51 protein-coding genes and 1 tRNA gene (2 of these 52 running past the window's edge) are annotated in these 56,232 nt (G+C 65.7%); 21 read left to right on the top strand and 31 right to left on the bottom strand.

What is annotated here, in order from left to right; translation table 11 throughout:
- Both IB261_RS01620 and IB261_RS01615 read right to left on the bottom strand, forming a co-directional pair.
- Positions 1–192 carry the 5' end (the start) of an ABC transporter permease gene (locus IB261_RS01620; RefSeq protein WP_081519515.1) on the bottom strand. It extends 735 nt beyond the left edge of the window, so 192 of the gene's 927 nt are visible here — the first part of the coding sequence; the start codon lies at positions 190–192; the stop codon falls past the left edge of the window.
- A gap of 12 nt (positions 193–204) precedes the next feature.
- The gene (locus tag IB261_RS01615) at positions 205–1,323 is read right to left on the bottom strand and encodes an ABC transporter ATP-binding protein (RefSeq protein ID WP_192225519.1); all 1,119 of its coding nucleotides are present in this window, start codon (positions 1,321–1,323) and stop codon (positions 205–207) included.
- Positions 1,324–1,556: 233 nt separating this feature from the next.
- On the opposite strand from IB261_RS01615, the gene IB261_RS01610 reads away from it, so the two are divergent.
- Positions 1,557–2,477 (top strand): LysR substrate-binding domain-containing protein, encoded by a 921-nt coding sequence (locus IB261_RS01610; protein ID WP_081519513.1) that lies wholly within the window; start codon positions 1,557–1,559, stop codon positions 2,475–2,477.
- Between the two features lie 67 nt (positions 2,478–2,544).
- Here the strand turns inward: IB261_RS01610 and IB261_RS01605 are convergent, their stop codons facing one another.
- The 4 genes from IB261_RS01605 to trxA all read right to left on the bottom strand — a co-directional run bounded on the left by IB261_RS01605 (position 2,545) and on the right by trxA (position 7,084).
- Positions 2,545–3,513: a CDP-6-deoxy-delta-3,4-glucoseen reductase gene (locus IB261_RS01605; RefSeq protein WP_192383375.1), complete on the bottom strand. Its 969-nt coding sequence runs from the start codon at positions 3,511–3,513 to the stop codon at positions 2,545–2,547.
- Positions 3,514–3,684: 171 nt separating this feature from the next.
- Positions 3,685–5,151, bottom strand: a complete 1,467-nt coding sequence (gene ubiD, locus IB261_RS01600; protein WP_081519511.1) for a 4-hydroxy-3-polyprenylbenzoate decarboxylase — start codon at positions 5,149–5,151, stop codon at positions 3,685–3,687.
- Positions 5,152–5,256: 105 nt separating this feature from the next.
- Positions 5,257–6,519, bottom strand: coding sequence for a transcription termination factor Rho (rho, locus tag IB261_RS01595; protein ID WP_015475046.1), 1,263 nt, complete (start codon positions 6,517–6,519; stop codon positions 5,257–5,259).
- A 238-nt stretch (positions 6,520–6,757) separates the two neighbouring features.
- Entirely contained in the window at positions 6,758–7,084 is a 327-nt protein-coding gene (gene trxA, locus IB261_RS01590; protein ID WP_081519510.1) for a thioredoxin TrxA, read from the bottom strand.
- Between the two features lie 190 nt (positions 7,085–7,274).
- On the opposite strand from trxA, the gene ppx reads away from it, so the two are divergent.
- Positions 7,275–8,777, top strand: a complete 1,503-nt coding sequence (gene ppx, locus IB261_RS01585) for an exopolyphosphatase (protein ID WP_081519509.1) — start codon at positions 7,275–7,277, stop codon at positions 8,775–8,777.
- A 287-nt stretch (positions 8,778–9,064) separates the two neighbouring features.
- Here ppx and ppk1 read toward each other — a convergent pair whose 3' ends face one another.
- Together ppk1 and hemB are read right to left on the bottom strand one after the other, a co-directional pair.
- Positions 9,065–11,269: a polyphosphate kinase 1 gene (gene ppk1, locus IB261_RS01580; RefSeq protein WP_081519508.1), complete on the bottom strand. Its 2,205-nt coding sequence runs from the start codon at positions 11,267–11,269 to the stop codon at positions 9,065–9,067.
- Positions 11,270–11,290: 21 nt separating this feature from the next.
- Positions 11,291–12,313, bottom strand: coding sequence for a porphobilinogen synthase (gene hemB / locus IB261_RS01575; protein ID WP_151189008.1), 1,023 nt, complete (start codon positions 12,311–12,313; stop codon positions 11,291–11,293).
- A 233-nt stretch (positions 12,314–12,546) separates the two neighbouring features.
- Between hemB and IB261_RS01570 the strand changes: the two genes are divergently transcribed.
- Positions 12,547–13,107: a DedA family protein gene (locus IB261_RS01570; RefSeq protein WP_026079304.1), complete on the top strand. Its 561-nt coding sequence runs from the start codon at positions 12,547–12,549 to the stop codon at positions 13,105–13,107.
- Positions 13,108–13,120: 13 nt separating this feature from the next.
- On the opposite strand, the gene IB261_RS01565 is transcribed toward IB261_RS01570, so the two are convergent.
- Positions 13,121–14,359 (bottom strand): sterol desaturase family protein, encoded by a 1,239-nt coding sequence (locus tag IB261_RS01565; protein ID WP_192383376.1) that lies wholly within the window; start codon positions 14,357–14,359, stop codon positions 13,121–13,123.
- 139 nt (positions 14,360–14,498) lie between these two features.
- Here IB261_RS01565 and elbB point away from each other — a divergent pair, with 139 nt between their 5' ends.
- The gene (gene elbB, locus IB261_RS01560; RefSeq protein WP_081519505.1) at positions 14,499–15,152 is read left to right on the top strand and encodes an isoprenoid biosynthesis glyoxalase ElbB; all 654 of its coding nucleotides are present in this window, start codon (positions 14,499–14,501) and stop codon (positions 15,150–15,152) included.
- A 57-nt stretch (positions 15,153–15,209) separates the two neighbouring features.
- Here elbB and IB261_RS01555 read toward each other — a convergent pair whose 3' ends face one another.
- From IB261_RS01555 to IB261_RS01530, 6 genes are all read right to left on the bottom strand, one after another.
- Entirely contained in the window at positions 15,210–15,680 is a 471-nt protein-coding gene (locus tag IB261_RS01555; protein ID WP_081519504.1) for a YaiI/YqxD family protein, read from the bottom strand.
- 74 nt (positions 15,681–15,754) lie between these two features.
- On the bottom strand, positions 15,755–17,656 hold the full coding sequence (locus tag IB261_RS01550) for a cytochrome c/FTR1 family iron permease (RefSeq protein ID WP_151189005.1): 1,902 nt from the start codon (positions 17,654–17,656) through the stop codon (positions 15,755–15,757).
- Positions 17,657–17,784: 128 nt separating this feature from the next.
- Positions 17,785–18,414, bottom strand: coding sequence for a LysE family transporter (locus IB261_RS01545; RefSeq protein ID WP_081519502.1), 630 nt, complete (start codon positions 18,412–18,414; stop codon positions 17,785–17,787).
- Positions 18,415–18,583: 169 nt separating this feature from the next.
- A complete protein-coding gene (locus tag IB261_RS01540; RefSeq protein WP_081519501.1) occupies positions 18,584–19,342 on the bottom strand; it encodes a TerC family protein in 759 nt (252 codons plus the stop codon).
- Between the two features lie 29 nt (positions 19,343–19,371).
- Positions 19,372–19,935 (bottom strand): mechanosensitive ion channel family protein, encoded by a 564-nt coding sequence (locus tag IB261_RS01535; RefSeq protein WP_081518722.1) that lies wholly within the window; start codon positions 19,933–19,935, stop codon positions 19,372–19,374.
- Positions 19,935–21,845 carry an ATP-binding cassette domain-containing protein gene (locus tag IB261_RS01530; protein ID WP_192383377.1) on the bottom strand — a complete coding sequence of 637 codons (1,911 nt, stop codon included), beginning with the start codon at positions 21,843–21,845 and terminating at the stop codon, positions 19,935–19,937. The genes IB261_RS01535 and IB261_RS01530 overlap by 1 nt, the downstream gene beginning before the upstream one ends.
- Before the next feature lie 47 nt (positions 21,846–21,892).
- On the opposite strand from IB261_RS01530, the gene IB261_RS01525 reads away from it, so the two are divergent.
- On the top strand, positions 21,893–22,357 hold the full coding sequence (locus IB261_RS01525; RefSeq protein WP_192383378.1) for a TIGR02444 family protein: 465 nt from the start codon (positions 21,893–21,895) through the stop codon (positions 22,355–22,357).
- Positions 22,358–22,360: 3 nt separating this feature from the next.
- Here IB261_RS01525 and IB261_RS01520 read toward each other — a convergent pair whose 3' ends face one another.
- The 3 genes from IB261_RS01520 to IB261_RS01510 all read right to left on the bottom strand — a co-directional run bounded on the left by IB261_RS01520 (position 22,361) and on the right by IB261_RS01510 (position 25,393).
- Positions 22,361–23,533 (bottom strand): AlgP family protein, encoded by a 1,173-nt coding sequence (locus IB261_RS01520; RefSeq protein ID WP_192383379.1) that lies wholly within the window; start codon positions 23,531–23,533, stop codon positions 22,361–22,363.
- Between the two features lie 650 nt (positions 23,534–24,183).
- Positions 24,184–24,651, bottom strand: coding sequence for an Rsd/AlgQ family anti-sigma factor (locus IB261_RS01515; RefSeq protein ID WP_081518726.1), 468 nt, complete (start codon positions 24,649–24,651; stop codon positions 24,184–24,186).
- Positions 24,652–24,907: 256 nt separating this feature from the next.
- Positions 24,908–25,393 (bottom strand): disulfide bond formation protein B, encoded by a 486-nt coding sequence (locus IB261_RS01510; protein ID WP_151189002.1) that lies wholly within the window; start codon positions 25,391–25,393, stop codon positions 24,908–24,910.
- 116 nt (positions 25,394–25,509) lie between these two features.
- On the opposite strand from IB261_RS01510, the gene IB261_RS01505 reads away from it, so the two are divergent.
- A complete protein-coding gene (locus IB261_RS01505) occupies positions 25,510–26,595 on the top strand; it encodes a PQQ-dependent sugar dehydrogenase (RefSeq protein WP_192383380.1) in 1,086 nt (361 codons plus the stop codon).
- Positions 26,596–26,643: 48 nt separating this feature from the next.
- On the opposite strand, the gene IB261_RS01500 is transcribed toward IB261_RS01505, so the two are convergent.
- From IB261_RS01500 to IB261_RS01475, 6 genes are all read right to left on the bottom strand, one after another.
- Positions 26,644–27,876: a heme biosynthesis HemY N-terminal domain-containing protein gene (locus IB261_RS01500; protein ID WP_192383381.1), complete on the bottom strand. Its 1,233-nt coding sequence runs from the start codon at positions 27,874–27,876 to the stop codon at positions 26,644–26,646.
- Positions 27,873–28,985, bottom strand: coding sequence for a uroporphyrinogen-III C-methyltransferase (locus IB261_RS01495; protein ID WP_192383382.1), 1,113 nt, complete (start codon positions 28,983–28,985; stop codon positions 27,873–27,875). Before IB261_RS01495 ends, IB261_RS01500 begins: the two co-directional genes overlap by 4 nt.
- A gap of 27 nt (positions 28,986–29,012) precedes the next feature.
- Complete coding sequence (locus tag IB261_RS01490; protein WP_192210428.1) at positions 29,013–29,771, bottom strand: uroporphyrinogen-III synthase; 759 nt, start codon at positions 29,769–29,771, stop codon at positions 29,013–29,015.
- On the bottom strand, positions 29,768–30,706 hold the full coding sequence (gene hemC, locus IB261_RS01485) for a hydroxymethylbilane synthase (protein WP_192383383.1): 939 nt from the start codon (positions 30,704–30,706) through the stop codon (positions 29,768–29,770). The genes IB261_RS01490 and hemC overlap by 4 nt, the downstream gene beginning before the upstream one ends.
- Positions 30,707–30,819: 113 nt before the next feature.
- Positions 30,820–31,566, bottom strand: coding sequence for an alginate biosynthesis regulator AlgR (gene algR, locus IB261_RS01480; protein WP_017521347.1), 747 nt, complete (start codon positions 31,564–31,566; stop codon positions 30,820–30,822).
- 4 nt (positions 31,567–31,570) lie between these two features.
- Positions 31,571–32,641 (bottom strand): sensor histidine kinase, encoded by a 1,071-nt coding sequence (locus IB261_RS01475; RefSeq protein WP_081518733.1) that lies wholly within the window; start codon positions 32,639–32,641, stop codon positions 31,571–31,573.
- Positions 32,642–32,873: 232 nt separating this feature from the next.
- Here IB261_RS01475 and argH point away from each other — a divergent pair, with 232 nt between their 5' ends.
- Positions 32,874–34,268, top strand: a complete 1,395-nt coding sequence (gene argH / locus IB261_RS01470; protein ID WP_081518734.1) for an argininosuccinate lyase — start codon at positions 32,874–32,876, stop codon at positions 34,266–34,268.
- 13 nt (positions 34,269–34,281) lie between these two features.
- Positions 34,282–34,995 carry a hypothetical protein gene (locus tag IB261_RS01465; protein WP_192383384.1) on the top strand — a complete coding sequence of 238 codons (714 nt, stop codon included), beginning with the start codon at positions 34,282–34,284 and terminating at the stop codon, positions 34,993–34,995.
- Between the two features lie 4 nt (positions 34,996–34,999).
- Here the strand turns inward: IB261_RS01465 and IB261_RS01460 are convergent, their stop codons facing one another.
- The 3 genes from IB261_RS01460 to gabD all read right to left on the bottom strand — a co-directional run bounded on the left by IB261_RS01460 (position 35,000) and on the right by gabD (position 39,388).
- On the bottom strand, positions 35,000–36,196 hold the full coding sequence (locus IB261_RS01460) for an HDOD domain-containing protein (RefSeq protein WP_081518736.1): 1,197 nt from the start codon (positions 36,194–36,196) through the stop codon (positions 35,000–35,002).
- A gap of 258 nt (positions 36,197–36,454) precedes the next feature.
- A complete protein-coding gene (gene gabT / locus IB261_RS01455; protein WP_045213232.1) occupies positions 36,455–37,735 on the bottom strand; it encodes a 4-aminobutyrate--2-oxoglutarate transaminase in 1,281 nt (426 codons plus the stop codon).
- 201 nt (positions 37,736–37,936) lie between these two features.
- Positions 37,937–39,388 (bottom strand): NADP-dependent succinate-semialdehyde dehydrogenase, encoded by a 1,452-nt coding sequence (gene gabD, locus IB261_RS01450; RefSeq protein ID WP_081518737.1) that lies wholly within the window; start codon positions 39,386–39,388, stop codon positions 37,937–37,939.
- 657 nt (positions 39,389–40,045) lie between these two features.
- On the opposite strand from gabD, the gene IB261_RS01445 reads away from it, so the two are divergent.
- From IB261_RS01445 to IB261_RS01425, 5 genes are all read left to right on the top strand, one after another.
- A tRNA-Arg gene (locus IB261_RS01445) sits at positions 40,046–40,122 on the top strand.
- Positions 40,123–40,325: 203 nt separating this feature from the next.
- Complete coding sequence (locus tag IB261_RS01440) at positions 40,326–40,919, top strand: transglycosylase SLT domain-containing protein (RefSeq protein WP_081518738.1); 594 nt, start codon at positions 40,326–40,328, stop codon at positions 40,917–40,919.
- Between the two features lie 284 nt (positions 40,920–41,203).
- Positions 41,204–42,442, top strand: a complete 1,239-nt coding sequence (locus IB261_RS01435) for a metal-dependent hydrolase family protein (RefSeq protein ID WP_192383385.1) — start codon at positions 41,204–41,206, stop codon at positions 42,440–42,442.
- 37 nt (positions 42,443–42,479) lie between these two features.
- A complete protein-coding gene (locus IB261_RS01430) occupies positions 42,480–43,064 on the top strand; it encodes a MarC family protein (protein ID WP_192383386.1) in 585 nt (194 codons plus the stop codon).
- A 34-nt stretch (positions 43,065–43,098) separates the two neighbouring features.
- A complete protein-coding gene (locus tag IB261_RS01425) occupies positions 43,099–43,533 on the top strand; it encodes a MarR family winged helix-turn-helix transcriptional regulator (RefSeq protein WP_192383387.1) in 435 nt (144 codons plus the stop codon).
- 67 nt (positions 43,534–43,600) lie between these two features.
- Here the strand turns inward: IB261_RS01425 and IB261_RS01420 are convergent, their stop codons facing one another.
- Both IB261_RS01420 and IB261_RS01415 read right to left on the bottom strand, forming a co-directional pair.
- Positions 43,601–44,326: a hypothetical protein gene (locus IB261_RS01420; RefSeq protein ID WP_081518742.1), complete on the bottom strand. Its 726-nt coding sequence runs from the start codon at positions 44,324–44,326 to the stop codon at positions 43,601–43,603.
- Positions 44,327–44,403: 77 nt separating this feature from the next.
- Positions 44,404–44,589 carry a hypothetical protein gene (locus IB261_RS01415; protein ID WP_081518743.1) on the bottom strand — a complete coding sequence of 62 codons (186 nt, stop codon included), beginning with the start codon at positions 44,587–44,589 and terminating at the stop codon, positions 44,404–44,406.
- A 176-nt stretch (positions 44,590–44,765) separates the two neighbouring features.
- Between IB261_RS01415 and IB261_RS01410 the strand changes: the two genes are divergently transcribed.
- Positions 44,766–45,200, top strand: coding sequence for a CBS domain-containing protein (locus tag IB261_RS01410; RefSeq protein WP_081518744.1), 435 nt, complete (start codon positions 44,766–44,768; stop codon positions 45,198–45,200).
- 16 nt (positions 45,201–45,216) lie between these two features.
- On the opposite strand, the gene IB261_RS01405 is transcribed toward IB261_RS01410, so the two are convergent.
- Positions 45,217–45,954, bottom strand: coding sequence for a metallophosphoesterase (locus IB261_RS01405; RefSeq protein ID WP_192383388.1), 738 nt, complete (start codon positions 45,952–45,954; stop codon positions 45,217–45,219).
- A 365-nt stretch (positions 45,955–46,319) separates the two neighbouring features.
- Between IB261_RS01405 and IB261_RS01400 the strand changes: the two genes are divergently transcribed.
- On the top strand, positions 46,320–48,536 hold the full coding sequence (locus IB261_RS01400; RefSeq protein WP_192383389.1) for a TonB-dependent receptor: 2,217 nt from the start codon (positions 46,320–46,322) through the stop codon (positions 48,534–48,536).
- A 14-nt stretch (positions 48,537–48,550) separates the two neighbouring features.
- A complete protein-coding gene (locus tag IB261_RS01395; RefSeq protein ID WP_192383390.1) occupies positions 48,551–49,627 on the top strand; it encodes an ABC transporter substrate-binding protein in 1,077 nt (358 codons plus the stop codon).
- Positions 49,628–50,022: 395 nt separating this feature from the next.
- Here IB261_RS01395 and IB261_RS01390 read toward each other — a convergent pair whose 3' ends face one another.
- Positions 50,023–50,754, bottom strand: coding sequence for a class II aldolase/adducin family protein (locus tag IB261_RS01390; RefSeq protein ID WP_081518748.1), 732 nt, complete (start codon positions 50,752–50,754; stop codon positions 50,023–50,025).
- Between the two features lie 339 nt (positions 50,755–51,093).
- Here IB261_RS01390 and IB261_RS01385 point away from each other — a divergent pair, with 339 nt between their 5' ends.
- The 5 genes from IB261_RS01385 to IB261_RS01365 all read left to right on the top strand — a co-directional run.
- Positions 51,094–52,248 carry an LLM class flavin-dependent oxidoreductase gene (locus IB261_RS01385; RefSeq protein ID WP_138213222.1) on the top strand — a complete coding sequence of 385 codons (1,155 nt, stop codon included), beginning with the start codon at positions 51,094–51,096 and terminating at the stop codon, positions 52,246–52,248.
- A gap of 17 nt (positions 52,249–52,265) precedes the next feature.
- Positions 52,266–53,321, top strand: a complete 1,056-nt coding sequence (locus IB261_RS01380; RefSeq protein WP_192383391.1) for an ABC transporter substrate-binding protein — start codon at positions 52,266–52,268, stop codon at positions 53,319–53,321.
- Between the two features lie 85 nt (positions 53,322–53,406).
- Positions 53,407–54,462 carry an ABC transporter substrate-binding protein gene (locus tag IB261_RS01375; protein WP_081518751.1) on the top strand — a complete coding sequence of 352 codons (1,056 nt, stop codon included), beginning with the start codon at positions 53,407–53,409 and terminating at the stop codon, positions 54,460–54,462.
- Positions 54,449–55,660 carry an MFS transporter gene (locus IB261_RS01370; protein ID WP_192210430.1) on the top strand — a complete coding sequence of 404 codons (1,212 nt, stop codon included), beginning with the start codon at positions 54,449–54,451 and terminating at the stop codon, positions 55,658–55,660. Before IB261_RS01375 ends, IB261_RS01370 begins: the two co-directional genes overlap by 14 nt.
- Before the next feature lie 3 nt (positions 55,661–55,663).
- Positions 55,664–56,232, top strand: partial view of an ABC transporter permease gene (locus tag IB261_RS01365; protein ID WP_192383392.1) — the 5' portion only. It continues 190 nt past the right edge of the window; 569 of the gene's 759 nt are visible here — the first part of the coding sequence; it begins with the start codon at positions 55,664–55,666; its stop codon lies off the right edge, out of view.

Genomic DNA, 56,232 nt, shown 5'->3' with positions numbered 1-56,232 from the left:
GGCGTCGATGCTGAAGTGCGGGTTCACCCCACCGTAGGGGTTGGCCTGCATCAGCGAGTAACCGACCACGATGAAGATCGGCACGATCAGGAACAGCCCGATGGAAACCAGCGCGGGCGACACGCCGAGGAAGCTGCGCAGCGCCTGGCGCCGCTCCAGCGAATTGCCGGCGGTTGTGGATAACCGGTTCATGCTCACCTCCGCTCAGTCCACCAGGACGCTGGCGCTGCCTTTTTCGAACAGCAGCCCGGCGCGTTGCCCGGCTGCCAGACGCCCGCGTTGCCCGGCGCTGTTGGGCGCACGAACTGTCAGGCGGGTGCCGTCGGCAAGGCTGACCTGGTACTGCAGGTCAGTGCCCAGGTAGATCTGCTGGACGACGGTGCAGGGCGTGGCGGACGGGGTGTCCTCGGCCACCAGCTGCAGGCGCTCGGGGCGGATAGACAGGGTGACTTCGGCGCCGACCTTCAGGCCTTCGCGGGCCGGAGCCTCGATCAGCTGGTCACCGGGGATGCGGTACTGCGCGCAATCACCGGCGAAGTTCTCGACCCGCGCCGGGAGGAAGTTGGTCTCGCCGATGAAGTCGGCGACGAAGCGGTTGCGCGGGTTTTCGTAGATGTCGTCCGGGCGGCCGACCTGCTGCACCTCGCCCTCGGAGAGCACGGCGATGCGGTCGGACATGGTCAGGGCTTCTTCCTGGTCATGGGTGACGAAGATGAAGGTGATGCCGGTCTTGGACTGGATCGCCTTGAGCTCTTCGCGCATGGCCTGGCGCAGCTTGAGGTCGAGTGCGGACAACGGCTCGTCGAGCAGCAGCACTTTCGGATGCGGCGCCAGAGCGCGGGCCAGGGCGACGCGCTGTTGCTGACCGCCGGAGAGCTGGGTCGGTTTGCGCTGGGCGAAGCGCTCCATCTGCACCAGGGCGAGCATCTCGCGGACGCGCTCGGCGACCTGCGCCTTGCTCATGCGCTGGCCCATCGGGTGGGACTCCAGGCCGAAGGCCAGGTTCTCGGCGATGGTCATGTGCGGGAACAGCGCGTAGTGCTGGAACACGGTGTTCACCGGGCGCTCGAAGGGCGGCCGGTCGGCGATGTTCTCGCCGTAGAGCTGGATTTCCCCGGAGGTGGGGAACTCGAAGCCGGCGATCATTCGCAGCAGGGTGGTCTTGCCGCAGCCCGAGGGGCCCAGCAGGGTGAAGAATTCGTTGTCGCGGATGTCCAGGTCGACGCATTTCAGAGCGACGGGACCGCTCGCCGGGTCGCCGTAGACCTTGCGCACGGAGCGGATGGAGACCGCCGCCGTCTGCAGGCTGTGCAGGGCACTCATGGTGAAACCTCCGTACCTTCCCTTCCGCCACCAGCAGGCGGTCGGGGGATCTTGTAGTTGTTCTGGCAGGACTAGAGACGCTGGGGTGCAGCGCTGGTCTTGGGTCAGGCCCAAGTTGTGATGTTGTTGAGGCGGATATTCGAAGAAAGGTGGTTGAGCGGAAAGCTCAATTTTCTTACATTCGATATTAAATAATTTAACAGCTAAAAAGCTGATACCCCCGAGGCCTCGCCATGTCCATCCAGCGTCTTCCGCCGCTCAATGCCGTCCGCGCCTTCGAGGCCGCCGCCCGGCTGGGCAGCTATGTCGCCGCCTCGAAAGACCTGCATGTGACGCAGCCGGCCATCGGCCGTCACGTGAAGCTGCTGGAAGACTGGCTCGGCGTGCAGCTGTTCGAGCGCACCCCGCGCGGGGTGAGCCTGACGCCGGCCGGGCAGCGCTACTACGCGAAGATATCCACAGCCCTGCAGCAGATCGCCGACGCCGGCCACGAGCTGGCCCCCGGCGGCACCGCGCGCTGGCTGAAGATCCTGGTGGTGCCGGCCTTTGCCAAGCGCTGGCTGATGCCGCGCCTGGAAACCCTGCGCCAGCAGCGCCCCGGCCTGAAGGTAGCGGTGGAACCCAACCCGACTTTCACTGAAGTGGACGGCAAAAGCGCCGATCTGGGGATCGTCTACGGGCTTCCCGGCGTCTATCCGCAGTGCCACAGCACCCTGGTGCGACCGGCGGTTTTCCCGGTGTGCTCGCCCTCCTACCTCGAAGAGCACGGCCCGCTGAGCAGCGTGCACGAGCTGGCGCAGCACAAGCTGATCCACGTCGACGACGGCGAATGGTGGAACCTCTGGCTGTCCACCATCGGGCTGGACCTGCGGGTGAACTCCGACGTGCTCTACGTCAGCAACGACCACGCGCTGTCCATGGCCGAGGCCGGCCACGGCATCGCCCTGGCCAACCTGGTGCTGGTGAAGCACCAGCTGGCCGCCGGCACGCTGGTGCGGCCGCTACCCGAGGAGGTGCCGCTGGAGAGCTACCAGCTGCTGCTGCCCACCGGCGCGGTGAGCGCCGATGTGGCCTGGTTCGAGGATTGGATTCGCGCGGCGTTGCAGGAAGAATTCTCGCCACATGCCACCCACGAGACTGAGTCGACTGAATAGCTAGGCGGAGTGCCGAAGACAGTGCGACTGGCACGGCGAGTCGCTCCAACGACGCTAGACAGTTGAATCAGCCTCGTGGGGCGTAGGCGAAGACGTCCGCACGCATCTGGTGCGGGTCCATGCCCGCCGCCACCAGCGCATCCAGGGTGCCGTAGACCATCGCCGGCGAGCCGCTGGCGTAGACACGCAGGCCGGACAGCTCGGCGAAGTCCTCGCACACAGCCTCATGCAGCAGGCCGCAGCGCCCCTGCCAGCCGCACAGGTCGCTGACGATCCTGTGCAGGTGCAGGTTGGGTACGCTTTCCCACTGCTCCCAGTGCGGCAGCTCGTAGAAGTCTTCCGGGCGGCGCACGCCCCAGTACAGGTGTACCGGGTGGGCGAAACCAGTCGCGCGGCAGAATTCGATCAGGCTGTGCATCTGCGCCATGCCGGTGCCGGCGGCGATCAGCACCAGCGGGCCGTCCGGCAGGTCGGCCAGGTGCGCGTCGCCGAAGGGCATCTGCACGCGGGCGAAGCGATCGCGCTGCAACTGCGCCAGCAGGTCGATGGCGCTGTTTTCGCGGGCCAGGATATGCAGCTCCAGGTCACGCCCTTCCTGCGGCGCGGAGGCCAGGGAGAAGGCCGCCGGGTCGCTGTCCTCGCGCTCGATCAGCACGTACTGCCCGGCGTGGTAGCGCGGCGGCTTGCCGGCCGGGGCACGCAGGCGCACGCGCCAGACGTCGCCGCCCACCGGCTCGCAGAGGCTCAGCTGGCAGGACAGCTTGCGCACCGGCAGCTCGCCGGGGGCCAGCACACCGTCCCAGTGCAGCACGCAGTCTTCCAGCGGCTCGGCCAGGCAGGTGAAGAGCTCGCCGTGGTCGCGCACCTCGCCGTCCTGGCGTACGCGGCCTTCCACCAGCAGCGCCGCGCAGATATGGCAATTGCCGTTGCGGCAGCTCTGCGGGCACTCGTAGCCCAGGCGCCGCGCACCGTCGAGGATACGTTCCCCGGGCCGCAGCTCAAGCTGGGCGCCGGAGGGTTGCAAGGTCACTTTCAAGCGCTGTTCTCGTTCTTATACAGATTGGAGCTGCTGTCACCGGTTGCGCCGTAGGATGGCGTGGAGCGAAGCGATACCCATCATTCCCGACAGCATGGGTATCGCCTGGGCTCCACCCATCCTACGCCTCAGTGTTTCCCACAAACCGCAGTGAACCGGATTGCGCGGGAGTCAATCGATGCCCAGGCTCGCCCAGATTTCGTCGACGCGGCGGGTCACCGCCGGGTCCTTCTCGATCACCCGACCCCATTCGCGGCTGGTCTCGCCCGGCCACTTGTGGGTGGCATCCAGGCCCATCTTCGAGCCCAGGCCGGAGATCGGCGAGGCGAAGTCCAGGTAGTCGATCGGGGTGTTGTCGATCATCACCGTGTCACGCTTGGGGTCCATGCGCGTGGTGATGGCCCAGATCACGTCGTTCCAGTCGCGGGCGTTGATGTCGTCGTCGGTGACGATAACGAACTTGGTGTACATGAACTGTCGCAGGAACGACCAGACACCCAGCATCACGCGCTTGGCGTGGCCGGGGTACTGCTTCTTCATGGTCACCACCGCCATGCGGTAGGAGCAGCCTTCGGGCGGCAGGTAGAAGTCGGTGATCTCGGGGAACTGCTTCTGCAGGATCGGCACGAAGACTTCGTTCAGCGCCACGCCGAGGATCGCCGGCTCATCCGGCGGGCGGCCGGTGTAGGTGCTGTGGTAGATCGGTTTCTGCCGGCGGGTGATGCGCTCGACGGTGAACACCGGGAAGCGGTCCACCTCGTTGTAGTAGCCGGTGTGGTCGCCGTACGGGCCTTCATCGGCCATCTCGCCGGGATGGATCACCCCTTCGAGGACGATCTCGGCGCTGGCCGGCACCTGCAGGTCGTTGCCGATGCACTTGACCAGCTCGGTCTTGTGCCCGCGCAGCAGGCCGGCGAAGGCGTATTCGGAGAGGTTGTCCGGCACCGGGGTCACGGCGCCAAGGATGGTCGCCGGGTCCGCGCCGAGGGCCACGGCCACCGGATAAGGTTGGCCGGGGTGCTTCTGGCACCACTCGCGGAAGTCCAGCGCACCGCCGCGGTGGCTGAGCCAGCGCATGATGACCTTGTTGCGGCCGATCACCTGCTGACGGTAGATGCCCAGGTTCTGCCGTTCCTTGTTCGGCCCGCGGGTGACCGTCAGGCCCCAGGTGATTAGCGGCGCGACGTCGCCGGGCCAGCAGGTCTGCACCGGCAACTTCGACAGGTCGACGTCGTCGCCCTCCTCGATCACTTCCTGGCACGGCGCGTCCCGCAGGACCTTGGGCGCCATGTTGATGACCTTCTTGAAGATCGGCAGCTTGGACCAGGCGTCCTTCAGCCCCTTGGGCGGCTCGGGCTCCTTGAGGAAGGCCAGCAGCTTGCCGATCTCGCGCAGTTCGGAGACGTCCTCGGCGCCCATGCCCAGGGCCACGCGCTCGGGCGTGCCGAACAGGTTGCCGAGTACGGGGATGTCATAGCCGGTGGGCTTTTCGAACAGCAGGGCCGGGCCCTTGGCGCGCAGGGTGCGGTCGCACACCTCGGTCATTTCCAGCACCGGGGATACCGGCGCCTGGATGCGCTTGAGCTGTCCGCGCTGCTCCAGGGCAGCGATGAACTCGCGCAGGTCGCGATACTGCATGAGGATCTCGATGGCGGCAGGATGATGCGACAGTCTACCGCCTATCAGCGCCTTGCAGAAACACGAAGGCCGGGTTTCCCCGGCCTCGTTGGTCTCGCAGAGCGCTTACTTGCTGCGCTTCATGGAGTCGAAGAACTCGTCGTTGGTCTTCGTCTGGCGCAGCTTGTCGAGGAGGAATTCCACGGCGGCGATCTCGTCCATCGGGTGGAGGATCTTGCGCAGGATCCACATGCGCTGCAGCTCTTCCTCACCGGTGAGCAGCTCTTCGCGACGGGTGCCGGAGCGATTGATGTTGATCGCCGGGAACACGCGTTTTTCCGAGATGCGACGGTCGAGGATGAGTTCCGAGTTACCGGTACCCTTGAATTCCTCGTAGATCACTTCGTCCATCTTCGAGCCGGTTTCGATCAGCGCGGTGGCGAGGATGGTCAGCGAACCGCCTTCCTCGATGTTGCGCGCGGCGCCGAAGAAGCGCTTGGGCTTTTCCAGGGCATGGGCGTCGACACCACCGGTGAGCACCTTGCCGGAGCTGGGGATCACGGTGTTGTAGGCACGGGCCAGACGGGTGATGGAATCCAGCAGGATGATCACGTCCTTCTTGTGCTCGACCAGGCGCTTGGCCTTCTCGATCACCATCTCGGCAACCTGCACGTGGCGGGTCGGCGGTTCGTCGAAGGTGGAGGCGACCACTTCGCCGCGCACGGTGCGCTGCATCTCGGTCACTTCTTCCGGGCGCTCGTCGATCAGCAGGACGATCAGGTGGCACTCGGGGTTGTTGCGGGTGATGTTCGAGGCGATGTTCTGCAGCATGATGGTCTTGCCCGCTTTCGGCGGGGCGACGATCAGGCCGCGCTGGCCCTTGCCGATCGGCGAACAGAGGTCGATCACACGGCCGGTGAGGTCCTCGGTGGAGCCGTTGCCGGCTTCCATGGTCAGGCGCTTGGTCGGGAACAGCGGCGTCAGGTTCTCGAAGAGAATCTTGTTCTTCGCGTTCTCCGGACGATCGAAGTTGATCGAGTCGACTTTCAGCAGGGCGAAGTAACGCTCGCCTTCCTTCGGCGGCCGAATCTTGCCGATGATGGTATCGCCCGTGCGCAGGTTGAAGCGACGGATCTGGCTGGGCGAGACGTAGATGTCGTCGGGGCCGGCCAGGTACGAGGAATCGGCGGAGCGCAGGAAGCCGAAGCCATCCTGGAGAATCTCCAGCACGCCGTCACCGGAGATTTCCTCACCGCTTTTCGCATGCTTCTTCAGCAGCGCGAAGATGATGTCCTGTTTGCGCGAACGGGCCATGTTTTCCAGGCCCATGGCATCGGACATTTCCAGCAATTCGGCAATCGGCTTTTGCTTGAGTTCGGTCAGATTCATAGAAGGGACGTAAATACGCTGAAAGGGGAAAAGGGAACAAGCGTGATGCTTGAAGAGCCGCGCCGTAGATGACGGACAGGATCGCTTGGAATTCGAATGGGAAGTGCGTCGGCGACGGCTTGCAGGGGACAACGAAATAATCGTTGTGCGCCCGAATTTAACACCCGAGTTTCGGAGCGTCTAGGGGCAATAACGAAAAAACCCCGCGCATTGGCGGGGTTTTTCGGGCTTCTTCGACTTAGATGTTGCTGTCGAGGAAGGCAGCCAGCTGCGACTTGGACAGTGCGCCGACCTTGGTCGCTTCGACGTTGCCGCCCTTGAACAGCATCAGGGTCGGAATGCCACGCACGCCGTACTTCGGCGGGGTGTCCTGGTTCTCGTCGATGTTCAGCTTGCAGACTTTCAGCTTGCCCTGATAGTCCTTGGCGATCTCGTCGAGTACCGGGGCGATCATCTTGCACGGGCCGCACCATTCGGCCCAGTAGTCGACCAGCACGGGACTATCGGACTTCAGTACGTCCTGCTCGAAGCTGGCATCGGTAACATTGACGATATGTTCGCTCATGTATTCTCTCCGTCAATCGGATGCGAAAAAGTGTCCGCCATCATATCCCGCCTCGGCCCACACCGAAAGGCACAGCCGATTGAGTGTATCTATCGCTGCCGCGGCGACTTCTGATCGGTGACAACCCCTTCATTGGCACTACCTGCCTAAAATGGCAGGATGTCTCCCGTATTTATCCGGACCCGCCCCTATGCCCCATACCCCTGCCAAGACCTTTCCGATGATCGCGGCCATTGACCTTGGCTCGAACAGTTTCCACATGGTCCTGGCGAAGGCCGATCACGGCGAGATCCGCATCCTCGAGCGATTGGGCGAGAAGGTCCAGCTGGCCGCGGGCATCGGCGAGGACCGCATGCTCACCGCGGAAGCCATGCAGCGCGGCTACGACTGCCTGAAGCAGTTCGCCCAGTTCATCAACGGCATGCCGCCGGGTTCGGTTCGAGTGGTGGGCACCAACGCCCTGCGCGAAGCGCGCAACCGTGCCGAATTCATCCGCGAAGCCGACCAGATCCTCGGCCACCCGGTGGAAGTCATCTCCGGCCGCGAAGAAGCGCGCCTGATCTATCTGGGCGTGTCCCACACCCTGCCGGACAACCCCGGCAAGCGCCTGGTGGTCGACATCGGCGGTGGCAGCACCGAGTTCATCATCGGCCAGCAGTTCGAATCGCAACTGCGCGAGAGCCTGCAGATGGGCTGCGTGAGCTTCACCCAGCGCTACTTCAAGGACGGCAAGATCACCCCGGCGCGCTACGCCCAGGCCTACACCTCGGCCCGCCTGGAGCTGATGAGCATCGAGAACAGCCTGCGCCGCCTGGGTTGGGACGAGGCCGTCGGCGCCTCCGGCACCATCCGTGCGATCTGCCTGGCGATCCAGGCCGGCGGCCACGGCAACGGCGAGATCAACCCCGAAGGCCTGGCCTGGCTCAAGCGCAAGATGTTCAAGCTGGGCGAGGTCGAGAAGCTCGACATCGACGGCATCAAGCCGGACCGCCGGCCGATCTTCCCGGCCGGCATGGCGATCCTCGAGGCGCTGTTCGACGCCCTCGAGCTGACCCGCATGACCCACTCCGAAGGCGCCCTGCGCGAAGGCGTGCTCTACGACCTGCTGGGCCGCCACCACCACGAGGACGTCCGCGAGCGCACCATCGGCGCACTCATGGAGCGCTACCACGTCGATCCGGAACAGGCCGCGCGCGTCGAGGCCAAGGCGCTGGAATCCCTGGACCAGGTTTCCAAGGCCTGGGACCTGAACGACGAGGGCCACCGCGAGCTGCTGATGTGGGCCGCGCGCGTCCACGAGCTGGGTCTGGACATCGCCCACTACCACTACCACAAGCACGGCGCCTACCTGCTGGAGCACTCGGACCTGGCCGGCTTCTCGCGCCTGGACCAGCTGACCCTGGCCCTGCTGGTGCGCGGCCACCGCCGCAACATCCCGGTGGACAAGTTCAACGAGCTGGGCGACGAGGGCGACAAGCTGATCCGCCTGTGCATCGTGCTGCGCTTCGCCATCCTCTTCCACCACATCCGTGGCACACAGGAAATGCCGGCCGTGGCCCTGAAGGCTTCCGGCAAGTCGCTGGACGTGCGCTTCCCGGACGGCTGGCTGGCCGCCAACCCGCTGACCCAGGCGGACTTCGAGCAGGAAGCCGAATGGCTCAAGCGCGTGGGCTATTCGCTCAGCGTGAGCTGATCTCCCCCGCAACAGACGAAGGCCCCGGCGCTTGCGCGCCGGGGCCTTTGCATTTCCAGGCATGACCTGCAGGAACGGGCCATGCCCGCGAAATCCCGTACGGCGCAATCCGCTCTCCACGTTGACGATCGAGCGCGGCCCGCTCCTACAGTTTGAGTTCGGTGCCAGACGTAGGGCGGATAGCGCTTGCGCGTCATGCGCTCTACCAGAACCTCCGCTGCTCCTGCGAAAGCTCAGCCATAAAGAAGCCCTGCCAAGGCAGGGCTTCTTTATGCAACGACGGCGGATCAGCGAACGCTGATCACCGGCGTGCACAGGCGCTCCAGCAGGGTCGCCTGGGCGTTGCGGGCGTTCTGGTTGCCGCTGGGGCTCTGGCGCACGTAGCTGCCGTCGGACTGCAGCACCCAGGCCTGGGTGTTGTCGCTCAGGTAGGACTCCAGCTCCTTCTTCACGCGCAGCACGAGCTTCTTGCCTTCCACCGGGAAGCAGGTCTCCACGCGCATGTCGAGGTTGCGCTCCATCCAGTCGGCGCTGGAGAGATAGAGCTTCTCCTCGCCGCCGTTGAGGAAGTAGTAGATCCGGCTGTGCTCCAGGAAGCGGCCGATGATCGAGCGCACCTGGATGTTGTGCGACACGCCCGGCACTCCCGGACGCAGGCAGCACATGCCGCGCACCACCAGGTCGATCTTCACGCCGGCCTGGCTGGCCTTGTACAGCGCGCGGATGACCTTGGCGTCGGTCAGCGAGTTGACCTTGGCCATGATGTGCGCCGGCTTGCCTTCGGCAGCCTGGGCGGCCTCGCGGTTGATCATCTCCAGCAGGTTCTTCTTCAGGGTGAAGGGCGCGTGCAGGAGCTTCTTCATGCGCAGGGTCTTGCCCATGCCGATCAGCTGGTTGAACAGCTTGTGCAGGTCCTCGCAGAGCGCCACGTCGGCGGTCAGCAGGCTGTAGTCGGTGTACAGGCGGGCATTGCCGGCGTGGTAGTTGCCGGTGCCCAGGTGCGCGTAACGGCGCAGCTCGCCGTCCTCGCGACGCAGGATGAGCATCATCTTGGCGTGGGTCTTGAAGCCGACCACGCCGTAGATCACCACCGCGCCGGCCTGCTGCAGGCGGCTGGCCAGTTGCAGGTTGGATTCTTCGTCGAAGCGCGCCCGCAGCTCGATCACCACGGTGACTTCCTTGCCGTTACGCGCGGCTTCCACCAGTGCGTCGACGATCTCCGAGTTGGCCCCGGAGCGGTACAGCGTCTGCTTGATCGCCAGCACGCTGGGGTCCTTGGCGGCCTGGCGCAACAGGTCGACCACCGGGGTGAAGGACTCGAACGGGTGCATCAGCAGCACGTCGAGCTTGCCCAGCACGTTGAACAGGTTTTCCTTCTTCTGCAGCAGCTTGGGGATCGCCGGGGTGAACGGCGGGGACTGCAGCTCCGGATGACTGGCCAGACCGGTGACGCTGAACAGGCGGGTCAGGTTGACCGGCCCGCTGACGCGGTACAGCTCGGTCTCGGACAGGCCGAACTGCTTGAGCAGGTAGTTGGACAGCGGCACCGGGCAGGTATCCACCACCTCCAGACGCACCGCATCGCCGTAGCGGCGCGAGAACAGCTCGCCACGCAGTGCGCGGGCCAGGTCCTCGACGTCCTCGGCATCCACCGAGAGGTCGGCGTTACGGGTCAGGCGGAACTGGTAGCAGCCCTTCACCTTCATGCCGTGGAACAGGTCGTCGGCGTGGGCGTGGATCATCGACGAGAGGAACACGTAGTTGTCGCCAGGGCCGGCGACTTCTTCGGGCAGGCGGATGATCCGCGGCAGTGAGCGCGGCGCCGGGATGATCGCAAGGCCGGAGTCGCGGCCGAAGGCGTCCAGGCCTTCGAGCTCGACCATGAAGTTCAGGCTCTTGTTCACCAGCAGCGGGAACGGGTGGGTCGGGTCGAGGCCGATCGGGGTGACGATGGGCGCGATCTCGTCGCGGAAGAAGCGACGGACCCAGGCCTTGATCTTCGGCGTCCAGTAGCGGCGGCGGATGAAGCGGATGTCGTGCTTGGCCAGCTCCGGCAACAGGATGTCGTTGAGGATGCTGTACTGGCGGGCGACCTGCTCGTGCACCTGCTCGCTGATGCGCGCCAGCGCCTGGTGCGGCAACAGACCGTCGGCGCCGGCCTGTTCACGGGCGAAGGTGATCTGCTTCTTCAGGCCGGCAACACGGATCTCGAAGAATTCGTCGAGGTTGCTGGAGAAGATCAGCAGGAACTTCAGGCGTTCCAGCAGCGGGTAGGACTCGTCCAGCGCCTGTTCCAGCACGCGGATGTTGAACTGCAGCTGCGAGAGCTCGCGATGAATATAGAGGGCACTGTCGTCCACGTTGATCGCGGGCACCGCCGGCTCGACGGGTGGCGGCGTCGCCTCGGCGACCTCCTCCACGACGACTTCGGTGATTTCAGCGGTGGTGTCAGCTTCGATAACTTCGGTTTCGCTAATGCCTTCGGTATTCATCGCTCGTCTCATCGACGGGGGTCAGCCCGCACTTTTGATTTTTTTCAATTGTTGCGCCGCGCGCTTGGCGAAGTAGGTCAGGATGCCATCTGCGCCCGCGCGTTTGAAGGCCAGCAGCGATTCGAGGATCACCGCCTCGCTGAGCCAGCCGTTGTTGATCGCGGCCATGTGCATCGCGTACTCGCCGCTGACCTGGTAGACAAAGGTCGGCGCGCGGAATTCGTCCTTGGCCCGGCGAACGATGTCGAGATACGGCATGCCCGGCTTGACCATGATCATGTCGGCGCCCTCGGCGAGGTCAGCGTAGATCTCGTGCAGCGCTTCGTCGCTGTTGGCCGGGTCCATCTGGTAGGTGGCCTTGTTGCCCTTGCCCAGGTTGGCGGCGGAGCCGACGGCGTCGCGGAACGGGCCGTAGTAGGCGCTGGCGTACTTGGCCGAGTAGGCCATGATGCGGGTGTTTATGTGGCCGGTGGATTCCAGGGCCTCGCGGATCGCGCCGATACGGCCGTCCATCATGTCCGAGGGAGCCACGACCTGGGCGCCGGCCTCGGCGTGGGAAAGCGCCTGCTTGACCAGCACATCAACGGAAATGTCGTTCAGGACGTAGCCGTCCTCGTCGAGGATGCCGTCCTGGCCGTGGCTGGTGAACGGGTCCAGCGCCACGTCGGTGATGATGCCCAGCTCCGGGAAGCGCTCGCGCAGGGCGCGGGTGGCGCGCTGGGCGATGCCGTCGGGATTGAAGGCTTCGGCGCCATCGAGGGATTTCTTCTCCAGCGGGGTCACCGGGAACAGCGCCAGCGCGGGGATGCCCAGCTCTACCAGCTCTTCGGCTTCCTTGAGCAGCAGATCGATGGACATGCGCTCCACACCCGGCATCGAGGGCACCGCTTCACGCTGGTTCTTGCCGTCGAGGACGAACACCGGAAGGATCAGGTCGTTGGTGGTCAAGACGTTTTCGCGCACCAGACGGCGGGAAAATTCGTCACGACGGTTGCGACGCAGACGAGTGAAGGGGAAGGCACGATCGGCGGGAATGAAGCTCACGGCGTACTCCAGGGCCTGATACAGCAGGCACAGTCTGACAGTTATAGCCCTGAATTATGACCGATTGGTAACAACCGGTAACAGTGACCCTTGGTCGCGGCATCCTGCCGCAGCGGCAAGCCGCCGCTCTGCACCGGCACAGGCTTGTTCCAGGTCAGTTGTGCGGAGTGGGGTGCCTTCCCTGCGGACGACAACCGAGTTAGGCTTCGCGTTCATTTCGCTGCGTTGCCTCGATAATGCTCCAACAATTCCTGCAGGATTTCGGCTACTTCGCGCTGTTTCTCGGCACGTTCTTCGAGGGTGAGACCATTCTGGTCCTGGCCGGCTTCCTGGCATTCCGCGGCTACATGCAGCTGGAGTACGTCATCGCGGTGGCTTTCTTCGGCAGTTACGCCGGTGACCAGCTCTGGTATTTCCTCGGCCGCCGCCACGGTCGCAAGCTGCTTGCGCGCAAACCGCGCTGGCAGAAGATGGGCGACAAGGCCCTGGAACACGTACGCAAGCATCCCGACCTGTGGGTGCTGAGCTTCCGCTTCGTCTACGGCCTGCGCACCGTGATGCCGGTGGCCATCGGCCTGTCCGGCTACCCGCCGGCACGCTACCTGCTGCTCAACGGCATCGGCGCCATAGTCTGGGCCACTGTGCTGGGCAGCGCTGCCTTCTACTTCGGCAGCGTGCTGGAAGGCGTACTGGGCAACATCAAGAAGTACGAACTCATGGTCCTCGGTGGCCTCGTGGTGATCGGCCTGCTGTTCTGGCTGCGTCGCCGCTTCAAGGCCAGCAAGACCGACTGAGCACCCCGGCCGATCAGGCCACCTGCGGCAGGCGCTCGGCGCGCCGCAGGCCCAGCAGACCGATCAGGCTGAGCAGCGAGTAGACCGCCAGCGCCCAGGGCGCCCACTGCGGCAGCTCGATCCCTCCCCATAGCGCCATGGCCGCCACTGCCGGCACGTTCAGCGCCAATCGCAGCAGTTCCAGGCGCAGCGCCCAGCTACGGTTCTCCAGCCAGCAGCCGATGGCGTAGAGCCCGAAAGCCATCCAGCTCCAGCCAATCACCAGCGGCAGTACCTGCCAGTGCTCGCCGACACCCAGCAACCAGGTGCCGACCACCACGTAGATGGCAAACTGCAGTCCGGCGTACCACTGCCGGCCACGCGTCAGCGGCACCTCGAACTTGCGGAAGGACGCCAGGTCCGGCTTGGCCATGGGGTAGCGCTGGGCAACGTCCGCGGGACGCCAGCCGGTACGCATGAACCAGATGCGCAGCTTGTCCCAGGTACTGCCGGCGCGGCGCGCATCGTTCCACAGGTGCGCGTAGACCTGCAGGTTGGCCCACAGCGGGTTCCAGCTGGCCAGCGGCACGGTCACGCCGAATACCACCGGCTCCTCGTCCAGCTCCTCCTGGAAGGTGCCGAACAGGCGGTCCCAGACGATGAACACACCGCCGTAGTTGCGATCCATGTAGACCGGGTTCTGCGCGTGGTGCACGCGGTGGTTGGACGGGGTGATGAAGACCCACTCGAACCAGCCCAGCTTGGGGATGTGCCGGGTGTGCACCCAGAACTGGTAGAGCAGGTTCAGCGCGCCGACCGTGAGGAACACCAGCGGCGGCACGCCGGCGACGGCCATGGGCAGGTAGAAGATCCAGCCGAAGATGAAGCCGGTACTGGTCTGCCGCAGCGCGGTGGAGAGGTTGTAGTCCTCGCTCTGGTGGTGCACCGAGTGGGCAGCCCAGAGCACGTTGCGCTCGTGGCCCAGGCGGTGGTTCCAGTAGTAGCAGAAGTCGTAGAAGACGAAGGCGAACACCCAGACCCAGAGGTTCTGCGTGGACATCTCGAAAAGCGCCAGATGCTGCCAGGCGATGGCGTAGGTGAGCACCGCCAGCCCCTTGGTCAGCAGGCCGCTGGTGGTGGACAGCACACCGGCGCTGAGGCTGTTCAGCGCGTCGCTCAGACGGTAGGTGCGCATGCCACGCCAGCGGTCGGCGAGCAACTCGATGGCAATCAGGAGGAAAAAGAAGGGTACGGCGAAGAGGATGTAGTTCATGGCGTGGCCGAGTCGTTATGCTTATGGGAAGGCCCAGATTCGTTGATCCTAGCCTCTACCTCCGCGCCGGCCCCGACCGCCGGCGCCAAGCCGGGCGGCATATCGCGACATGCCCGACATCCTCGAACAGGAGCAGTCCATGCAGAAGAAAGTTGCCGTCATCCTCTCCGGCTGCGGCGTCTACGACGGCGCCGAGATCCACGAAAGCGTGATCACCCTGCTGCGTCTTTCCCAGCGCGGCGCCAAGGTGCAGTGCTTCGCCCCGAACATCGCCCAGCACCATGTGCTGAACCACCTCACCGGCGAGGAAATGGCCGAGAGCCGCAACGTGCTGGTGGAATCCGCGCGCATCGCCCGTGGCGAGGTGAAGGACGTGCGCGAAGCCAAGGTGGAAGATTTCGACGCACTGATCGTGCCCGGCGGCTTCGGCGCGGCGAAGAACCTCAGCGACTTCGCCTTCAAGGGCGACCAGTGCGAAGTACAGCCGGACGTACTGGCCCTGGCCAAGGCCTTCGCCGCGGCGAAGAAGCCGGTTGGCCTGCTCTGCATCGCCCCAGCCCTGGCCGCGCGCATCTATGGCGCCGGCGTGGAATGCACCATCGGCACCGACGAAGGCACCGCCCAGGCGCTGACCAGCATGGGCGCCAAGCACATCGACTGCGCCGTGGAAGACATCGTCGAGGACAAGGACCACAAGCTGGTCACCACCCCGGCCTACATGCTCGCGCAATCCATCGCCGAAGCCGCCAGCGGCATCAACAAGGCGGTCGACCGGGTGCTGGAACTGGCCTGAGCGGTACGCTGAACGCAAAACGCCCGGCAATGCCGGGCGTTTTCGTTTTGTGCCAGATCAGCCCTTGCGGCTCTCCGCCTCGCGCAGCAGGCGCGTCAGCAGCCGGTCCAGGCCGTTGGCGAAGGCCTGGCGGTCCTTGTCGCCGTAGGGCGCCTGCCCTCCCCCCACCTGGCCCTGTTCGCGCAGGTCGGTGAACAGGTTGCGCACGGCCAGGCGCTCGCCCATGTTCTTCTCGTCGAACTCGCGGCCACGCGGGTCCAGCGCATCGACGCCCTTCTTCACCAGCCGGTCGGCCAGCGGCACGTCGCTGCAGATCACCAGGTCGCCGGGCTCGGCCTGCTCCACCAGGTAATCGTCGGCGGCGTCCATCCCGCTGGGCACCACTATCAGGCTGACGCAGGCGAACGGCGGCTTGGCCACGGGCTGGCCGGCGACCATCACCACCTCGAGCTTGCGCTTGAGGGCGAACTTGGCCACCAGTTCCTTGGCCGCGCGCGGGCAGGCGTCGGCATCGATCCAGATACGCATAATCGGAAAACCAATCTCCAGAAAGCACGACGGCCAGTATCGCACTGGCCGTCGTGTATCGCTCAGCTATCGCCTCAGGACGAGGCGATCTCGGCGGCCTTGCGGCGCTCGGAGAAGTAGCTGCGTCCGTAGAGCACGGCCACCGCCACCAGCGCCACGGCCTGGGCCGACAGCGAGTAGGCGTCGGCCTTGATGCCGAGCCAGTCGAAGTCGAAGAAGGGCACCGGGCGGGTACCGATCACGCCGGCTTCCTGCAGGGCGACCACGCCGTGGCCGGCGAAGACCACCGACAGGGCGCACAGCAGCGCGGCGTTGACGGTGAAGAACAGCTTCAGGGGCAGCTTCGCCGAGCCACGCAGGATCACGAAGGCGATGGCGATCAGGATCACCACGGCGGTGCCCGCACCAGCGATCACTGCGTTGTGACCGGCCGGGCCGGCCTGCAGCCAGAGGGTCTCGTAGAACAGGATGACCTCGAACAGCTCGCGGTAGACCGAGAAGAACGCCAGCACCGCGAAACCGAAGCGGCCACCGCCGCCCACCAGGCTGCTGCGGATGTAGTCCTGCCAGGCGGCGGCGTGGCGGCGGTCGTGCATCCACACGCCGAGCCAGAGCACCATCACGCAGGCGAACAGCGAGGTGAAGCCTTCCATCAGCTCGCGCTGGGCACCGCCGATGTCGATGACGTAGGCGGCGACTGCCCAGGTAGCGAAGCCGGCAACGAAGGCCAGGCCCCAGCCGATGTGGACGCCGCGCACGGCCTTCTCCTGCCCGGTGTTGCGCAGGAAGGCGAGGATCGCGGCCAGCACCAGGATCGCTTCCACGCCTTCGCGCAGGAGGATCAGCAGGGCCGAGACGAAGCTGATGGAGGTGCTCAGCGAGTCGCCGCTCAGGGCCTTGGCGGCGTCCGCCAGCTTGGCCTTGGCCAGTGCCAGCTGCTGAGCCACTTCGGCTTCCGGCAGGCCGTCACGCAGCGCCTGACGGTAGGCCATCAGCTGCTTCTCGGTGGCCTTGCGCAGGTCGGCGTCGACGTTGTCCAGCGAGCTTTCCACCAGCTCGAAGCCTTCCAGGTAGGCCGCCACGGACAGGTCGTAGGCCTGATCGTGGTCGCCGGAGCGGTACACGGCGAAGCTCTTGTCCAGGGTCGCGGAGGTGTAGTCGATCTGCTGCGCCGGACCACGGTGCTCCAGCGGCGGGTGGGCACGCAGGGCACGGAAGCTCTCGGCCGCTGCCTCGCCATCGCGCTCGGCGACATCGGCCGGGGTCTGGGTCGAGAGGGTCGCCAGCGGGTAGGCGTGGGCCGGATCGGCCTTGGCCTGACCGGCACTGAGGCCGGCGATATAGGACGCCAGGTCCCAGCGCTGACGCTCGTCGAGCTGGTCGGCGAAGGCCGGCATGTCGGTGCCGGAAACACCCAGGCCGATGACGTTGCGCAGGTCATACAGACTCAGCTGGTCGAGGCGAGCGCGGTCGGTCAGGTTGGCCGGCGGCGGCTCCAGGCCGATGCCCGCCGGTCCGTCGCCCTTGCCGGCGTCACCGTGGCAGATCGAGCACTGCTGGGTGTAGATCTCGGCGGCGCGAGTCGGGTCCGGGGTGATCGAAGGGGTCTGCACCACCTGGTAGATATCGGCGACGCGCGCCTCCAGATGACGGGCCTGCTGGGCGACCTGCTTGCCGGGGAGGCGCTGCTCGATGGCCTGCTTGAGGCTGGCGGCGTCCTTTTCCAGGTCGGCGCGTTCGGGGGCGGCCGGCAGGGTGACGATCAGCGCCTGCAGATTGCCGACGAACTCCAGCTGCTCCTTGTATTCGCTCTCGTCCACGACCTTGCCGTCAGTGACGGTGGCCGGGTAGTCGGCAGCGAGATAGCTGAGCAGGTGAAGGGCTTGGGAGGGGTCGACAGCCGTGTCGGCGTGAGCTCCAAGGCTGAAGAGACCGACCAGCGGCAACAGCCAGACGAAAAGTTTGGAGGGGCGCATACGGAAAGGTAAATGAGAATGAAAGAGGTTAAATTGTCACCTCAGGTTTCCGTCTATGCAAGGACAAATGTCCCGCAGAGTTGCGTCCGAAGCGCTCATGAGGGCACTCCGGAGCCAGGAAATCCCCCTCAGGCCGGTGCGCGGCGGACGGTGGCGAGCAGTGCGGCGGCGCCTACGAAGAGGGTCGCGAAAGTCCGATTCATCACCCGCTGCTGGCGTTGCGAGCGCAGGGCGCGCAGTACGCGCGCGGCCAGGCCGGTGTAGCCGGCCATGACGATCAGGTCCACGGTGATCATGGTGACGCCCATGATCACGTACTGGATCGCCATCGGACGGTGCGGGTCGACGAACTGCGGCAGCACCGCGAGCATGAAGATCACCGCCTTGGGGTTGCTGGCGTTGACCAGGAAGCCGCGCAGCACCAGGGTCAGCGGCCGGCCGATAGGGCGCTCGCCGCTCGCTGCCATCACCTGCGGGGCAGCGGTCCACTGGCGGTACGCGAGGTAGACCAGGTACACCACGCCGAACCACTTGATCGCACTGAACGCCACTGCCGAGGCCGAGAGCAGCGCGCCGACGCCTGCAGCGACGATCGCGATCTGCAGCGCCAGGCCGATCTGCAGGCCCAGGGCATTCCAGTAACCGCGCCAGAAGCCGTATTGCAGCCCGCAGGACATCGAGGCAATGGCCCCGGCGCCGGGCGACAGGCTGATCACCCAGCAGGCGATGAAGAAGGCGAACCAGGTACTGGCGAGCATTGCTGACCTCACGGCGCCAGGCAGGCGCAATAATTTGTTACGGGGAGCCAGTGTGCCTCAGTCGCGCCGACTCGCCCAGCCTGGCCGACGAAGGTCGGATGACCGTCGCCGGAGCGCCAAACAGAAAGCCCGGCACTGGGCCGGGCTTTTTCGTTTCACGACAGACCGATCAGCTCGGGATGTCCTTGCGCAGCTTCACCGGCTCCTCGCCGCGCTTGCGCGCCAGGGCGCCGCGCAGGCGGATGTTGATCGCCTCCACTGCCAGCGAGAAGGCCATGGCGAAGTACACGTAGCCCTTGGGCACGTGGATCTCGAAGGCCTCGGCGATCAGCACGGTGCCGACCACGATGAGGAACGACAGCGCGAGCATCTTCAGCGACGGGTGCTTCTCGATGAAGGCGCTGATGGTGCCGGCCGACAGCATCATCACGCCGACCGAGATGACGATGGCCGCGACCATCACCGGTACGTGCTGCACCAGGCCCACGGCGGTGATCACCGAGTCCAGCGAGAAGACGATGTCGATGATCGCGATCTGGATGATGATGCCCATGAAGCCGCGGGACTTGCCGCCTTGCTGGCCGCCCTCTTCCGCACCTTCGAGGCTGTGGAAGATTTCCATGGTGCTCTTGAACAGCAGGAACAGGCCACCGAAGAACAGGATCAGGTCGCGCCCGGAGATGCCGTGGTCGAACACCGTGAACAGGTCGGCCGTCAGGCGCATCACCCAGGTGATCGACAGCAGCAGCAGGATACGCGTGCCCATCGCCAGCGCCAGGCCGAAGAAACGCGCCTTGGGTTGCTGGGCGGGCGGCAGGCGGCCAACCAGGATCGAGATGAAGATGATGTTGTCGATGCCCAGTACGATTTCCAGGGCAGTCAGGGTCAGAAAGGCAACCCAGATCTCAGGGCTAGTGAGCCATTCCATAGTGGGGATGTCCGTTGGGGGTCAAGGGGTCAGGGGGTGGTGGGGAAATTCGGGCCGCGCCAGCGGCGGATGGCCTTCTGGAAGAACAGGTTGTTCGGCACTTGCAGCAGCGCGCCAGGGGTGCCGTCCTCGGCGACTTCCTCCAGGGTGGTGTAGAGCAGGTTGATTGCGATCACCCGGCCCTTCACGCCGGGCTTGTCGGCGGACTCGATGACTTCCACGCGATCGCCCAGGCGGAACGGGCCCATGGTGAAGATCATCAGCGCGCAGAACAGGTTGGAGAGCACGCTCCAGATGGCGAAGAAGGCCACCGCCGCAACGGCGGCGAAGCCGGTCAGCGCAGCCCAGAGCACATCGGCGGAAACGCCCAGGCGCTCCAGCACCAGCATTACCGCCGAGCCCATGATCAGCCAGCGCAGGCCGCCGCGCAGCGGCAGCAGCAGCTCCGGCGGCATCGGGTAGCGTTCACCCAGGCGACTGACGGCGCGCGTCACCACGCGCTGCACCAGCCACGCCAGCAGCAGGACGAGGATGATCTGCCCGCCGCGCAGCAGCGGTTCGCTCCACGCCACCAGCAGGTTCACATCGTCCATCACTCGCTGGCCTCGAGCTGGCGCTGCAGCTCTTCGAGGGTTTCCAGGGCCATCAGCCAGGACTCTTCCAGCTCGCTCTCGCGACCCTTCAGGGTCGCCTGGCGGGCCAGCAGATCGCGCAGTTCATCCTTGCGCGAAGACTCGTAGAGCGCGCTGTCGCCCAGGCGCTGCTCCAGCTCGGCGAGTTGCTCGTGGACCTTGCCCAGCTCCTTCTCCAGCTTGTCCGCCTCGCGCTTGTGCGGGGCGAGCTGCTGGCGCAGGGCCGCGGCGGCCTGGCGCTGGGCGCGCTTGTCAGTCTTGTCGCCAGCGGGAGCGGCGGGCGACGACGGCGCCTGCCGCGCGCGGAAATCCACCAGCCAGCGGGCGTAGTCTTCGAGATCGCCATCGAACTCCTGGATGCGCCCGTCGGCCACCAGCAGGAACTCGTCGGTGGTGCTCTTGAGCAGGTGACGATCGTGCGACACCACCACCACGGCGCCGGAGAATTCCTGCAGCGCCAGGGTCAGCGCCAGGCGCATTTCCAGGTCGAGGTGGTTGGTCGGTTCGTCGAGCAGCAGCAGGTTGGGCTTCTGCCAGGCGATCAGTGCCAGGGCCAGGCGCGCCTTCTCGCCACCGGAGAAATTCAGCACCGGCTCGTCACAACGCTCGCCACGGAAGTCGAAACCGCCGAGGAAGTCACGCAGGGTCTGCTCGCGCTCGGCCGGCGCGATACGCGCCAGGTGCAGCAGCGGGCTGGCCTTGGGGTCCAGCGAGTCGAGCTGGTGCTGGGCGAAGTAGCCGATGGCGAGGTTCTCGCCACGGGCAAGCTCACCGGACAGCAGCGACAGGTCGCCGGACAGGGTCTTGATCAGGGTCGACTTGCCCGCGCCGTTGGGGCCGAGAAGGCCGATGCGCGCGCCGGGCACCAGTTGCAGCTTGACCTTTTCCAGCACGGTCTTGTCGCCGTAACCCAGGCGGGCTTCGGAGAGATTCAACAGCGGGCTGGAAATCTTGTCGGACTCGCGGAAGGCAAAGTCGAACGGCGAATCGACGTGGGCCGGCGCCAGTTCCTCCAGGCGCTCCAGCGCCTTGATCCGGCTCTGCGCCTGGCGGGCCTTGGTGGCCTGGGCGCGGAAGCGGGCGATGTACTTTTCCATGTGGGCGCGTTGCGCCTGCTGCTTCTCGTACGCCTGTTGCTGCTGGGCGAGGCGTTCGGCGCGGGTACGCTCGAAGGCCGTGTAGCCGCCACGGTACAGGGTCAGCTTGCGCTGTTCGAGGTGGGCAATGTTGTCCACCACGGCGTCGAGGAAGTCGCGGTCGTGGGAGATCAGCAGGAGCGTGCCCGGATAGCCCTTGAGCCACTCTTCCAGCCAGAGGATGGCGTCGAGGTCGAGGTGGTTGGTGGGCTCGTCGAGCAGCAGCAGTTCGGACGGGCACATCAGCGCCTGCGCCAGGTTCAGGCGCATCCGCCAGCCACCGGAGAAGTCGCCGACTCGGCGGTCCATCTGCTCGGAGGTAAAGCCCAGGCCGGCCAGCAGCTTGCGCGCGCGGGCGTCGGCGGTGTATCCGTCGGCGCTGTCCAGCTCGCTGTGCAGGCGCGCCAGGGCAGTGCCATCGTGGGCGTCTTCCGCCGCGGCGAGGTCCGCCTGGATCTTGCGCAGGTGCACGTCGCCGTCCAGCACGTAGTCGACGGCGAGGCGGTCGAGGGTATCGACCTCCTGGCGCATGTGCGCGATACGCCAGTCAGCGGGCAGGTAGCAGTCGCCGGCGTCCTGGCCGAGCTGGCCGCGCAGCAGGGCGAACAGGCTCGACTTGCCGGCGCCGTTGGCGCCGATCAGGCCGACTTTCTGTCCGGCGTGCAGGGTGAGTTCGGCACCTTCCAGCAAGCGCTGGGGGCCACGCTGTAGCGTAAGATTTTGTAGTCGAATCATGGCGGCGGAGTTTATCAGCTTCGCCTGGCAATCGCTGTGGGTGCTCTATGTCTGATGATGTCTGGTCGTATGCACTGAAACTCTACGCCCGCCCTGGGGTTGAGGCGGCTTGCCTGGCCCTGCAGGACGGCGGCACGGACGTCTGTCTGCTGCTCGCTGCGGCGTGGCTGGGCAGCACTGGAGTGGCCTTCGAAGCGTCGCGAATGAACGAGCTGGAAAGCACGGCGCAGGGATGGCGCGAAGAGGTGGTTGTGCCGTTGCGCTTGCTGCGTCAGCGCTGGCGGGAATCGGCGAAGCAGGATGCTCAGCTGGAGCCATTGCGCGAGCGAATCAAGCAGCTCGAACTGGAAGCGGAACAGGTGCTGCTGGGGAGACTGGAGATGGTGGCGCAGGGTTGGCCACGGGGTGAAGCGGAGGATCTGGCGCGCTGGCTGGAAGCCGCGGCGGGCAAAGCGGGCGGCTTGCGCCGCGATGCGCGGGAAACCCTGCGCACCGCGGCGAGCCTCTCCTGAGCCTTAGGAAGCGCTGGAGGAGTTGCTGCTGGCCGGAGCAGCCGGTGCCGCAGTGGCGCTGGCAACCGGGGTAGCGGCCGGAGTGCTCGGCTGGGCAGCCGGTGCGCTCGGGGCAGCCGGAGCGGCCGGTTTGGCTGCAGGCTTGGCGGCCGGTTTTGCGGCCGGCTTGGCTGCGGCTTTCACGGCCGGTTTGGCAGCCGGTTTAGCGGCGGGTTTGGCAGCCGGCTTGGCAGCGGCAGCGGGCTTCGCGGCAGGCTTGGCAGCCGGTTTGGCGGCAGCGGCAGGCTTGGCGGCAGCAGGCTTGGCAACCGGCTTCGCGGCGGGTTTGGCAGCGGCTTTCGCAGCAGGCTTCGCAGCCGGTTTAGCGGCGGGCTTGGCGGCCGGTTTGGCGGCAGCGGCAGCAGGCTTGGCAGCGGGTTTGGCTGCCGGCTTGGCGGCGGCTTTCGCAGCAGGCTTCGCAGCCGGTTTAGCGGCGGGCTTGGCAGCGGCGGGCTTGGCGGCAGCAGTCTTGGCGGCCGGCTTGGCTGCAGGTTTTGCTGCGGGCTTGGCGGCCGGTTTGGCGGCAGCCTTGGCAGCCGGTTTGGCGGCGGGTTTGGCGGCCGGCTTGGCAGCAGCTTTCGCGGCAGCAGGCTTGGCAGCGGCAACCTTGGCGGCCGGCTTCGCAGCAGGCTTGGCGGCAGCTTTCACGGCGGGCTTGGCAGCCGGTTTGGCAGCGGGTTTAGCGGCCGGCCTGGCGGCAGCCTTGGCAACCGGTTTGGCAGCGGCGGCAGCCGGCTTGCGGGTAGCGAGGGATTTGCCAGCGGCTTCCTTCACCTTGGTCACGCCCTGGGCGAGCTTGAGGCTCTCCTGCACATCGCGCTTGAGGTTGGCGATGTAGGCACGGGTTTCAGTCTGGCGGGTCTTCAGAACATCCAGCACGCCATCGAGCTCAGCGATGCTCGACTTGGCCTTGGCCTGCGCCTTCGCCTTGCCGGCCTTGGTCGCGTCCTGCAGCTTGGTGCGTGCGTTGTGCAGCTTCTCCTGAGCCTTGCCGCGTTGTTTCTCGAGCTTGGCGAGCAGCTTTTCGGAATCGACGAGCGCCTGCTTGCAGGCACCTTCGAGGTGTTCGATCAGACTGTTGGACAACTGGTGCAGCAGGTGCAGAGGGGTAGTGACGGGTTTCTTGTTGGCCGACATGACGTGCCTCCTGGCGGACGTGGTTGCGCCCATACTAGCCCCGCTGATGGCCTCTCGCCAATGTCCCTATGGTGCTGCAGGCCGCAGCAGGCATTGGCTTCAGGCGTTTTCAGCAGTGCGCGAAGGCGCGTTTTTTCACTCCCTCAATGACGCTGGCCCACGCACTTGGTTCCGTTGGCGCAATCGGCCAGGCAGCGCAAACGCCCGTGGCGCGGGCGCTTGAGGGTGAAAAATAAATTTTCAGAGCTGGCCGCAAACGCCCGTCGCAGAGCCTTTCGCGCAATACGCAGCAGTACCGAGGAAGGCGGAGTGGCAGTCGTTCGAGGCGCGTCGGCACGACGCGAGAATCACCGTCGCAGCACTGTGGAAATGCTCTTGCGAGCACCCGCTCGCAGTCACCGTTGCGGCCCATTTTCAGCAGCGATTGATCCCGCGAAAAAGACGGCGAGAGCACCGCTGCAAGCTGCCGAACGGCGCGAGTTTTTCAGCGTTGCGCGCTCAGAGGGCGAGGCTCGAAACAGCGCGGACAGAGTCCACTCCTGCGTGACCTGAAGCTCCGCCCCCGATCGGCATGAACGCCACGAACCCGCCACAAACGAAAACGGCGCGAGTGCTTCAAGCGCTCGCGCCGTTGTCGGAGGTCCCTTCGCTCAGGCCGTAACGGCTTTCTGCTCGTGGGAGTTATGCAGCACTTCGATCAGGCAGTCTTCCAGTTCGAAGCGTTCGTGCAGTTGCTGGCGCAGGTTTTTCAGTTCGCTGGTCAGGCAGGTGCCTTCACGGCAATCGCCATTGTCGCAGCGGTCGTTGAAGTTGAGCGCGTTGGCGGTGATGGTTTCCAGGCGCGGGTAGATCTGCTTGGCCAGTTCCAGGCCGCGCGTATCGCCGAAGGCCTGCGCCTCGTTCATCAGCTGTTCGTAGACTTCGAAGTGTCCCGCCGACACGTAGTCGAGCAGGAGCTGGCAGAAGCTCTGGAGGTTTTCGGCGTTGGTTTTCGGCGCCTGGACACCGTCCAGGGAATCGAATGCCCGGACCAACTCATGTCGATCCCGCAACCAGCGGTCGATCAGCTGGTGTACGCCTCCCCAACGTTCCTGGGCATTACGGCAGCTCTCGAGCATGTTGTCCTCACTTCCCTTTCGCCGTCCCGGCTAGGTCCGCCCCGGGACAATATTCTGTCGATTCTCGACGTCCGCGATGTATGAAGCTTGTTCGGCGGCGGCTTTCCGACGGAGTGGAAAACCAGAGTATGCCCGCCCGTTATCGCCTTCAAGACACCGGCAACGGGAAAATTCATACGAGCGTTTAATCGACAGACCGCGACGCCTCTGGCCTGCGCCGAAGAGGCGCAGGCCATGGCAAATTGAGATGCGACGCTCAGCCGCGGCGGCGGAAGAACTGCACGATGGCAAACAGGGCGAAGCCGATGAAGGCCAGCAGGCTCCACTCCGCAATGCTCATGCCGAGCAGCGTCCAGGTGACTTCGGCGCAGTCGGCCGAACCGTGGAACATGGTGTAGAGGATCTGCGTGTAGGGCATGCTCTCGAGCATGAAATCCAGCGGCGGCAGGCAGGACGGCAGCTGGTCCGGCGGCAGGGTCTGCAGCCAGAGCTGACGGCCCGCGGTGCCGGCACCGCCCAGGGCACTGAGCAGGATCAGCAGCGAGTACACACGCGGGGCACGGCCGTGCAGCGCGGCGATCAGCGAGAACAGGCCGCAGCCGGCGAAGAAGATGCGCTGCAGGATGCACAGCGGGCAAGGCTCCAGCCCGACCACGTACTGCAGGTAGAAGCCGGTGCCGAGCAGGGCGACGCAGGCGAGGAAGGCAAGGAAGAACAGGGAACGAGGGCTGGCCAGGTTCATGGCGGCTCCGCTGAAAAGCGCTGTTGCACGAAAGGTCGCTACGGTAGTGGAAACACGGCGATCAGTTCAAGGCGAGTGTCTAGACTGGCCGTGGCACTCATCCGGGAATTCCTGCCATGCGTCGTCATTTCCTACTTTGCTCGCTGCTTTCCCTGGCAGCAGCGCCGGCCATTGCCGCCACTGATCTTAGCCAGATCCGACTCCCTGACGGCTTTCACATCAGCCTGCTGACCGATCAGGTACCGGGCGCCCGCGCCATGGCCTGGGGCGACAAGGGCACGCTGTTCGTGGGTAGCCGCTCCGCCGACAATGTCTACGCGGTGAAGCCCGACGGCCAGGTGAAGGCGCTCGCCGATGGCCTGCAGATGCCGGTGGGCGTGGCCTTCCACAAAGGCGATCTGTACGTGTCGTCGATCAGCCGCATCGTCGTGCTGCGCGACATCGAGGCGCACCTCGATGCGCCGCCAAAGGCTGAAGAGCTGCCGGCGCAGTTTCCGAAGGAGACCGCCCACGGCTGGAAATTCATCGCTTTCGGCCCGGACGACAAGCTCTATGTGCCGGTCGGCGCGCCTTGCAACATCTGCCGCCCGGACCGCGAACAGTACGCCAACCTGCAACGCATGAACGTCGATGGCAGCGCACGCGAGGTGGTCGCCTACGGCATCCGCAACACGGTCGGTTTCACCTGGCATCCGCAGACCAGGCAAATGTGGTTCACCGACAACGGACGCGACCTGCTCGGCGACGACAAGCCCGATGACGAGCTGAACAAGATCAGCAAGGTGGGCGAGGACTTCGGCTACCCCGACTGTCACCAGGGCGACATTGCCGATCCCGAGGAAGGCAGGAAACCCTGCTCCGCATTCTCGCCTCCCGTGGCCAAGCTCGGCCCGCACGTAGCCGCCCTTGGGCTGCGTTTCTATACCGGCGAGCAATTCCCCGCCGAGTACCGCAACAACCTGTTCATCGCGGAGCACGGCTCGTGGAACCGCACGCAGAAGATCGGCTACCGCGTGGCACGCATCGAGCTCAACGAGGACGGCACACTCAAACGCCAGAGCGTGTTCGCCGAAGGCTGGCTGGACAAGGATGGCGGGGTCAGCGGAAGACCCGCGGATGTGCTGGTGGCGCCGGACGGCTCGCTGCTGGTCAGCGATGACCAGAACGGCGCGATCTACCGCATCCGCTACGGCAAACCCTGACAACGAAAACGGCGCCCCAGGGCGCCGTTTTCACTTCCAGCAACGCGATCAGGCGCGCACGGCCACCGGCAACGAAACCGGCGGCGCCAACAGGCCAAGGCCTTCCTGGAACAGCTGGTTGCTGCGCTCGACTTCACCCAACTGCGCCAGCAGGCGCGCCAGTTCGGCGCAGGTTTCCGCGCTGCGCTGGCGGGCCAGGCTGGCTTCCAGGTACTCGCGCGCCTTGCCCCACAGCTTGTTCTGCAGGCTCAGGCGGCCGAGGGTCAGCAGCAGCTCCGGGTCGTCGCCATGCTGCTTCAGCCAGCCTTCGGCGGTCTTCAACTGGTGCGCACCATCGCGGCCACGGGCGCGGCCATAGAGGTGTACCAGGCGACTGTCGTAGCCTTCCTTGAGCGCCTTGCGCAGCACGTCCTCGGCCTCTTCCGGCGCGCCCAGGCGCAGCAGCTGTTCGGCGTAGGCGGCCACCAGCGGCGGCTGCGCGCGAAGGTTGGAGGGCACGTTCTGCCAGCGCTGGGTCAGCGGCTGCAGGCTGCTTTCGCCCTGGCCGAGGCCCTGCTCGCCCGCCTCGCCCAGCGCGGCCATCCAGGTGCGGCGCTCCAGGTCCGCCAGCTCGGCGTTCTGCAGCACACGCTCCTTGCGCAGCTCGGGCAGCAGCACGCACAGCGCCTGCCAGTCGTGGAGGCTGACGTAGAGCTGCTGGAGCAGGCGCAGCACGGTCGGATGACGCGGGTGATCCTGATGCAGCTTGTCCAGCACCACGCGGGCGCGGGTGAAGTCGCCGCGGTTGATCAGCAGCTGGGCACGGGTCAGCCCCACCGCCAGCTCGGTGCCGGGCTCGCGCTCCTGGGCGCGGTCCAGCAGGTCGTCGCACTCTTCGGTCTTGCCCAGCTCATTGGCCGCGCGGGCGGCGCCCAGGTAATGCGGCAGCGGGCGATCGCTCAGCTCGGCGGCGCGACGCAGGTGACGCAGCGCCTGCGCCCAGTGGCCTTCGGCAAGATCACGCTGGCCGTGTTCCTCGGCCAGTTGCGAGCGACGGCGACGGTTGAAGCGCGACCAGGGATTCACCACGCGCCCGGACACGCCCAGCAGGCGCAACACCAGGCGCACGACGAGGTAGATCACCCAGAGCACCACCAGCAGCGCGAGGAAGGTCCACAGGCTGGATTCGTAACGGAAGCTCTTGTAGGCGATCAGCACGTAGCCGGACTGCTCGGCGATGGCCAGCCCGACCAGGGTGGCCGCCAGGACCACGGCGAGGATCAGGACATAGACGCGGCTCATGGCTGGGTCCCCGCGTCCGGCGCCACCGCCTCCTGCTGCTGCACCGCATTCTCGCGGCGCGACAGGTAGGCCTGCAGCGAACTCAGGGCCGGACCGAGGTCCGGCGTCTGCACGGTGACGGCCTGACCGCTGAGCTCATCCAGTCGCGCAACCAGCGCGCGGCTGTCGGCGAGGTCGGCGTTGAAGAAGTCGCCGACTATCTGTTTGGCCTGCTTCAGCGCCTGCTCGTAGACGTCCTGCTTGCCGTTCAGGGCGGCCCACTGCGCCTGTTCCAGGGCAAGGCTCAGAGCGAGGCGGACGCGGTCGAGCTGCTGCCCGGAGAGCAGCGGGCGGATATCCTGCCCGGCATTGAAATCGATACGCACGTATTGCGAGACGCGGTCCCACCACTCGCTCCAGCGGTCGTTGCCGTCGCTCCAGGCGGTGTTCGGCCCAGTGCCGGTCTCGGACGGCTTGAAAGCGGGGTTCAGCGGTTGCAGTTGCGCAGCCTGGTCGCGCAGCGCGCCCAACTGCAGGAACAGCCCGGTGCGGTCTGGACGCGGTAGCGCGCGCAGCGCTTCGAGGCTCTTGGCCAGTTGCGCCCGCGCGGCGAAGGCGCCCGGATCGTTGTTCACACGAAGGATGTCGTCGGCGCCCTGGACCAGTTCGGTGGCGCTGTCGATGTCCTGCAGCGCGGAGAGACGCAGCGCTGCCAGACGCAACAGATGCTCGGACTCAGCCAGGCGCCACTGCTGGCGACTCTGCCCCAGGACCTGCTTGACCTGCTTGGCCAGCTGCTGCTGGTCGCCCTGCAGCTCCACCACGAGGCGGCGGCGGGCTTCGAGCTCGTCGGCGTTGGGCAGGGTATCCAGGCGCTTGTTCAGCTCCGCGTTGGCGTTCTGTAGGCCCTGCGCCTGGGCGCGGGCATCTTCCAGTTGCGCGGCACGCTGCTGCTCGGCGCCCTTGAGCTGCTGGACCTGCCAGACACCCCAGCCACCGGCGGCGAGGCCGGCGGCGCCGACCAGCAGGGCCAGCAGGGCGATGCCCGTGCCGCCCTTGCGCGGGGCCGGCGCAGGGGCCGGACTGGACGATGTTGGTGAAGTCTCTTGGGGAGTGACGGCTTCGCTCACAGATCCATCCTTCGCTCGGAAATTGTTCTAGTCGGCGCTTCTCAACGCTTCCATTAATGCCGCCGGGCTTGCGCCCCGGCAATCGATTACTTGCAGCGCCCCCATCTCCCGCGCCTGCTCAGCCACCCGCGGGCTGGGCACGAACAACGGCATGGCACTGACTTGCGGCCAATCCGCCGCCGCCAGCTGGCGCAGGTGCTCGAGGCCCTGCCCACTACTGACCGCGATGGCGTTCAAACGCTCCCCCTGGATTCGCCGCAGCAGTTCGCCCGGAGGGTAAGCCGGCATTTCGCGCCGGTAGAGTTCCAGATAGTCGACCACCACGCCTTGGCCGCGCAGGCGCTCGGCGAGGAATTCTCGGCCACTCTCGCCGCGCATGATCAGCACCTTCGGATCATGCACCTGCAGGGCCTGCTCGAACTCCGGCAGGGCCAGCAGGGCTTCGCTGTCGTCGCCGTCCTGCGGGCAGACCACATCCAGACCGTAGTCTTCGAGGATAGCCGCCGTGGCGGCGCCGACGGTGAACCAGCGCTGGGTCAGCGGCGGCTGCGGCCAGTAGCGGTCGAGCCGCTCCAGGCCCAGGCGCGCCGCGGGCTTGCTGACCACGATAACCGCGCAGTAGCGGTCCAGGTCAAGGATCAGGCTGCGCTCGACGGGTGTCTCTTCGCGTGGCGTGATCGCCAGCAAGGGCAGGCAGTCGCCGTGGATGCCGTGTTCGGCGAGGGTAGCGGCGAGCGCCGCGCAATCCTCTTCGGGACGGGTCAGCAGCAGCCGCCAGCGGCTCACGGGTGACCGGCCTCGCCGTAGACTGCGTCGAGGATTTCCTGGGCGCCCTGGCCCAGCAGGTCTTCCGCGACCTTCACGCCGAGGGTTTCGGCGTCGGCGAAGGGCGCGCGAGCTTCGGCACGCAACAGTTCGGTGCCGTCGGGCTGACCAACCAGGCCGCGCAGCCACAGCTGGTCGCCTTCGAGGATCGCGTAGCAGGCGATGGGCACCTGGCAGCCGCCATTGAGGCGCTTGTTCAGCGCGCGCTCGGCGGTGACGCGCAGGGCAGTCTCGCGGTGATGCAGCGGTTGCAGCAGGGCGTGGATTTCCGCGTCGGCGGTACGGCACTCGATACCCACTGCGCCCTGGCCACCCGCCGGCAGGCTGGCCTCGACGCTGATCGAGGAACGGATGCGGTCTTCGAAACCGAGGCGGATCAGGCCGGCGGCAGCGAGGATGATCGCGTCGTACTCACCGGCGTCGAGCTTGGCCAGGCGGGTGTTGACGTTGCCGCGCAGGAAGCGGATCTGCAGGTCCGGGCGGCTGGCCAGCAGCTGGGCCTGGCGGCGCAGGCTGGAGGTGCCGACCACGCTGCCGGCGGGCAGGTCATCGAGGCTTGCGTAGGTATTGGAGACGAAGGCGTCGCGCGGGTCTTCACGTTCGCAGATGCAGTACAGGCCCAGGCCTTCGGGGAAGTCCATCGGCACGTCCTTCATGGAGTGCACGGCGATGTCCGCTTCGTTGTCCAGCAGGGCGGTTTCCAGCTCCTTGACGAACAGGCCCTTGCCGCCGATTTTCGCCAGCGGCGCGTCCAGCAGCTTGTCGCCGCGACTGGTCATCGGCAGGAGGGTCACGGTCAGGCCGGGGTGGGCCTGTTCCAGGCGGGCCTTGACGTATTCGGCCTGCCAGAGTGCCAGGGCGCTCTGGCGCGTGGCGATACGGATTTCGCGAGACATGGGCATTTCCAGGCAAAGGAAGCGTGCAAGAAAGTGCCCGCATGATAACAGCTCACGCAAACGAAAAGCCCGGGGGCCGCCCCCCAGGCTTCAGGCGCTGCGGCACTGTGTCGCTACAGGTTATGCATGAGTCGCCGGACACCAGCGACATGGCGGCGGCTGACGGTCAGCGCGTCGCCGTTGAGTCCTTTCAGGTACAGCTGGAAGTGCCCAAGCGGGGTGCGCTGCAGGCGCTCGATACGCTCGCGGGAGACCAGCGCGTTGCGGTGGATGCGCACGAAGCGGTCACCGAACTCGTCCTCCAGCGCCTTCAGCGGTTCGTCCAGCAGCACTTCGCCGCCCGCGTGGCGCAGGGTCACGTACTTGTGGTCGGCGATGAAGAAGATCACGTCTTCCAGTGGAATCAGCTCGATCCCCTTACGGGTCCGCGCGCTGATGTGGCTGCGCGGGCCGGGGCCACCGGCCGCCGGGGGCTTGGTCAGCGCCGCGAGCTGCACGCGGTTGGGCCGCGAGGCTTTCTTCAGGGCGTCGGCCAGGTCCTCGCTGCGGACCGGTTTGACCAGGTAGCCGACCGCACTGACCTGGAACGCCTCCAGGGCGAATTCATCATGGGCGGTACAGAAGATCACCGCCGGCGGGGCTTCGCGCTCGCACAGCTTGGCGGCCACCTGAAGCCCGTCCAGGCCGGGCATGCGGATATCCAGCAGGACGATATCCGGCTTCAGGCTGTCGATCAGCGTCAGCGCTTCTTCGCCGTTGCTGGCGGATGGCTCGAGGACGCGATAGCCGTCCAGTTGCCCCACCAGCCGGGCCAGGCGCTCTCGCGCCAGGGGTTCGTCATCGACGATCAGGACATTCATAAGCTCAGGCTTCCTGCATGAGACGCGCACATGGATAGCGTAGACAGGTGAAGTGCCGTCCGTCACGGCGCTCGACGGTGAGACTAGCTTTTGGCCCGAAAAGTGCCGCAAGTCGCGCTGCAATATTCTGCAGGGCCTGCTTGGTCCCCTTCGTGGGCAGCGTCTCGGTCGATTCGTCGTACGGGTTGCTCACGCAGAGCTGGAACACACCGTCACGGTAGTCCGCCTCAACTTTCACCAGACCGCCTTCGATGCGCGGCTGGATGCCATAAATCAATGAGTTCTCGAGCAACGGCTGCAGTGTCAGCTGGGGAATCGGCACGCCGTCGGGCACGCCGCTCACCTGCCAGTCCATCTGCAACCGGTCGCCAAGACGGAACTGCTCAATGGAAAGATAGCGTCTGGCCAGCTCAAGTTCCTCTCCCCAGGAAATTAATGTTCCAGGTTTGGCCAGGCTGGCGCGAAAAAGGTCCGAAAGATTCAGCACCGCCAGCTCGGCCTTGCCCGGATCGATCTCGATCAGGCTGGCGATGCTGTTGAGGCTGTTGAACAGAAAGTGCGGACGGATTCTCGCCTGCAGCGATTCGATCCGCGCCCGCAACTCAGCCTGCTGCTGCCGTCGCCATTGGCTCTGGAGATAGAAATAGCGTAGCAACAGCGTGGACATGATGAGCGCAATCAATGCATGACGCAGATAGAGATTGACCTCGCCGGTGCGGCTCATGGGGCCGCCAAGGGAGAAATAATCCGCCACCCAGGTGCAGCCCAGCGTCAGCAGGACCACCAGCGCACAACTGAGCAGGCCGGAGAACCACGCCGGCCAGCGCGCCATGAACGGCCTTAGCTGGCACAACAGGCCGGCCGAGAGCAACACGATCCACTGCACGAACAGCGAGGACAGGGCCAGGCGCACCCAGTTGAAGCTGGGGGTCATCGGCTCGGCGAGCACCAGCACGAGCACCAGCAGCTCGGCGAGCAGCACCAGGCTGAACAGCGCTTCGGGCTGGCAGAGTTCGGGAATGAAGTAGTCTTCGTTGGGCGCCGGCTTGTCGCCGGTCTTCGTCAGTCTGGGCATCGACGCAGTTTCCGTAAGCGCCTGCACGGCGGCAAGCGCCGCGTGCGACCAAAAGCCAGGAATTGTCGGGCAGCGCAAAGATCGGCACGGGGCCCGCGACGATTCACCGCCACTCCCCCGCCGCAACCCGCCAAAGCGCCGCCGGTTTTGTCCTTCAGCCTGCTATTATCGTCGCACTTTGCCCTTCATGCAGGCCGCGCGCCGCGCCTGCCCGTTTCAGCGAGAGAGATCCATGAGCGTAGAGAAGACCAACCAGTCCTGGGGCGGCCGTTTCAGCGAGCCCGTCGATGCCTTTGTCGCCCGCTTCACCGCTTCCGTCGACTTCGACAAGCGCCTCTATCGCCACGACATCATGGGCTCCATGGCCCACGCCACCATGCTGGCCAAGGTCGGCGTGCTGAGCGACGCCGAGCGCGACACCATCATCGACGGCCTCAAGCAGATCCAGAGCGAGATCGAAGCCGGCACCTTCGACTGGCGCGTCGACCTGGAAGACGTGCACATGAACATCGAGGCGCGTCTGACCGACCGCATCGGCGTCACCGGCAAGAAACTGCACACCGGCCGTTCGCGCAACGACCAGGTCGCCACCGACATCCGCCTGTGGCTGCGTGACGAGATCGACCTGATCCTCGCCGAGATCACCCGCCTGCAGCAGGGCCTGCTGGGCCTGGCGGAAGCCGAGGCCGACACCATCATGCCCGGCTTCACCCACCTGCAGACCGCGCAGCCAGTGACCTTCGGCCACCACCTGCTGGCCTGGTTCGAAATGCTCAGCCGCGACTATGAGCGCCTGGTGGACTGCCGCAAGCGCGCCAACCGCATGCCCCTGGGCAGCGCTGCGCTGGCAGGCACCACCTACCCGATCGACCGGACCATCACCTGCGAACTGCTGGGATTCGAAGCGATCTCCGGCAACTCGCTGGACGGCGTGTCCGACCGTGACTTCGCCATCGAATTCTGTGCCGCCGCCTCGATCGCGATGATGCACCTGTCGCGCTACTCCGAAGAGCTGGTGCTCTGGACCAGCGCCCAGTTCCAGTTCATCGACCTGCCCGACCGCTTCTGCACCGGCTCCTCGATCATGCCGCAGAAGAAGAACCCGGACGTCCCGGAGCTGGTGCGTGGCAAGTCCGGCCGCGTGTTCGGCCACCTCGCCGGCCTGCTGACCCTGATGAAGGGCCAGCCGCTGGCCTACAACAAGGACAACCAGGAAGACAAGGAACCGCTGTTCGACGCCGCCGACACCCTGCGCGACAGCCTGCGCGCCTTCGCCGACATGGTTCCGGCGATCAAGCCCAAGCGCGAGATCATGCGCGAAGCGGCCCGCCGCGGCTTCTCCACCGCCACTGACCTCGCCGACTACCTGGTGCGCCGTGGCCTGCCGTTCCGTGATTGCCACGAGATCGTCGGCCACGCCGTGAAGTACGGCGTAGACAGCGGCAAGGACCTGGCCGAGATGAGCCTGGACGAGCTGCGTCAGTTCAGCGACCAGATCGACGACGACGTGTTCGCCGTGCTGACCCTGGAAGGCTCGGTGAACGCCCGCGACCACATCGGCGGCACCGCGCCGAACCAGGTCCGCGCTGCCGTCGCTCGCGGCCGGGAACTGCTGGCCACGCGCTGAGCACAGCGCGTTCATGCACTACTGGAACCAGGAAAACTTCGAAGGACTGGAGCGGCTCGCCGATGAACTGGCGAGCCTGCCCGGCCTGCAGGCGCTCGCGGATTACGCCCGCGCCCGCAGTCGAGGCGTGCGTCGGCAGGCGTTTGCCGCCCTCGAAGGGTTCCTGCGCAACGCCCCTGCCCCCGACACTCTGCCAGCCCGCGAACTGAGCCTGCAGATACTCACGCTGCACAGCCAGACCCGCGAAGCCCACCAGTTCCTCGCCCAGCCGCTGCTCGCGCGCTTCCTGGTCCCGACACTGCAAGCCTGGATCGCCAGCGCACCGACGGCGCACGCGCCGCTGCGCTGGCTGGGGCTGCTGCAGAACGATGGCGATCTCCTGCGCCGGGCGCTGGCGGTGGGCCCGGACGATGTCGCTGTCCGCTACCGATTGATCGATTTCGCCCTGGGCGCCGCAGACTACGCGATGCACCATCTGGAGGAGGGCTTCTTCATCGGTGAGCCGGCCAGTGCGCGCGAAGCGCTGGAGCGGGTGGCGCAACTCATCGCCGAGGCGCCGGACACCAGCCCGTTCGCCCGACCCGCCAAGGAAGCCGTGCAGCTTTCGGCCATGCTGGATGACTGGCAGGCCTACTCGGCACAACCCGAAGGCAGCTTCGCCGGCTGGTGCTCCGAACGGCAACGCCCCTACGCCTGGGCGAAGAAGTACTACTACACCTCGTCCTGAGCGCTCAGGTCCGCCCCAGATAGCCCAGCTGCGCCGGCGTCAGTTGCAGCATGCGCGCGGCCTTGTGGTCCTTGAGCCTGGGCAGCTCCTCTTCCGGCAGACGCGCCGCACTGGCGGCAAGATTGACGATCAACGCCTCGCGACTGAACACGCCATTGTCGATGGCGTAGGCGGCGGCGATCAGGTTGCGCAGCTCCAGGGGCAGGCGCCAGCGGGTGCGCAAGGCAGAGCCGAAGCTCGCGCCGTGCTCCTTCAGGGCCTTGTCCACGTCCGCCTCGCCCAGTTCACCACCCGCGCTGTGCCAGTCCTGCAGGCTGCGCAGCAGTGCCAGATCGCCCAGGCAGTGCAGTAACCCGGCGGTAAAGCAGCGATCGGCATCGGCGCCAAGGGACTCGGCCAATGCGAAGGCGGCGTCGGCGGTATGCCGGGAAAGCTCCCAGAAGCGCTCGGCTCGCTCCTTGAGCAGCGGGTCATCGAGCGTCGCGGCGCGCTGCAGCGCCACGGCCAGCATCAGGTTCAGCGCCTGCGCCACGCCCAGGCGCGACAGCGCCTGCATCAGCGTCTGGCAGGGCATGCCGACGTGCCGTGCGGCACTGTTGGCGGCGGAGATCAGGCAGGCGGTGATCTGTGGATCGTGGCCGAACTCCTGTTCGAGCATCTCCAGATTGATGTCGCTGGCCTCCATGCAGCGATTCACCGCTGCACCGACCTCGCCCATCAGCGGCGCACCTTCAGTGGCGTCGCGCTCGGTCTGCAGGAAGCGCTCCAGCGACAGGCTCTGCTCCAGGGTCGGCAGCTCGCAGACGACGTTTTCCCCCGGCGCCAGCAGCAGCGAACGCAGGCGTTCGCGCAGGTTCTCGGCATTGAAGGGCTTGACCAGATAGGCCGTAGGCGCCAGCGGCAAGGCAGCGCGCACGCTGGCGGCATCGGCCTTGGAGCTGATCAGGATGAAGGGCTGGGCAACCGGCCCGCGGCGGCGCATGCGCACGTGGCGCAGCAGTTCCAGGCCGTCGCTGCCGGGCAGCTCGCGCTCGGCCAGGATCAGGGCGAAGGGATGCCGGCGACAGGCCTCGATGGCCGTATCACCGTCCTCGCAGAACTCGACGGTCGCGTCGCAGCGCACGCTCAGCACCAGCTGGCCGAGCAGCTCGCGGCTCCAGGGGTCGCTGGCAGCGACCAGCACGCCGGGAGAAACGCTCATGGATCGCACCTCGCTCGGGACAGATGCCGTCGCGGGCGGAGACAACCGATCCTGAGCCTTCCCTGCCGCGTGCCCGGTCCTTCGGATGCCGCCGGCCAACGGCCTTCGGATACTGCGCAGCGTAGTCCAAAGCCCACGAGCTTTCCCATGCGCGCCATCAACTTCGGCGGACAATTCACACAAACAAACCCAGAAAGAGCGCCCATAAAAAAGGCCCGCTTGCGCGGGCCTTCTTTTGAACCGTTAGAGCGGCAAGGCTCAGGCCAGTTCGTCGAAGCACTCGGCCAGGATGGCCAGGCCTTTTTCCAGCTGCGCGTCAGGGATAGTGACGGGCATCAGGAAGCGGATCACGTTGTAGTAGGTACCGCAGGAGAGCAGGATCAGACCTTTCTCACGGGCACGAACCACGATCTTGCTGACCAGTTCAGCGGCCGGCTTGTTGTGATCACCGCCTTCGAACAGCTCGATGGCGATCATCGAACCCAGGCCGCGAACGTCGCCGATGACCTTGTGCTTGGCCTGGATGTCGCGCAGACCAGCCTTCAGGCTCTCGCCAACGGCTTGCGAACGCTCCAGCAGCTTCTCTTCGTCGAACACTTTCAGCACGGCCAGGGCCGCGGCGCAAGCGATCGGGCTACCGGCGTAGGTGCCGCCCAGGCCGCCGGGAGCGATGGCGTCCATGATTTCGGCTTTGCCGGAAACACCGGAGATCGGGAAACCACCGCCAACGGACTTGGCGAAGGTGGTCAGGTCCGGAACGATGCCCAGTTGCTCGGTGGCGAAGAAGGTGCCGGTACGGCCAGCGCCAGTCTGTACTTCGTCAGCGATCAGCAGGATGCCGTGCTCGTCGCACAGGGCGCGCAGGCGCTGCATGAAGGCCTTGGAGTTGACGTAGAAGCCACCTTCGCCCTGAACCGGCTCGATGATGATTGCAGCGATGTCACGCGGCTGGGCGTCGTTCTTGAAGATGCGCTCGATGCTGGCGATCGACTCGTCTTCGCTTACGCCGTGCAGTTCGCACGGAGCCAGGGCGCGGAAGATGCCGCCCGGCATCAGGCCCATGCCAGCGGAGTACGGAACGACCTTGCCGGTCAGGCCCAGGGTCATCATGGTACGGCCGTGGTAGGCGCCGGTGAAGGCGATCACGCCAGCGCGGCCGGTGGCGGCACGGGCGATCTTGACGGCGTTTTCAACGGCTTCGGAGCCGGAGGTGACCAGCAGGGTCTTCTTCGGGAAGTTGCCCGGAACGCGCTTGGCGATCTCTTCGGCCAGCTCGATGTAGGGCTCGTACGCCAGCACCTGGAAGCAGGTGTGGGTCAGCTTGGTCAGTTGCTCCTGAACGGCGGCAACCACTTTCGGGTGCAGGTGACCGGTGTTCAGAACGGCAATGCCGCCGGCGAAGTCGATGTACTCACGACCTTCGACGTCCCACACGGTGGAGTTCTCGGCGCGCTCGGCGACGACCGGGTGGATCTGGCCTACACCGCGCGGTACGGCGGCCTGACGACGTTGCAGCAGGGATTCGTTGGTTTTGCTCATAGCTTCCTCAGTGGCCGCTCATCGGGCGACCGGATCAAAGGATGAAAGCGGGGAGAAGCCACACACGACAGCATACGATGATCGACTGTCGTGGCACTTGCGGCCCGCCGGACGGGTTGTCCGGTGCTACCACCGGAAAACGCCGACGCGAAGGTGGCTGTCAGCTCTTGCCTGCCACCCCGCGCCCACGGAAAAAACGGATCAGATACCGCCGAGGCAGAGGTATTTGACTTCGAGGTAGTCCTCGATGCCGTACTTCGAACCTTCGCGGCCCAGGCCGGAGGCCTTGATGCCACCGAACGGCGCCACTTCGTTGGAGATCAGGCCGGTGTTGATACCCACCATGCCGTATTCCAGCTGCTCGGCGACGCGGAACACGCGGGCCAGGTCGCGGGCGTAGAAGTAGGAAGCCAGGCCGAACTCGGTGTCGTTGGACATGGCGATGACTTCAGCCTCGTCCTTGAAGCGGAACACCGGCGCCAGCGGGCCGAAGGTCTCGTCCTTGGACACCAGGGCGGACTTGGGTACGTCGACCAGGATGGTCGGCTCGAAGAAGGTGCCACCCAGGGCGTGCGGCTTGCCGCCGGTGAGGACCTTGGCGCCCTTGGAAACGGCGTCGGCGATGTGCTCTTCGACCTTGGCGACAGCCTTGGAATCGATCAGCGGGCCGGTGGTGATGCCCTGCTCCAGGCCGTTGCCGATGTTCAGCTTGGCCACGGCGACCTTCAGCTTCTCGACGAAGGCATCGTACACGCCGTCCTGTACGTACAGGCGGTTGGCGCAGACGCAGGTCTGGCCGTTGTTGCGGTACTTGGAGATCAGCGCGCCTTCGACGGCGGCGTCCAGGTCGGCATCGTCGAACACGATGAACGGAGCGTTGCCGCCCAGTTCCAGGGACACTTTCTTGATGTCCTTGGCGCATTCGGCCATCAGCTGGCGACCGATCTCGGTGGAGCCGGTGAAGGTCAGCTTGCGCACGATCGGGTTGCTGGTCAGCTCACCGCCGACTTCGCCGGCGCTGCCGGTAACGACGCTGAACACGCCCTTCGGAATGCCGGCGCGCTCGGCCAGCTCGGCCAGGGCCAGGGCGGAGTACGGGGTCTGCGAAGCAGGCTTGAGCACCATGGTGCAGCCAGCGGCCAGAGCCGGGCCGGCTTTACGGGTGATCATCGCCGACGGGAAGTTCCACGGGGTGATGGCCGCGGTGACGCCGATCGGCTGCTTGATCACGATGATGCGCTTGTCGGGCTGGTGGCCCGGAATGGTGTCGCCGTAGATGCGCTTGGCTTCTTCGCCGAACCACTCGAGGAAGGAGGCGGCGTAGGCGATCTCGCCCTTGGCTTCGGCCAGCGGCTTGCCCTGCTCGATGGTCATCAGGCGGGCCAGGTCGTCCTGGTTGGCGATCATCAGGTCGAACCACTTGCGCAGCTTGTTGGCGCGCTCTTTCGCGGTCAGCGCACGCCAGGCCGGCAGGGCCTTGTCGGCAGCTTCGATGGCACGACGGGTTTCGTCGGCGCCCATCTTCGGCACGGTGCCGATGATCTCATTGGTAGCCGGGTTGTTCACGTTGATGGTCTTGCCGTTGTCGGCGTCGACCCAGGAACCGTCAATGTAAGCCTGTTGGCGGAACAGCTTGGCATCATTGAGTTGCATGACCTGTCTCCTTTCGAGGAAAGCCTGTGGACGGCGGGTCTACCTCGAGTCCCCGCCTGCCTTGTTGTCTGGATGGGAGAGACCGCAGTCTCTGCCGTTCATTCACCCCGGCCGATCAGTATCGACGCTGGAGGCGAATGGCGCCTCAGCTTGGAGGCGACGCCAGGCGAACGGCTCTTAGTTCGCTCGGCATGCGGACACGGAAAAACGCAGGCCGGGGTCATTGCCCGGTCTGGTTGAACTCGTTCACGCACAGATTCCCGGGCTCGGCCCAGGAGTACGACTGCCCTACAACCTTCCGGTACGCTGATCGACGGAAGCCGCACGGAGACCTGTCACAAGGGACATGCGGTGGGTGCAACGGAAGACTGTCATCCCGCAGGCTGATGGCCGGCTGGTGTGATGCCAATGCTCCGGTCTCCTGTTGTTGTGATGGGGAGGCGTTTGAAATCTCAAACGAATCCTAGGGCCCCCGACTGCAAAGGGCAATAGCTCGTTCGACAAAACCAACGAAGGTATCCGCTTGCCGAGGGTTTTCGGAGGTTTTCTACCGACAAGCGGCTGTTTTCGTTCGATATCATGAACGAGCGTACCCGCATTGGACGCCTGCACGGGAGATGCGTATGATTGCCGCCTGCCGCGCCAGCCGCGGCATACGCACCAGTAGCTCAGCTGGATAGAGTACTGCCCTCCGAAGGCAGGGGTCGTGGGTTCGAATCCCGCCTGGTGCGCCATATCCCTTTGTTTCGAACTGCTTCAGACAGTCTGCGAAACCGCCTGAAAAGCCCGCCCTGAGCGGGCTTTCCTGTTTCTGGTGGCCGGCGCCGCGCAGGCCAGGCTTTCAGGCCGGGAAGACCCTCGACGCCCGACGATTCCTCTTCGCCACCAGAGGCTGTATAAGCCTTGCGCCATCGCGCGCGAAAAGGACAAACCGCCCATGCTCCGGCTTCTGCTGCCCGCCCTGCTCCTGGCCCTTGCCGGGTGCGCCACCAAACCGCCGGCGAACCCCGAGAACCTCTGCGAGATCTTCCGCGAAAAGCCGAAATGGCACGAAGCGGCGCTGCAGGTGCAGAAGCGTTGGGGCGGGACCGTCCAGGTGCCCATGGCGATGATGTACCAGGAGTCTTCCTTCCGGCACGACGCCCTGCCTCCGCGTTACTACTTCCTCGGTTTCATCCCCTGGGGCCGGGTCAGTTCCGCCTATGGCTACGCCCAGGCCAAGGACGAGACGTGGGCGGACTACAAGAAGGAAGCCGGCGGCTGGGGCGCCGACCGCGACGATTTCGCCGACGCGCTGGATTTCATGGGCTGGTACATGAACAAGACCTACAGCGTGAATCGCGTCTCCAAGTGGGACGCCTACGGCCAGTACCTGAACTATCACGAGGGCTGGGGCGGTTATCGCCAGCGCAGCTACGACGCCAAGCCGTGGCTGAAGACGGTGTCGCAGAAGGTCCAGGCGCGCGCCTACCTGTACGGCGCCCAGTACAAGAGCTGCGAGCAGGAACTGTCGGGCGGAGGCTGGTTCTAGTCGCTCGCCCCTCGGTTACCCCAACGCGACGCAGACGTGAAAGGCCCGCTCAGGCGGGCTTTTTCATGTCCGCCACAAAAGTTGCGCGACGTCACACAAAGCGCGGCGCTCGTCTGTTCCGGCAGACCTTCGTAGCTTCCATAGCCTCTCTCGGATCAATGAGTTAGCCGGCAAGCCCGGCACCTTGAGATCATTCTCATGGCTATTTAGAACGCATTGCTTTCAATTTTCCTCGAGCGTAGGTTTTCAAGCCGTAGTACTGGAGAACTCACGAAGAGGTAGTCATGAACATTCTTCTGAAGAACGCCCAAGTATTCGACGGCAAGCACCCAAGCCTACGCAAAAGCGACATTCTCGTCGGCGGGTCAAAGATCCTTTCCCTCCATGAAGCCCACCAACCCGCCCCTCAGGACACCCTCACCATCGACCTGAAGGGCAAGTTCCTGATGCCCGGGCTGATCGACGCCCATGTCCATATCACCGCCAGCCAGGTGGACCTGAACCAGGAGACCGAATTACCTGGCTACATCTATGCACGCAGCTTCAGCTTCCTCGCCAGCATGCTCGATCGCGGCTTCACCTCCGTGCGCGACGCCGGGGGCGCTGACGCGGGCATCAAGCGCGCCATCGAAGACCAGGTGATTCGCGGGCCGCGACTGTTCATGAGTTGTCGGGCCCTGAGCCAGACCGGCGGGCACGGCGACTTCCGCCATCCGTCCAGCCCGATGATCACCTGCGCCTGCAGCCTGCGTACTGGTTCCACCATCTCGGTCATCGCCGACGGCCTCAGTGCCGTGCGCAAGGCCGTGCGCGAGCAGTTCCGCATGGGCGCCTCGCAGATCAAGGTCATGGCTGGCGGCGGCATCGCCTCACCGAATGATCGGATCGAGAACCTGCAGTATTCCGAAGCCGAACTATCGGTGATCGTCGACGAGGCCGAGCGCTACAACAGCTACGTCATGGCCCATGCCTACTCACCGGCCGCCATCATCCGCTGCGTGCGCTGCGGGGTCCGCTCCATCGAACACGGCAATCTGCTCAATGCCGAGGCTGCCCAGGTCATGCACGAGCACGACGCGTTTCTGGTGCCGACGCTGTCGATCTACAACGCCTTCATCCTGAACGCTGGCAATCCGGCGGCGGGCATCCCCGACTCGGTGCTGATCAAGCTGAAAGACGTGCAGAGCCAGGCGCTGGAGTCCGTGCGCGTGGCTCGTCGCTACGGCGTGAAGATCGGCCTGGGCACCGACCTGCTGGGCGAGTTCCACAACTGCCAGACCGATGAATTCAAACTCCGGGCCCAGGTCGATACCCCCTTCGACGTCCTGCAATCGGCGACGCGGGTGAACGCCGAACTGCTCAACCTGCAGGACCAGCTCGGCGTGGTCGCACCGGGCGCCCTGGCGGACCTGATCGTACTGGACCGGGACCCGCTGCAGGATCTCTCCGTCTTCGATGCCGCGGGCACTCATGTGCGGATGGTCATCAAGAGCGGCGAAATCCTGAAGAACCAGTTGCACTGACCGGCAGCCCAATCCGCCTCGATAGCGAGCCCCCGCCATGTTTCGTAACTACCTGGTGAGCCTGAGTGGCATTGCCATCATCATCAACCCGTTGACGATGTTTTCCATCTTCACGTCCTACACGCAGGGCATGCCCACTGACGATATAAGCCGTACGGGAAAGAAAACCACGCTGGCAGTCGCCATTACACTGCTGATCTGCATCTGGTTCGGTATGGAGCTGTTTCGTCTGCTCGGGATCACCCTCGCCTCGCTGCAGGTTGCGGGCGGGCTATCGCTATTGATCTCCTGCCTGCAGGGGCTCAACGATCCATCAGACAGCGCACGGCGCCCGAGCAGCAATATCGCCGTCGTGCCGCTGTGCATTCCCGTCATCGCCGGGCCAGCCGCCATCTCGGTGGTCATCAGGCTCACCAGCGAGACCGCCAGCCCTATCTCGGTCAGCCTGGCTGCCTTGACCGTCACTGCGGTGCTGGGTAGCTTGTTCCACTTCAGCGTCCCGGTATCGAAGTGGCTGGGCGAACAAGCCATGAGCGCGATCAAGCAGATTTCCTACCTGGTTCTCGCCTGCATCGGCGCAACGCTCTTCATCACCGGCGTGCAAACCATGATCGGCAGATAGCGGCGCCAAGAGAGTCTGCATCAAGAGAACCTGCATGAAGGAAAGAGAACTCACTCAACTCACCGAGTTACTGAGAACCAACCATGCACTCTGGCAGAAGTATCTTGAGCCGATCATCAACAGCGTCGGCATCACCTTCGTTGATCGCCTCATTCTCGATAATCTTCGCGAAGATGGGTTCGCCACCAAGAACGACCTGGCGAACCAGCTGGGCATGCCCCACCAGAACCTGACGCGCTCACTGGCACGCCTGGAGCAGAGCGGCCTCATCGTCATCCAGAAGAGGACCGGCCCGGACCTGCGGCAGATCTACCTGTCACTGACGCGGCAGGGCAAGCTGATCAGCGACAAGATCAACGGCGACATCAACCTCGCCTGGCAGCAGGTTTGCCGCAACATTCCCGAGCAGGAACTGCTGAGTTTCATGTCGATTCTCTACCGGATGAACAGCAACCTGCTCGACCTCTGACGCCTGGGCGGCCCCGTCTGGCATAGACCCGCCCTCGAGCGGGTCTTTCGCTATCCGACCGGGCGCTTCAGTGCCCCATGATCCGCCGGTACTCGTCGCGGTATTCCTCGTACGGCAGGTTGCGCCGTTGCAGCTCCATCAGCTGCTGCTCCTGGCTCAGTGGGCGGGAGACGTGGGCGACGGTTTCCGCCGCGGTAGGCGAGACCGGCGGTGGCACCGCCTCGGGCGGCTGCGCTGGCGTGGTGGCAGGCAGTGGCGCCGGCAGGCTGCGGGACGGTCGCGCAACCAGCAGGGCGCTGGTGATCTCGTCGACTATCTGTTCGGACACCGCACTGACTTCGGAGGAGCCCATCGAGGTGAACAGGTCGCCGTCGGCTTCGCTTTCATAGCGGCGCGAAGCGAGCAGCTGGCCGGTCAGGCCGTCGTGGTAGCGCACGGTGGAGGTGATCCACTCCTCGTCGCCACTGCCGGGACGGTTGTTGGCGTTGTGGCCGGCGCCGACCTCGATCACCACCAGGGTGGACAGGGTGTCGGTGGCCCTCGGTTCGCCGTCCTGCTCGGTGAGCTGGTAATCGGCCGATCCCGCCTCGTCGCGCAGCGCTTCGCGCCAGCTGGCCTTCAGCGCGCCCCAGCGCGGGTTGGCCGCCACGGTGGCGTCGGGCTGGAAGTTCACCACCATCACGTGGCGGGTGTCACGGTAGAGGGAAATGGGCGCGGTGCGGTCATCCCGGCGGACGTCCGAGGAACATCCACAGAGCAGGGAAACGGCCAGGGCGAGCGTGACGTTGCGCATGGTGCTTTCTCTTTATTGTCTGGCCAGCATTCTGCCAGCCAATCATGACGCCCGGATATCGTCCGAAGGTCAGCCCGCTACCAATCCTCTTCATCGTCGAGGCCCGGCTGGTATTCCTCCACTTCCTCGTCATCCTCCTCATGATCGCCGGGCGGGTCCTCGAAGAACGCCGCATCCTCCTCCAGCAGGCCGTCGAGGTCGTCGTCGAGGTCCAGCAGGTGGTCGTGTTCGGGCTCGTGGAGGTCGAGGTCTTCGTCAGTCATGGCCGGTCTTTCGTGGGGGGAAACAGGGAAGGGAATCACAGTATAAGTCGCCCCGCGGGAGGATGACGCTCCCGTGACGGCGGACGGCGCTTTCCGGCCTTGCCGGATCGCGATTCGTCCACGATTCTCTATGGACCACGGGCATCGCGCCGTGCGACGACGAACAGGGGGTAGGAATGAAGACTGTGGCTCAGCTGTTGAACGCCAAGGCGGACCAGCAGGTTTACACCATCGCCCCGGATGCGCTGGTGATCGATGCACTGCGCCTGATGGCGGAGAAGAACCTCGGCGGCCTGCCGGTGGTGGAGGCCAACCAGCTGGTCGGATTCTTCAGTGAGCGCGACTACGCCCGACGCCTGGCGCTCAAGGGGCGCAACTCGGAAGACACGCCGATCAGCGCGGTGATGACCGCACCGGTAATCACCGTGGACACCCACCTGAACGTCGACAAGTGCATGGGCATCATGACCGAGCGCCACCTGCGCCACCTGCCGGTGGTGGAGAACGGCGAGCTGCTGGGGCTGCTGTCCATCGGCGACCTGGTGAAGGCCGCCATCGCCGAACAGGCCGAGCTGATCCAGCAACTGGAACAGTACATCCGCGGCGAGTGACCGCCCCGGCGGTCGCTCAGCGCGCGGCCGCCGTTTCCACCTTGCCGCTGTGCATGTCGACGAGGCTCAGGCAGCCGTCTGAGTAGCCGCTGCCCGTGTCGATGTAGTGGGTGTTGCCCAGTGGGCGTACGGCGTTCTGCGCGGTGTGGCCGACGTACAGGCGCTCCAGCCCGGCAATGACCGTGGCGTCTTCCTTCTCGATCCGCGTGCGTGCCCACATCGCGAGGCCGACGGCGTTGCGCCGGGCGGTTTCACCCAGCTCGCCGGCCAGCGCGGCGACGCCGCTGTCCCAGTCGGGGAAGGCCGGTGAGACCGGCGCCTCGGCATGCACGATGCCGACGCGACGACCTTCCCCCAGTTCGACTTCGATCACCAGCGGCAATTGCTGCAGGCGCCGGGCAATGCGCTCGCGGGTCACCGGCGTGAGCTTGTAGAGCCAGGTGCCGCCATTGCGGAAGTGCAGGTCGCGGTCATCGCCGGCCAGGACCACGTCGATCACCAGTTGCTCGTGATTGCCGCGCACCGAGGCGAACCAGGGCTTGGCCAGCCAGTCGAGCACCTGCGGCGAATAGGGCCCGCGATCCACCAGGTCGCCGGCGGCGAACAGGCGGTCGGCGGCCGGATCGAATCCGACCTGGTCGAGCAGGCGCTGCAGCAATTCGAAATGGCCGTGCATATCCCCCACCACGAAATCGCGGCCACGCAGATTGCGCGGGAAGCGTTGCAGGGGCTGCTCCGGCAAGAGCGTATTCATTACCAACTCCAGGGCTTTCAAGCGACCAGCTTACCAACTGCACATTGCGTTCCAGCGGCACTGCGACGAAAGCCGCGCCGCTCTGTCCGGCGACTGCTGCCTTGCTGCTGCCCAGGCAGCGGCAGCCCAGCATGGACTGCTTCTGCAGCAGCACAGCGTGCGCAGGCTTTCCTGAAAATCCTTTGGTATCAGCAACTTAAAATTGACCCGGAAAGCGGTACGGATGTTGCGATGTCCCCGGCAAGCCTTCCGGCCTTCATCACGCGTGAGCCAGCACAAGAGCAACGCAACAACCGCTTCATGCCTTGCGGCGACGACCGAGCACCACAGAGCCAGCCGTCCTTTCGCCGCCCCCTGGGGACATCATGTTCAAACGCAGCACCCTTTCCCTTGCCATCCTGGCGAGCCTGGCCAGCTTCGTCGCCCATGCCGCCGACAGCGAGTCGCCGAGAACCGAAGAAGCCAGCGCCGCACCGACCCTCGGCAAGGTGGTGGTCACCGCGCAGAAGCGCGAGGAGTCGGTACAGGAAGTGCCGGCACCGATCACAGTGCTCAGCGGCGAGAAGATCCGCGACGCCTCCCTGCAATCGGCCAGCGAGGTCACCCGCTACACCCCCAACGCCTCCGCCGGCACCACCGACGGGCACGGTCGCCCGCGCTGGTGGATTCGCGGCCTGGGCACCGGCGACCAGGGCGCCAACACGGTCAGCCCGATCGGCATCTACGTCGACGACGTGTACATCGCCAACATCAGCGCCACCGGCTTCCCGTTGTTCGACCAGGAGCGTGTGGAAGTGCTGCGCGGGCCGCAGGGCACCCTGTGGGGCAAGAACACCACGGGCGGCGCGATCAACTTCATCTCGCGCAAGCCGACCTTCAGCCCCGAGGGCTACTTCAAGGTCGACCTGGGCAACTACGCCAACCGCATCGTCGAAGGCGCGGTGAGCGACGCGCTGGTGGATGACAAGCTGGCCGGCCGCCTGTCCTTCCACCACCAGGGCCGCGACGGCTATACCGAGAACGAGAACGACGGCAACGACCAGGGCGCGCTGGAAGACGACGCCGTACGCCTGCAACTGGCCGCGCGGGTGAACGACAACCTCGACGCCAACCTCAACGTCCACGCCCGCCATTACCACGACACCGCCAGCTACAACACCGTGAGCTACGGCACCCGCCCGGACGGCACCAACCAGTTCGGCTATTCCATCGACCCGAAACTGGGCAAGGCCAACTTCAACGCCAAGTACCAGGCCGAGATCGACCAGGCCGGCAGCAACCTCAACCTGGTCTGGCAACTGGGCGACCTCGAACTGACCTCCATTACCGCCTTCGAGCACTTCACCCGCGACGGCTGGACCGACAGCGACAACACCCCGCTGGAACTGCAGCGCAGCTACAGCTATGCCGACAGCCAGCAGTGGTCGCAGGAGCTGCGCCTGGCCTCGCCGCGCAGCGACCGGCTGAACTGGGTACTGGGCTTCCACTACTTCAACGAAGACCTGGAATCGAAGAACGCCAACGCGGCGCTGCCCAATGTCTATATCCCCAGCTACTACAACAACGTCAGCTACGACCAGAAGACCGAGAGCTACGCCATCTTCGGCAGCACCACCTACAACTTCACCGACGACTTCAGCGTCACCGCCGGCCTGCGCTGGACCCGCGAGACCAAGGACATCGACCTCGCGCGCCTGGTCAACCGGGGCGCCGCCAGCTTCGGCGACGGCCACTGGTGGCAGACGGGCAACGTCGACTCGCCGCTGATCGTCAACGCCACCCAGGACGAGAGCAACACCTGGAGCGACTACAGCTGGGACCTGACGCCCGAGTACCGGATTTCCGATAACGCCCGCGCCTACTTCCGCTACGCTCGCGGCTTCCGCTCCGGCGGCTACAACGCCGGCGTCACCAGCCAGGCCACGGTGGCCAAGGTCGATCCGGAATACCTCACTTCCTACGAGCTGGGCCTGAAGTCGGAATGGTTCGACGGCCGCCTGAACGCCAACGCCAGCGTCTTCTACTACGACTACGAGGACATCCAGCTCAACATCGTCACCGCGGTGAACAACCAGACCGTCTCGCGCCTGGCCAACGGTGCACAGGGCGAGGCCTACGGCGCCGAGTTCGAACTCGAAGCCATCCCCGTGCAGAACCTGCACCTGAACCTAGGCCTGGGCCTGCTGCACACCGAGTTCACCGACTACACCTCGGGCAACGACGACTATTCCGGCAACCACTTCGTCCGCGCGCCCAGCGTCTCGGCGGTGATCGGCGCCGACTACCGCATCCCGCTCAACGTCGGCGGCGCAGTGGTGCTGGGCACCGACTGGAACACCCGCAGCCGCCAGTACTTCTTCACCAACGACCAGAGCGCCAACATGCGCACCGGCGGCTACACCCTGGGCAACGCGCGGGTGACCTACGAGCTGCCGGGCGAGACCACGCGCATCACCGCCTATGTGAACAACCTCACCGACAAGGAATACCGCAACCACACCCTGCCCACGGGCTACCAGACCGCCGCCGTCATGTACGGCGACCCGCGCACCTTCGGCGTCTCGGTCACCACCGACTTCTGAGCGAGGTAATCCCCATGAACCTTCTGCATCGCGCGCTGCGCCGGCTGCTGCCGGCCGCCGCCGTGCTGCTCGCAGGCCACGCCCTGGCCGCCGAGCAGCCAACCACCCTGCGCATCGCCACGGTGGCCTACGCCAATGCCGGGCAAATCACCTTCAACGGCCCGTCCTACGTGATCGACCGCGACAAGTGGCTGGAACAGCAACTGGCCCAGCGCGGCATCAAGCTGGAGTGGGTGCCCGCCGCCACCGGCTCGGTGGGCACCTTCGTCAACGAGGAGTTCGCCAACAAACGCATCGACTTCGCCTTCTACGGCGACCTGCCGTCGATCATCGCCAACGCCTCGGGCGTGCAGACCCAGCTGATCGTCCCCGGCGGCATCGGCAACAACGTCTACCTGGTGGTGCCGCCAGGCTCCACGGCGAAATCCATCGGCGACCTCAAGGGCAAACGCATCGCCCTGCACCGCGGTCGGCCGTGGGAGTTGTCGTTCGCCAAGCTGCTGGAAGCCAACCACCTGGGCTTCGACGACTTCCGCATCTTCAACCTCAACCCGCAGGCTGGCGCCGCCGCGCTGAGTGCCGGGCGGGTGGATGCCTTCTTCACCCTGAGCGATGCCTTCCTGCTGGAAGACAAGCAGGTCGGCCGCATCATCTGGTCGAGCAAGGAGGCCCCGGCGGACTGGAAGATGCGCGCCGAGGTCTGGGGCGCGAAGGACTTCGTGAAAGACCATCCCGACCTCACCCAGCTGGTGGTGGACGCCTACCTGAAAGCCGCGTGGTGGGTCTCCCAGGACGCCAACCAGGCCGAGTACCAGCAAGCCCAGACCCGCTCCGGCGTGCCGCTGAGCGTGCTGCAGCGCGAGGTCTCCGGCGAGCCCTGGTCAGCGCACTTCTCCCCGCTCTACGACGACGCCCTGCGTCAGCACTACACCGACGGCATTGCCTACAGCCTGAAGGCGAAGCTGATCCGCAACGAGGTGAAGGTGGAAGACCTGCTGGAGCCGAAGTTCGTCGAGCAGGGCTTGAAGAACCTGCAGCTGGATAGCTTCTGGCAGCGCAGCGCCGGCCCTTCTGTCGCCGCCAAGCCTTGATCTGAGCGTAGGAGCGGACTCTGTCCGCGATAGCTTGCCGGCGGCTGGGAGCGGGCCTGTTGCACATCGCGGACGGAGTCCGCTCCTACGCCATCAAAGTGCTACGGAGCGACCTGTAGGAACGGGCCATGCCCGCGACCCGCCGGCAGGGCCGGCGCTCAACCAACATGCGCATGCCATCGGCGCATACCTGCCATCCCGCCTTCCGCCGCTTGGGATTTCGCGGGCATGGCCCGCTCCTACAGGGGCATCTGCCATCGCTATTGCTCGCGAACAAACCCCGCTGCGGGGGCGGCTCGCGAGCAAGGACTGGGCGTCCCCTCGGTCCTACGAAAAGCGCAGTCCGCGCCCACAAAAAAGCCCTCGCAAGAGGGCTTTTTCATGCCGGGCAGAAATCAGGCCGCCGCGCCCAGCAGCTTCTGGCCCTGCTCCCAGAGGCCGGTCATCTTCCACTGCTGCTCCAGCACGCCGGGGCCGAACTCCTGGGAGCCACCGAGGCTTTCGGCGAGTCCCTGGAAGTAGGCGCCTTCCTCCAGCAGCAGGATCAGCTTGGACGCCTTGATCAGGTCGTCGCCCCAGAAGGTCGCGCCGCCGTTGGCTTCGAGGATGGCCGGGGTGTGCGGGTTCTCCGCGAGCCTATCGAGGATGAACAGCGGTTCGGGCTGGCGGCGGTCGATGTAGATCGGCAGTTCGCGGGCCAGGGTCACGCGCTGGGAGGCGGCATAACGGATCGGCAGCACGCGGTGCGCACTGGCCCAGCCACCGAGGTAGGCGGTATGCACATGGATCACCACGTTCACTTCCGGGCGCGCCTGGAAGATTGCCGCGTAGCGCTTGCCGTTGCCGCCTGCACCACGGCCGCTGAGCGGGGTCGCGCCGGGGATGCTTTCGTCGAGGATCACTTCGCCGTCGTAGGTAGCCACCACCGCGCGGATTTCCTGGTCATCAGCCCAGGGGTTCGGCGCGTGGACGGCGATCACCTTGTCGCTGTCAGGCACGCGCACGTAGGCCTGGTAGGTGTTGGTGGCGGTGAGGGTGCGGCTCTCCTTGAGCACGCGGAAGGCCTTGGCGAAGTCGCGGCGGACCTGTTCGAGCTGGCTGGCGAGTTGCGGGTCGAGGGTGGACATGGAGTGCCTCCTGGCAGTCGGGGATGGATGAACCGCGTGGCGGTGTTCCACTGACTGAGCAGGACTTGTGCCACTAAAAAATATCATTACAAATCAATTAGTTGGATTAACCGAAAGCCAACAAACGGGCACCAACCCTGGCGAAACGGGCGAAATTGCTGCCCGCCCAGCATCCCCTGCTGACCCACTGCTGCTGTACAGACAAACGCCCTGCTGCCACAGCAGCACGCCCGCCTGAAAGCCCCGCCCCGCCTGGCCTGCAGGCTTTGGGCACAGCCCTTGCTCAAGACCCTGTACGAGCAGCACGACGCTGCCCCCGCCAAGCAAAGGAGCATGGCCATGAGCACCGAATTCTTCTGGCGACTGCCGCTGGGCAGCGACGGTCCCTATCTCGCCTCGGACAAGAACAACCGCGGCAGCCACATCGAGCGCCCCGGCAACATCGCCCCGGGTCGCCTGCCCAACGGCGAGCCGGACGGCTTCACCTACATCGACTACATCGCCCAGGTGGCCAAGGCCGCCGAGATCGCCGGCTTCGAGGGCGCGCTGCTGCCCACCGGGCCGGAGCCGTGGATCGCCGCTGCCGCCCTGGCCCGCGAGACCCGCCGGATCAAGTTCCTGATCGCCTTCCAGGCCGCCTGGACCCTGCCGGCCTACGCGGCGCAGCAGGCGGCAATCCTCCAGCACCTGTCCCGCGACCGCCTGGAGTGGAACATCATCACCGGCGGCAACCCCGCCAGCCAGCGCGCCAACGGCGACTTCCTCGACCACGACAAGCGCTACCAGCGCACCGGCGAGTTCCTCGACATCATCGACGGCCTGTGGAAGAACGAGCAGTTCTCCTACCAGGGCGACATCTACCAGTTGGAGAACGGCTCGCTGCCGATCGCGCTGCGCAACGTACGCAAGCCCGGCGTGTATTTCTCCGGCTTCTCGGACCCGGCGCTGGACGTTGCGGCGAAGCACGCCGACGTCTACCTCAACTGGGCCGAACCCATCGACAAGCTCAAGCCGCACCTGGAGCGGGTGCGCGAGCTGGCCGACAAGCAGGGCCGCGAGATCCGCTTCGGCATCCGCATCGACCTGTTCGCCCGCGAGACCGAAGAGGCCGCCTGGAGCGAACTGCGCCGCCAGTACGAGCGCATCGACGCGCGCACCAGCGCCTTCATCAAGAACTTCGCCACCGGCTCGGATTCCGTCGGCGCCGCGCGGCAGACCGCCTACCACCAGAACGTCGAGCGCTTCGACGACCTGATCCTCGGCCCCAACCTCTGGGCCGGCTTCGGCAAGGCCAAGCCGGGGCCGACCATCGGCCTGGTGGGCAGCCACGAGAACGTCGCCGAACGCCTCGCCGAATACCGCGACGCCGGCTTCTCCACCTTCATCCTCGCCGGCAATCCGCACCTGGAAGAAGCCCTGCGCATCGGCCAGGAAGTTCTGCCGCTGGTACAGGGCAAGCGCGCTGACATCCACGAACTCAAGGCCCGTGCCTGAGCCACAAGGAGCTGAACATGTCCCGTCCCCTCGATACCCTCTGGTACACCCGCTGCCCGGTGCCCACCGGCCTCGGCATCGCCGTGCAGAAAGGCTGGCTTGAAGAATCCCTTGCCGAGCAGGGCACGCAGATCAAGTCGCTGCGCGAGTCCGCCGACCAGGCGGTGCGCGAGTCGCACTTCGACCACACCCTGCAGAACTCGGTGCGCCACGGCGGCAACATCCCGGCCATCTGGGCCCGCGCCAGCGGCCGCGAAACCCGCGTGATCGGCCTGTCCTGGGCCGACGAGGCGCAACTGATCCTGACCACCGCCGAGAGCGGCATCCGCAACGTGCGCGACCTCAAGGGCCGGCGCTTCGGCCTGCCGGACTGGAGCGGCGCGCAGATCGACTTCACCCGCGCCCAGGCCATTCGCGGTCTGGAAAATGCCCTGCGCCTGGAAGGCCTGGAAGTGCGCGATCTGGAGCTGGTGGACTTCGGCCTGAAGGGCACCTTCAGCGACGAGGCGCCGGGCAACATCGTCGGCATCACCGGCCACGGCGGCAGCCGTCGGCGCAGCCAGAACCCGGAACTGGTCGGGCTGTTACGGGGCGAGGTCGATGCGATCTTCCTCAAGGGCGCCCACGCCGTACAGCTGGCGCAGCAGTTCGGCCTGCACACGGTGATCGACACCGGCGCCCACCCGGAGCCGCTGATCCGCGCCAACAACGGCACGCCGCGCACCCTGAGCGTCGACCTCAACCTGCTGGAGCAACACCCCGACGCCGCCACCGCGATCCTCGCCTCGGTACTGCGTGCCGAGGACTGGGCGCACCAGCATCCGGACGACACCCGCCGCTACCTGGCGCGGGAAACCAACAGCAGCGAGTTCTGGGTCGCCACCGCCTACGGCGAGGACGCCCACCTGCGCCTGCGCACCAACCTCGATGAAGGCTCGATCCTCGCCCTGCAGGACTTCACCGACTTCCTGCAGCGCTGGAACTTCATCCCGGCGCGCTTCGACGTGCGCGAATGGATCGACCCGCGCCCGCTGGAAGCCCTGCGCAGTCGCCTCGCACAAAAGACCGGCTGAGCAACGTCACGAGGGCGATTCCCTCTGTTTCCCGACCCGGCCCCCGCGCGACGACGCGGGGGCTTTCATCCCCCGACGGACACCCATGAGCACACCGCTGGAAACCCTCTGGTACACCCACAGCCCCGTTCCCACGGGCCTCGGCATCGCCGTCGAATCCGGGCGCCTGGCCCAGGCCTTCCGCCCGTTCGGCACGCGCATCCAGTCGCTGCGCGAGTCGTCCGAACGCGAGGTGCGCGAGGCGCACTTCGACCATCACCTGCCCTACTCCGTGCGCCACGGCGGCAACATCCCGGCCATCTGGGCCCGCGCCAGCGGCGCGCGCACGCGGGTGGTCGGGCTGTCGTGGAGCGACGAGGTGCAGCTCATCGTCAGCGCCCCGGACAGCGGCGTGCGCAGCATCCGCGACCTGCGCCACCGGCGCTTCGGCCTGCCGAAGTGGGCCAACGTGCAGATCGACTTCACTCGCGCCCAGTCACTGCGCGGCCTGGAAAACGCCCTGCGCCTGGAGGGCCTGGAGGTTCGCGACGTCGAGCTGGTGGACTACCCCTACGGCGGCACCTTCAGCGACGACCCGGTGCGCCACGTGTTCGGCGCCCAGGTGGCGCTCAAGGGCAACCGCGTGGTGCAACGCAACAACGAGCTGATCGGCCTGCTGCGCGGCGACATCGACGCCATCTTCCTCAAGGGCGCCCACGGCCTGCAGCTGGCCCACGAGTTCGGCCTGCACGTGGTCATGGACGTCGGCTCGCACCCCGAGCCGCTGGTGCGCTCGAACATCGGCACGCCGCGCACCCTGACCGTCGACCAGCAACTGCTGGACGAACACTTCGATGCCGCCGTGCTGGTGCTCGACACCGTACTGCGCGCCGAGCAATGGGCCTGGGCGCACCCCGAAGAAACCCGTCGCTTCCTCGCCCGCGAGCTGAACACCAGCGAGTTCTGGGTCGCCAGCGCCTATGGCGAGGACGCCCACCTGCGCCTGCAGACCAACCTGGCAGAGCGCTCGGTCAATGCCCTGCGCGACCTCACCGCCTTCCTGCAGCGCTGGGCATTCATCGGTAAAGACTTCAGCGTCGACGACTGGATCGACCCGCGCCCGCTGGAAGCCCTGCTGGGGAAGATCGATGTCGCCATCTAGCCCGGCGCGGCCCGCCGCCTTCCTGCTCAACTTCATGCTGCTGGCGGCGTTCAGCGGCGCCACCATCGGCATGGCGAAGATCGTCACCACGCTGTACGCCATCAGCATCGGCGCCAATGCCATGCAGATCGGCATCATCTCGGCCATGGAAGCGCTCGGCATGGTGATCCTCACCCTGCCCGCCGGCTTCGTCATCGCCCGCTTCGGCGCGCGCCGCGTGTACTTTCTCGCCAGCCTCGGGCCGATGCTGCTGAACCTGGCCATCCCACTGTTCGGCGGGTGGCTGTGGCTGGCCTGTGCGCGGCTGCTGATCGGCCTGTGCATCCCCTTCCGCATCGTCGCCATGAACAGCGCCTTCCTGCGCCAGCTCAAGCGCATCGGCAACGACAAGGCCGGCTGGTACCGCGGCTCGCTGACTTTGGGGATGGGCCTGCTCGGCCCGCTGCTGGGCAACTGGCTGAGCGGCGCGGCGAGCTTCACCTGGGGCTTTGCCGCCATCGGCCTGTGCTTCGGCCTGATGGCTTTCTACAGCCTGGGTTTCTGGGAAGGCGAGGCACCCGCCGAGGACCTGCCCGTGGCCGCCGCCACCGGCGGGCTGCTGCAACAGGTCAGCGCCATGCTGGCCAATGTCGAGATCGCCGAGAGCTGCCTGATTGAGCTGCTCAGCGCCGCCACCAGCGCGCTGTTCGGCACCTTCATCCTGCTGCTGGCGATGGACGTCGCCGGCCTGTCGCAAAGCCAGGCGGTGAGCCTGGTGATGATCCAGGGCCTGGCCTCGGTGCTCGGGCTGTTCGGCTTCGGCTACCTGATCGAACGCAGCGGCCGGCGTCTGGCCTACGTCGGCAGCCTCAGCGCAGCGCTGGCCGCACTGTTGCTGCTCGGCGTCGCCCGCGATTACTGGCTGCTCGCGCTGGGCGGCGTGCTGCTCAGCGCGGCGGCGGCACTCATCCACCTGGTGAACATGGCCCAACTGGGCGAGCACGCCATGGACAAGAGCAAGATTTCCGGCCTGTTCAACCTCGCGTCCATGTCCGGCAGTTTTTCCGGCGCGCTGCTGGGTGGGGCGATCAGCCACTTCGTCGGGCTGGGCAACCTGTTCCTCTGCTGGATTCCCCTCGTGCTGCTGGCCGCGCTGTTCTGCTGGCAACGCAAGCAGCGCCGCCAGAGCGCCGGGCCATTGCTCGGGCAGGAGGGCTGAGACATGCGCCGAACATTCGATCGCCTGAGCTGGTTCGCCTCGCCGCTGCTCCTGCTGCTGGCCTGGTTCGCCGTCGCCCGCGCCGGCTGGTTTCCGCCGCAACTGCTGGTGCCGCCGGCGGAAGTCTGGGCCAGCTTCCAGGACCTGCTGGCCAGCGGCGAGCTGCACGAGCACGTGGTCAACAGCCTGTCGCGCCTGGCCATCGGCTTCTCCATCGGTGCCGTCGGCGGGCTGCTGTTCGGCACTGCCATGGCCCTGTCGAAGACCGTAGAGGCTTACTGCGCGCCGCTATTCCACACCCTGCGCCAGGTGCCTTCGATCGCGCTGATCCCGATGTTCATCCTGTTCTTCGGCGTCGAAGAGACCTTCAAGATCCTGATCGTCACCAAGGCCGCTTTCTTCCCCGTGGCGCTGGCCGCCAGCGAAGGCGTGAAGGGCATTCCGCGCGGCTACTTCGAGGTCGCCAGCGTGTACCGCCTGCCGCTCTGGAGCCTGTTGCGCGACGTCGCCTTCCCCGCCGCCGCGCCGCCCATCGTCACCGGCCTGCGCATCAGCCTGAGCCGCGCCTGGAT

The sequence above is a fragment of the Pseudomonas sp. PDM20 genome (genome assembly GCF_014852575.3).
GTDB lineage: Bacteria > Pseudomonadota > Gammaproteobacteria > Pseudomonadales > Pseudomonadaceae > Pseudomonas.
This window is presented reverse-complemented; position numbering and strand designations above follow the sequence as displayed.

Excerpts from the sequence above, each read along its gene's own strand:
- IB261_RS01615 (WP_192225519.1), bottom strand. The coding sequence starts at position 1,323 with ATGAGTGCCCTGCACAGCCTGCAGACGGCGGCGGTCTCCATCCGCTCC.
- IB261_RS01610 (WP_081519513.1), top strand. The coding sequence starts at position 1,557 with ATGTCCATCCAGCGTCTTCCGCCGCTCAATGCCGTCCGCGCCTTCGAG.
- ubiD (WP_081519511.1), bottom strand. The coding sequence starts at position 5,151 with ATGCAGTATCGCGACCTGCGCGAGTTCATCGCTGCCCTGGAGCAGCGC.
- rho (WP_015475046.1), bottom strand. The coding sequence starts at position 6,519 with ATGAATCTGACCGAACTCAAGCAAAAGCCGATTGCCGAATTGCTGGAA.
- trxA (WP_081519510.1), bottom strand. The coding sequence starts at position 7,084 with ATGAGCGAACATATCGTCAATGTTACCGATGCCAGCTTCGAGCAGGAC.
- ppx (WP_081519509.1), top strand. The coding sequence starts at position 7,275 with ATGCCCCATACCCCTGCCAAGACCTTTCCGATGATCGCGGCCATTGAC.
- ppk1 (WP_081519508.1), bottom strand. The coding sequence starts at position 11,269 with ATGAATACCGAAGGCATTAGCGAAACCGAAGTTATCGAAGCTGACACC.
- IB261_RS01565 (WP_192383376.1), bottom strand. The coding sequence starts at position 14,359 with ATGAACTACATCCTCTTCGCCGTACCCTTCTTTTTCCTCCTGATTGCC.
- elbB (WP_081519505.1), top strand. The coding sequence starts at position 14,499 with ATGCAGAAGAAAGTTGCCGTCATCCTCTCCGGCTGCGGCGTCTACGAC.
- IB261_RS01555 (WP_081519504.1), bottom strand. The coding sequence starts at position 15,680 with ATGCGTATCTGGATCGATGCCGACGCCTGCCCGCGCGCGGCCAAGGAA.
- IB261_RS01550 (WP_151189005.1), bottom strand. The coding sequence starts at position 17,656 with ATGCGCCCCTCCAAACTTTTCGTCTGGCTGTTGCCGCTGGTCGGTCTC.
- IB261_RS01545 (WP_081519502.1), bottom strand. The coding sequence starts at position 18,414 with ATGCTCGCCAGTACCTGGTTCGCCTTCTTCATCGCCTGCTGGGTGATC.
- IB261_RS01540 (WP_081519501.1), bottom strand. The coding sequence starts at position 19,342 with ATGGAATGGCTCACTAGCCCTGAGATCTGGGTTGCCTTTCTGACCCTG.
- IB261_RS01535 (WP_081518722.1), bottom strand. The coding sequence starts at position 19,935 with ATGGACGATGTGAACCTGCTGGTGGCGTGGAGCGAACCGCTGCTGCGC.
- IB261_RS01530 (WP_192383377.1), bottom strand. The coding sequence starts at position 21,845 with ATGATTCGACTACAAAATCTTACGCTACAGCGTGGCCCCCAGCGCTTG.
- IB261_RS01525 (WP_192383378.1), top strand. The coding sequence starts at position 21,893 with ATGTCTGATGATGTCTGGTCGTATGCACTGAAACTCTACGCCCGCCCT.
- IB261_RS01520 (WP_192383379.1), bottom strand. The coding sequence starts at position 23,533 with ATGTCGGCCAACAAGAAACCCGTCACTACCCCTCTGCACCTGCTGCAC.
- IB261_RS01515 (WP_081518726.1), bottom strand. The coding sequence starts at position 24,651 with ATGCTCGAGAGCTGCCGTAATGCCCAGGAACGTTGGGGAGGCGTACAC.
- IB261_RS01510 (WP_151189002.1), bottom strand. The coding sequence starts at position 25,393 with ATGAACCTGGCCAGCCCTCGTTCCCTGTTCTTCCTTGCCTTCCTCGCC.
- IB261_RS01505 (WP_192383380.1), top strand. The coding sequence starts at position 25,510 with ATGCGTCGTCATTTCCTACTTTGCTCGCTGCTTTCCCTGGCAGCAGCG.
- IB261_RS01500 (WP_192383381.1), bottom strand. The coding sequence starts at position 27,876 with ATGAGCCGCGTCTATGTCCTGATCCTCGCCGTGGTCCTGGCGGCCACC.
- hemC (WP_192383383.1), bottom strand. The coding sequence starts at position 30,706 with ATGTCTCGCGAAATCCGTATCGCCACGCGCCAGAGCGCCCTGGCACTC.
- algR (WP_017521347.1), bottom strand. The coding sequence starts at position 31,566 with ATGAATGTCCTGATCGTCGATGACGAACCCCTGGCGCGAGAGCGCCTG.
- IB261_RS01475 (WP_081518733.1), bottom strand. The coding sequence starts at position 32,641 with ATGCCCAGACTGACGAAGACCGGCGACAAGCCGGCGCCCAACGAAGAC.
- argH (WP_081518734.1), top strand. The coding sequence starts at position 32,874 with ATGAGCGTAGAGAAGACCAACCAGTCCTGGGGCGGCCGTTTCAGCGAG.
- IB261_RS01465 (WP_192383384.1), top strand. The coding sequence starts at position 34,282 with ATGCACTACTGGAACCAGGAAAACTTCGAAGGACTGGAGCGGCTCGCC.
- IB261_RS01460 (WP_081518736.1), bottom strand. The coding sequence starts at position 36,196 with ATGAGCGTTTCTCCCGGCGTGCTGGTCGCTGCCAGCGACCCCTGGAGC.
- gabT (WP_045213232.1), bottom strand. The coding sequence starts at position 37,735 with ATGAGCAAAACCAACGAATCCCTGCTGCAACGTCGTCAGGCCGCCGTA.
- gabD (WP_081518737.1), bottom strand. The coding sequence starts at position 39,388 with ATGCAACTCAATGATGCCAAGCTGTTCCGCCAACAGGCTTACATTGAC.
- IB261_RS01440 (WP_081518738.1), top strand. The coding sequence starts at position 40,326 with ATGCTCCGGCTTCTGCTGCCCGCCCTGCTCCTGGCCCTTGCCGGGTGC.
- IB261_RS01435 (WP_192383385.1), top strand. The coding sequence starts at position 41,204 with ATGAACATTCTTCTGAAGAACGCCCAAGTATTCGACGGCAAGCACCCA.
- IB261_RS01430 (WP_192383386.1), top strand. The coding sequence starts at position 42,480 with ATGTTTCGTAACTACCTGGTGAGCCTGAGTGGCATTGCCATCATCATC.
- IB261_RS01425 (WP_192383387.1), top strand. The coding sequence starts at position 43,099 with ATGAAGGAAAGAGAACTCACTCAACTCACCGAGTTACTGAGAACCAAC.
- IB261_RS01420 (WP_081518742.1), bottom strand. The coding sequence starts at position 44,326 with ATGCGCAACGTCACGCTCGCCCTGGCCGTTTCCCTGCTCTGTGGATGT.
- IB261_RS01415 (WP_081518743.1), bottom strand. The coding sequence starts at position 44,589 with ATGACTGACGAAGACCTCGACCTCCACGAGCCCGAACACGACCACCTG.
- IB261_RS01410 (WP_081518744.1), top strand. The coding sequence starts at position 44,766 with ATGAAGACTGTGGCTCAGCTGTTGAACGCCAAGGCGGACCAGCAGGTT.
- IB261_RS01405 (WP_192383388.1), bottom strand. The coding sequence starts at position 45,954 with ATGAATACGCTCTTGCCGGAGCAGCCCCTGCAACGCTTCCCGCGCAAT.
- IB261_RS01400 (WP_192383389.1), top strand. The coding sequence starts at position 46,320 with ATGTTCAAACGCAGCACCCTTTCCCTTGCCATCCTGGCGAGCCTGGCC.
- IB261_RS01395 (WP_192383390.1), top strand. The coding sequence starts at position 48,551 with ATGAACCTTCTGCATCGCGCGCTGCGCCGGCTGCTGCCGGCCGCCGCC.
- IB261_RS01390 (WP_081518748.1), bottom strand. The coding sequence starts at position 50,754 with ATGTCCACCCTCGACCCGCAACTCGCCAGCCAGCTCGAACAGGTCCGC.
- IB261_RS01385 (WP_138213222.1), top strand. The coding sequence starts at position 51,094 with ATGAGCACCGAATTCTTCTGGCGACTGCCGCTGGGCAGCGACGGTCCC.
- IB261_RS01380 (WP_192383391.1), top strand. The coding sequence starts at position 52,266 with ATGTCCCGTCCCCTCGATACCCTCTGGTACACCCGCTGCCCGGTGCCC.
- IB261_RS01375 (WP_081518751.1), top strand. The coding sequence starts at position 53,407 with ATGAGCACACCGCTGGAAACCCTCTGGTACACCCACAGCCCCGTTCCC.
- IB261_RS01370 (WP_192210430.1), top strand. The coding sequence starts at position 54,449 with ATGTCGCCATCTAGCCCGGCGCGGCCCGCCGCCTTCCTGCTCAACTTC.